Raw genomic sequence first — 54,648 nt, 5'->3', positions numbered from 1 at the left:
GCCGTTATCTGCGAGAACCGTGGAGAAATGTTCGATGAGGCCTTCGGCCTGCGCGTTGGAGAGATCCTGGCGCGCGATGAAGACATGCTCGTAAAGCGGCATGAGGCTTCCTTGCTGACAGGGCGGCTTCATAGGACGGGCAAAGACCTTTCCGGGCCCGTCCACGAGAGGCTACGCCGGTTCATGGGTATTCGGAAAGGATGGGGCCTTATACAGGGAAAGCAGATGGGCGCAAGGACGAAGGGCGGCAGCCGGGACAATGGCAAAAGCCCGCCGTTCACGGAAGGTCTGGCGGAATTGTGACTGTTCACAGGTGCAGGGATGCTGTTCGCTCCTGCCGGATTGTGCGGCTGCAGCATGACCGGCAGTCTCGCACCATCTTAAGTCCATTCATGGAGACAGGTATGAACCGTCCGCTTTCTTTCGCTCTTGCCGCCGCCCTGGCTGCTTTCACCGCCCCCGCTTTTGCAGAAGCCGTGAAGTACAATGTCGATCCGGGGCACAGCCAGATCCTTTTCAGCTATAATCACCTTGGTTTCTCGACCAATTACGGCATGTTCTCGGGCTTTGACGGCGTGGTGAATTTCGACGCGGATGCACCGGCGGAATCGTCGGTGGAAGTGTCTTTCCCGGTTTCGACCCTGATCACCGGTTTCCAGGCGCGCTATGATCACTTCATGACCGCCGATTTCTTCAATGCCGAAGTGAACAAGGACGTGACCTTCAAATCGACCTCGATCGAGGTGACCGGCGAGAAGACCGCGAAGATCACCGGCGACCTGACGCTGAACGGTGTGACGAAATCGGTGGTGCTTGACACCGTGCTGAACCAGGCCGGCGAGCATCCGATGGAGAAAAAGCCGTGGATCGGTCTGACCGCGACCACCACGCTGATCCGGTCGGAATACGGCCTGGGCATGGTGGCGCCCTTTGTCAGCGACGAAGTGCCGGTGACGATCAACCTCGAGGCCGGCAAGGCTGACTGACCGGTTTCGACGCAGGAAGATATCAGGCCGTCCGGAGAGATCCGGGCGGCCTTTTTCTATGGCGGTCTGGGAGGCTTCCGGCGGGAGTATTCTTCGCACGAGGAAGTTGCGGCTTGTGTGTTTTGCGAAAACCCGGGGGCGTACAAATACGCGCGCCCGTGGAGGAGGGCGCGCGTATAAATTGGACGGCGGGGGTCTGTCAGTTCTGGCGTCTGGCGGTCAGCTCGATGGTGACGAGGACCGGGAAGCCGACCTGGGATTCGTCGCCGAAGCTGGTACCCATGCCGAAATCACGGCGATCGATGGTGGTTTCGCCTTTCATCACGGCGGTATCGCCGGTGATCGTTAGGGTGAAGGGCAGGCTGACCGGTTTCACCTGGCCGCGCAGATCAAGCGTGCCTTCGGCGATATAAGCCGTGCCTTCGGGGCGGATGGTTGCGGTGAAGGTGGCACCGGGATGGTTGGCCACGTCGAAGAAATCGGCACCTTTCGCCTGGTCGGAGACCGAGCCGAGGCTGAGGCTTGTGGTGTCGATCTTTACGGTGACGGTGCCGTTGCGGCCTTCGGTCGGGGTTTCCTCGAAGATGATATCGGCGGACCAGGTGGCGAACTGGCCTGCCACGGCGCTGCCCATTTGTTGCACCGAAAGCGCGAGGCTGCCGCTTTCCACCTGCCAGGTGTTGGCGCCGGTGTCGGCGGGGGTCGCAGGCTGCGATTGCGTATCCGGGGTGGGGGCAGAGGCTACAGCCGTATTGGGCAGGGTGGTAGCGGGGCGGCTGATCTCCCATGCGGCAAAGCCGGCGGCGGCCCAGAGCAGGAGCGCGGCCAGGACAGGCGCGCGGGCCTGATGCGGATGGCCAGCCATGGAGGGCGTGCCTTTGACCATGCGCGCCAGCGTTTCATCGCGGTCGATGATCACATGTTTCAGCGCCCCGGCAATATGGAGGACCAGCGAGGCCAGCAGGATCCAGACAAAAAGCCCATGGGCCGCGCCGAAGACCTGGCCGATGGTTTCGGATTTCGGCACGAAGGGCAGGTTTTGCCCGAAGGGCCACAGGATCGGGGCAAAGCCATCAACCGCCGCGTGATGGATCCAGCCTGTCAGGGGCACGAGCACCAGCGAGATATAGAGCGACCAGTGGACCGCTTCGGCCGCGAAGGTTTCGAGTTTGCGGCCGGGATGGACCGGCGCGGGGCGGGTCTCGGTCAGGGCCCAGAGGATACGGGCCAGCGCCACGAAGAACACCGTGACCCCCAATGTCTTATGGACTGAGAAGAGCTGCGCCTTGAGCGCGAGTTCTTCCGAGGTGGCATAGGGCAGGTTTTCGGCGATCAGGCCGAGGGGGAAGGTGGTGATGATCAGGGCGGCGGTCAGCCAGTGGAAGATGCGGCTGACGCGGCCATAACTGGCAACCGTGTTGCGGGCTTGCATTATGGGCTCCGGGATTGGTCTGAAGAGGTGTCTGGCTGGCAGAGTAGCAGTTTCGGGGCCCAGGTGACATCGCGGATCAGGGCACAGCGTATGTGCGGCGCTTTTGCTCAACATTGCGAGAGGGGGGGGATCGCGCTATCTGGGGGGAAATTCATGGAGGATCACGCATGAGCCGTGCATTTGTTTTTCCCGGTCAGGGCGCTCAGGCGATCGGGATGGGAATGGAACTGGCCGCGACCTGGCCGGTCGCGCAAGCCGTCTTTGATGAGGTGGACGAGGCTTTGGGCGAAAAGCTCTCGGCCCTGATCCGCGAAGGCGATATCGCCGAACTGACGCTGACGCAGAATGCGCAACCGGCGCTGATGGCCACATCGATTGCGGCAGTGCGGGTGCTGGAGGCCGAGGGCTTTCCGCTGAAGGGCACGGCGGATTTCGTGGCCGGGCACAGCCTTGGCGAATATTCGGCGCTTTGTGCAGCGGGCAGTCTGAGCCTTGCGGATACGGCGCGGCTGCTCCGGGTGCGCGGCGTCGCGATGCAGGAGGCGGTGCCGGTGGGCGTCGGCGCGATGGCTGCGCTCCTCGGACTTGATTTCGCGACGGCCTCAGAGGTGGCGGCAGAAGCGGCGCAGGGCGAAGTCTGCCAGGCGGCGAATGACAATGACCCCGCCCAGGTGGTGGTGTCCGGCCATAAGGCCGCGGTCGAGCGTGCGGTCGAAATCGCAAAAGCGCGTGGCGCGAAGCGGGCGATCCTTTTGCCGGTCAGCGCCCCTTTCCATTGCGCGCTGATGCAGCCTGCGGCGGCCCGGATGGCAGAGGCACTGGCCGGGGTGGTGATTTCCGACCCGGTGGTGCCGCTGGTCGCCAATGTGCGGGCCGAGGCAGTGACGGAGGCGTCGAAGATCACCGATCTTCTGGTGGCGCAGGTGACCGGCTCGGTCCGGTGGCGTGAATCGGTTCTGTGGATGGAACGTGCGGGCGTCACGGAATATTGGGAAGTCGGCGCCGGTAAGGCTCTGGCGGGGATGATCCGGCGGATCCAGAAAGAAGCCGTTGTGAAGCCTGTGGGCACGCCCGCGGATGTGGCAGCGCTGAAGGGCTGAGGCTTTTGAAAGGGGGCACGGGTCGGGAACCGGCCCCCTGCGACTATAGGTTTCCCGAACCAGTGGCACGGGCAATGGTCCCGCCCCGGGATGTTTAAAGACAGATGAAAAGGCCTCAGGCCTTTGGGAGAATGGTTTATGTTTGATCTGACGGGAAAGACGGCGCTGGTGACGGGCGCTTCTGGCGGGATCGGCGCGGATATTGCGCGGGCGTTGCATAAGGCCGGCGCGGTGGTCGGGCTGTCGGGGACGCGGGTTGCGCCTTTGGAGGCGCTGGCGGCAGAGCTTGGCGCGCGGGCGCATGTGCTGGAATGCAATCTCTCGGTCGCGGAAGAGGTCGAGGGCCTGGTGAAACGCGCAGGCGAGGCGATGGGATCGGTCGATATCCTCGTCAACAATGCCGGGATCACCCGTGACGGGCTTGCGATGCGGATGTCGGATGAGGATTGGGCCAGCGTCATCGACGTCAATCTGACCGCGAGCTTCCGGCTCTGCCGTGCCGCGATCCGGGGGATGATGAAGGCGCGCAAAGGGCGGATCATCAATATCTCTTCCGTCGTCGGCACCACGGGCAATCCGGGCCAGGCGAATTACTGCGCCTCGAAGGCGGGGCTGGTGGGGATGTCGAAAGCCCTTGCTACGGAAGTCGCAAGCCGGGGCATCACCGTGAACTGCGTGGCACCTGGCTTTATTGAGACCGCGATGACTGACAAGCTGAATGAGGCACAGAAGGGGGGGATTCTCTCGGCGGTGCCTGCGGGTCGGATGGGGCGCCCCGAAGAGATTGCGGCGGCGGTGATCTATCTGGCCTCGGATGAGGCGGGCTATGTCACGGGCGCCACTTTGCATGTGAATGGCGGAATGGCGATGATCTGAGCCAGGACACAGGCGCTGATATGAGGTTTTCTGGGTCTTCGGGCGGGTTCGGCGGGGTGTCGGCACTTGACCTTTGGCCTGGAAAGCATTTGCCATGGAGCGCGGCTGTGCTATAGCGCCCGCCAGAATCCGGGGGCTCGCCCCGGTGCTGCCGTGATCGGGGAGTCCATCCCCGGTGCGGATAACCAGGCCGGGGGCATGACCCCGCGAACGGAGTAGAGGACGAAACATGAGCGACATCGCAGATCGCGTGAAAAAGATCGTTGTCGAGCATCTCGGCGTTGAAGAGGACAAGGTCACCGAGACCGCTTCCTTCATCGACGACCTGGGTGCTGACTCGCTGGACACGGTCGAGCTGGTCATGGCTTTCGAAGAAGAGTTCGGAATCGAAATTCCGGATGACGCCGCTGAAACCATCCAGACCTTCGGCGATGCGGTCGGCTTCATCTCGAAAGCTGTCTGATCGTTTTGTCCCTTTCGGGATAAGAGAGGCTCCCCGGTTTCGGGGAGCCTTTTTGTTTGCGCAGGCTTTGGTGCTGCGCCTTGCCGGGTTGCGGGCGAGGGGCAGGAAATCCTGACCTCTGGCAGTGGACCCCGCCGATGCCGGCTGACCCGGGCTCTGGGCTGTGCAACCCTGCGGCGGTGAGGGATTTGGTCAGGGGGAACGGGGATGAAATGGCATCTGGCGCTGGGACTGGCGATTCTGCAGGCGGGGACTGATGCAGCGCAGGCGACGCCGCCGGATATCATCGATCTGCGTGACGAGATTTTCGGCTTTAGCGAGCAGAGCATTTTCCTGCTGCGCAGCACCTGGGACAATCTGGGCATTTACAGTTCCGAGCAGCGCGAGGTGTTTCTGGTGGTGGTCGATCGTCAGAGCGGGGCGGAAAGCCTGGCGCCAGTCTACCAGGTGCGCCGTGACGAGGATCAGGCGCGAGAGGCACCCGGGCCAGGCACGACCTGGTGGATGACGCGGGCGGTTGTGCGTTCGGATGCGGTCAATCCCTGGCAGGTGCTGGCAGAGGCGCAGGGTGTTCCCTACGGGGCCGGCGGGCAAGGGGATTCGGGTCCGGCGCCGGTTGAAGGGTCACTGGCCCCCGGGGGAGAGATTCATATCAGCCTGGACACCGGCTGGTCCTGGCGCGGCGAGGGGGCGGTGCTGGTCGCGGGGATCGGGGCGCGGCTTGACGGGATCGCGGCGGCGCTGGGCGAGCCGCAACGGATCGCGCCGGTGACGGTCAGGGATTTGCTGGCGGGGCAGGTTTTCACCGATCAGGATTGCGATATCGCCGGGGGGCAGGTGCTGGATCGGGCGGCGGGCGGGCCGCCTTCGGCCCTGGTGCGGATTGACTGCGTTGAGGAGGAAGGCGGGCAGCTGGCCTCGCTCCTGATTGTCTTGCCCGAGGCATGGCGCGTGGCGACCTCGCCCTGAAGGCCGCATTCGTATCCATAAGGTTGGCGTTGCTTTGCCCGCCTTCTACCCCTTCTGTTGCGGGCGCGCGGGCGCGCGTGTATCAGGCGAAGGGAAATGATCGCCTTTCGAGGGAGTGCACATATGCGCCGTGTCGTCGTTACGGGTCTGGGAATGGTCACACCGCTGGCCTCCGGTGTGGAAGAGACCTGGAGCCGCCTGCTGGAGGGGAAATCCGGCGCGGGCCCGATCACGCGGTTTGATGCGTCGAATGTGGTTACGCAATATGCCTGTGAGATCCCGCGGGGCGATGGCAGCGATGGCACCTTCAATCCCGATAACTGGATGGAGCCGAAAGAGCAGCGCAAAGTCGATGACTTCATCATTTACGGGGTGGCGGCGGCGGTGCAGGCGGTCCGGGATTCGGGCTGGGAGCCGGCTTCTGAAGAAGACCGCGAGCGCACCGGCGTGATGATCGGCTCTGGGATCGGCGGGCTTTCGACGATTGCGGACACCGCGCTGCTGATCAAAGAGAAAGGGCCGAAGCGGGTTTCGCCCTTCTTCATCCCGGCCGCGCTGATCAACCTGATCTCGGGCCAGGTCTCGATCCGTTTCGGTTTCAAGGGGCCGAACCATGCGGTTGTCACGGCCTGTTCGACCGGGGCGCATGCGATTGGCGATGCGGCGCGGCTGATCAGCTTCGGCGATGCCGATGTGATGGTGGCGGGCGGGGCGGAGAGCCCGATCTCGGAAATCGGGATTGCCGGGTTCAACGCCTGCAAGGCGCTGTCGACGAAACGCGCCGATGATCCGACCAAAGCCAGCCGACCCTATGACGCGGACCGTGATGGATTCGTGATGGGCGAGGGCGCGGGCGTGGTGGTGCTGGAAGAATATGAGCACGCAAAAGCCCGCGGCGCGAAGATCTATGCCGAGGTTCTCGGCTATGGTCTTTCGGGTGATGCCTATCACATCACCGCACCGTCGGAAGATGGCGATGGTGGCTTCCGTTCGATGAAAGCGGCGCTGGCACGGGCCGGGATCACGCCCGACCAGGTGGATTACATCAACGCACATGGCACCTCGACCATGGCGGATACGATTGAGCTGGGGGCGGTGGAGCGCCTTCTGGGCGATGCGGCGGGTAATGCGGTGATGTCGTCGACCAAATCCTCGATCGGTCACCTGCTGGGGGCGGCCGGAGCGGTAGAGGCGATTTTCTGTATCCTCGCAATCCGCGACCAGGTGGCGCCGCCGACGATCAATCTTGATAATCCGGCAGTGGCGCCGAAGCTGAATCTGGCTGCGAACAGGAAGGTCGAACGCAAGATCGATATCGCTTTGTCGAACAGCTTTGGCTTTGGCGGCACCAATGCGAGCCTTGTTCTTGGTAAGGTCAAGTAATCTATGTGGAAAAGTATCGCCTCTAACGCGCTGACGTTATTCATCGTTCTGTTGATCGCGGCGGCGGCGCTGGTGGCCTGGGGGCGCAATGTCTATGTCAGCCCCGGGCCGCTGACGGAGGCGGTCTGTGTGCAGGTCGAGCGGGGCGCAAGCCTCGCCTCGGTCTCGCGCACCCTTGAGACGCGCGGTGCGGTGGCCGATGCGCGGATATTCCGGATCGGCGCGGAATATTCGGGGCGGGCCAAGGATCTGAAATTCGGCTCTTACCTGATTCCTCCCGGTGCCACGATGGATGACGTGCTGGGGGCGCTGACGCTGGGCGGGGCTTCGACCTGCGGGCAGGAGATCCAGCTGGTGATTGGTGTGGCCAGCGCGAATGTGGTGCTGCGCGAGCTGGACCCGGCGACCAACCGCTTTGTCGAAGTGGCGAAATTCGCGCCCGATGCGGCTGAGCGGCCGGCGGACTATACCGAAGCGGCGGCAAAGCCCGATATGCGGTTCACGGTGACGGTGGTGGAGGGCGTGACCTCCTGGGCGGTGGTTGATGCGCTGAAAAAGGTGGATTTCATGTCGGGCGAGATTGCCGGCGTGCCACCGGAAGGATCCCTTGCACCGCAAAGCTATGACGTGGTTCGCGGCGGCGACCGGGCGGGCCTGATCGCGCAGATGAGCGCCAATCAGGAACGGATCATGGCCGATCTGTGGATGGGGCGCGACGAGGATCTGCCCTATGACACGCCGGAACAGGCGATGATCATGGCCTCGATCATCGAGAAGGAAACCGCGGTTCCCGATGAGCGCGGGCTGGTCGCCAGCGTCTTTGTCAACCGGCTGCGGCAGGGGATGCGGCTTCAGACCGACCCGACGGTGATCTATGGGATTACCAAGGGCGAGGGCGTGTTGGGCCGGGGGCTGCGGCAAAGCGAGCTGCGCCGTTCCACCCCTTATAACACCTATGTTATTAACGGGTTGCCGCCGACACCGATTGCCAATCCGGGGCGGGCCTCGATTGCTGCGGCGCTGCATCCGGACCAATCGGATTATGTGTTCTTTGTTGCGGATGGCACCGGGGGCCATGCCTTTGCGGTGACCCTTGCAGAGCATAATGAGAATGTCGCGCGCTGGCGCAAGATTGAGGCGCAGCAGGGGCAGGCGGGTCAGGGCGGCGTACAGAGTGCGGAGTGAACGAGCCGGAATTCTTAACAAAGCGTAAACGCGAAGACCGTTTAATTCATTGGTTTAATTGGAGATTTTTATTGACTCTGCGCCCGCTTTGACGTAGAGATTGGGACATGCTGAAAGAGGTGTGAAAGCGGCCAGGGGGTGACCCCGGGGCCGTTTTTTTATGTCGCAGGTTTGCAGGCCCGAGATGGCCTGCAACCGGCAGGGCTGGCTTTTGAAGGCGCGGCAAAAGGGCGGCATCTATGACGATCATATTTGCGGAAGGGGGCGGCGACCCCGCCCGCGCGCGTGAGGCGGCGGGCGCGCTGAACCTGACCGAAGAGCTTTACCGGATCGCGGTGGAGGAGCTGAACGAGGCTTTCGCGGGGATCCGCGCGGGCCGGTTCGAACTGGCGAAAGAGGGCCGCAGGGCGGTCAGGGATCTCGCCGATTTGTCAAAGGCGCTGCTGGAGGAGAGAAGGAATGTCGAGAAACTCCGCAAAGAGCTTGCCGGAGGGGGCGCAGGAGACGGCGAACTCGACCTCGGGGCGGCGCGGGATGAGATCGGGCGCCGACTGGCTCGCCTCCGCGCTGCCCGGGGAGATTGATGAATTTCTGGGCGGCTTGAGTGACAATGCGTTGCGGGCGCTGCCGTGGATCTTCGATTTCTGGGCGTTGCCGCATCAGCTGCCGCCTGAAGGCGCGTGGAAATCCTGGGTGATCATGGGCGGTCGTGGTGCGGGGAAGACACGCGCCGGAGCGGAATGGGTGCGTTCCATGGTCGAGGGTGACACGGCTGAAGCGCCGGGGCTGGCGCGGCGCGTGGCGCTGGTCGCGGAAACGCTGGAGCAGGCGCGTGAAGTGATGGTGCTGGGAGAAAGCGGCATTCTGGCCTGCTCGCCACCGGACCGGCGACCGAAATGGATTGCGTCCAGGAACCGGCTGGAATGGGCGAATGGCGCGGTGGCGCAGCTTTTTTCGGCGCATGATCCGGAACGGCTGCGGGGGCCGCAATTCGACGCGGCCTGGGCGGATGAGCTGGCGAAATGGCCGAAGGCGGCGGAGACCTGGGATCAGCTGCAGTTCGGTCTGCGGCTGGGGGATAATCCGCAGCAGGTGGTTACGACGACGCCGCGGAATGTGGCGGTGCTGAAGGCGATTTTGCAGAACCCTTCTACGGTGGTGACCCATGCGCCCACCGAGGCTAACCGGGCCTGGCTGGCCGAGAGCTATCTTGAGGAGGTGAAGGCGCGCTATGGCGGCACCTCGCAGGGGCGACAGGAGCTTGAGGGGCTTTTGATCGAGGAGGCCGAAGGGGCGCTCTGGTCACAGGCGATGATCACCGAGGCGCAGGCGGCGGCCGAGGTCCGGCCGCTGCGGGTGGTGGTGGCTGTCGACCCTCCGGTGACGGCGACCAAGAAATCCGACGAATGCGGCATCGTGGTGGTGGGCGCGGATACGAGCGGAGCGCCCGGCGAGTGGCGGGCGGTGGTGCTGGCGGACCGAACAGTGCGCGGCGCGAGCCCGGATGGATGGGCGCGGGCGGCAGTTGCGGCGATGGAGGAATTTTCGGCGGAGCGGCTGGTCGTCGAGGTGAACCAGGGCGGTGATCTGGTCGCTGGTGTCGTGCGCCAGGTTGATCCGCTGGTGCCGGTGCGCGAAGTGCGGGCGATGCGGGGCAAGATGCTGCGCGCCGAACCGGTGGCGGCTTTGTACGAACAGGGCCGGATCGCGCATCGGCGGGGGCTCGGGGATCTCGAGGCGCAGATGGTCCGGATGACGCGGACCGGCTGGCAGGGGCAAGGAAGCCCGGACCGGCTGGACGCTCTGGTCTGGGCACTGACCGAGCTGATGATCGTGCCCTCTTCGCGGATCGGACAGCCGGGGATGCGCACGATCTGAGGCTGCACTGCGGAAGTGCGGCCGGGGACCCGCGCCCGGACCCCCGGAGTATTTGGATCAAGAGGAAATGAGCGGCGGAGTGCCTTTCTCGGGGCGGCTTTCGCATGGCTTACAAAAGGAGCGGCTTTGTGTTCGATTTCCTGAAAGGCAGGTCGAGGGTGCCGCCGGTGCCCGGGCAGAAGGCGAGCGCGACGGGGCGGGTGATCGCCCGCAGCGTGGTGACGGGAAGTGGAGGCCGGGTTGCGGGCGGTGCGCGCGACGCCGTCTCGCTGACCCGGGCGGGGTTTCAGGGCAATCCGGTCGGATTCCGTGCAGTCAGGATGATTGCCGAAGCGGCGGCGGCTTTGCCGGTGATCTGTCAGGATTGCGGGCGTCGCTATGAGGCGCATCCGGTGCTGGCGCTGCTGGCGCGGCCCAATGGGGCGCAGGGGCGGGCGGAGCTTCTGGAGGCGGTTTACGGTCATCTTTTGCTCAGCGGCAATGCCTATGTGGAGGCGGTGCCCGGGCCGGGAAGCGGTGCGCTGCCGGGGGAATTGCACGCCTTGCGCCCCGACCGCATGTCGCTGGTGCCGGGGGCGGATGGCTGGCCGGTGGCGTTTGACTATACGGTGGCGGGCCGGGTGCATCGCTTTGATGTCACTGAAGGGCTGAGCCCGATCTGCCATATCCGCAGCTTCCATCCGCAGGATGACCATTATGGCCTGTCGCCGATGCAGGCGGCGGCGGTGGCGGTTGATGTGCATAATGCGGCATCGGCCTGGTCGAGATCACTTCTGGACAATGCGGCGCGGCCTTCGGGGGCGATCATCTATAAGGGCGCCGACGGGCAGTCCGTTCTGACGCCGGACCAGTATGACCGGCTGGTGTCTGAAATGGAGGCGCATCACCAGGGCGCGCGGAACGCCGGACGACCGATGCTGCTGGAGGGTGGGCTGGACTGGAAGCCGATGGGGTTCTCGCCCTCGGATATGGAGTTTCACGAGACCAAGCTTGCGGCGGCGCGCGAAATTGCGGTCGCCTTTGGGGTGCCGCCGATGCTGATGGGAATCCCCGGCGACGCCACTTACGCCAATTATCAGGAGGCGAACCGGGCCTTTTACCGGCTGACGGTCTTGCCGCTCGCGTCGCGGGTGCTGGCAGCGCTGTCGCATTGGCTCGCCGGATTTGGGGGGGAGGCGGTCGGGCTGCGGCCTGATCTGGACCAGATCCCGGCACTGGCGGTCGAGCGCGACCAGCAATGGGCACGGGTTGGGTCGGCATCTTTCCTGAGCGAGGCGGAGAAACGCGCGCTTCTGGGTCTGCCGCCTCTGCCGGAGCCGGAGGCGGAACCGGGCGATGAGGGGAGCGCATGAACCAGCGCAAAGAGGGGGCGGGGTCGCGCTTTGTCTTTGACAGTTTCGACGCCGCCCATGCCCGGATCGAGGCCAATGAACGGGTGATGGAGGAGCGTTGGGCGGCGCTGGAATTCCGCCTTGGCCAGATCGACGCGGCGCTGGAGCGGCTGGAGCGGCGGATCTGGCTTGGGGTCTGCGGGGGGGCGGCGTTTTTGCTGGCACAGGGCGCCGAAGCGGTGATCCGGGCGGCGATGAAATGAGGGTGAGCGGATGCTGGAACATAAATTCTGCCGGCCCGAAGCGGCGCTGACGCTGAGCGAGGGGTGCGAGTTGTCGGGCTATGCCTCGCTGTTCGGGGTGAGGGACCAGGGCGGTGATCTGGTTGCGCCGGGGGCCTACGCGAAATCGCTGGCGCGTCTTAAGGCGAAAGGCGGCAGGGTGCGGATGCTGTGGCAACATGATCCGACCCAGCCCATCGGTATCTGGGATGAGGTCCGCGAAGATGCGACCGGGCTTTGGGTCAAAGGGCGCCTCCTGACCGAAGTGGCAAAGGGGCGCGAGGCGGCGGCTCTGCTGGAAGCGGGCGCGCTGGACGGGCTGTCGATCGGTTACCGGACGCTGCGGGCCGAGCGCGAGGGCGCCGGTCAGAGTGCCGGCAAGGGCAAGGGGCGCAGGCTGTTGGAAGTCGAGCTTTGGGAAGTTTCTCTGGTGACTTTCCCGATGCTGAGCGAGGCGCGGGTGGCGGCAAAATCCGAAGAGGTGACGTCGGTTTTCGACGGGCTCGCCGCGCTGTTTGAGAGCGCAAGGCGTGACCTTGCGAGGCGCTGAGCGCGCCCCCGGGAATTCTGCCTGACAAGAGGAAGAACGGATGACGGAGAAAGAGATCCGGGCCGGGGAGATCACCCCGGGCCTGAGCCCGGCTGCCGAGGTGAAAACCGCTATGGCCGGATTCCTGAAGGAATTCAGTTTCTTTCAGGCTGACGTGAAACAATCGCTGCAACATCAGGAAGAGCGACTGACCATGCTTCAGAAGAAAACCATGGCCTGGGGCCGTCCGGCACTTTCCGCCGTGCCGGAGGAAAACGCGCCGCATCGCCAGGCGTTCAATGCCTATCTGCGATCGGGCGATGACGAGGGCTATCGCGGGCTGAGCCTTGAGGGCAAAGCAATGTCGACGGCCGTGGCGGCAGATGGCGGCTATCTCGTCTCGCCGCAGACGGCCGACCAGATCCGCTCTATGCTGGTCTCGACCTCGAGCCTGCGCTCGGTGGCCAATGTTGTGCAGGTCGATGCGACCTCGTTCGACGTGCTGGTGGATCGTTCCGAGGTCGGCTCGGGCTGGGCGACCGAGGCAGTGGCGACGACCGAGACGGCGACGCCGACGCTGGAGCGGATCCAGATCCGGCTGCATGAGCTCTCAGCCATGCCGAAGGCGAGCCAGCGGCTGCTTGATGACAGCGCCTTTGACGTGGAAGGCTGGCTTGCGGGCAAGATCGCCACGCGTTTCATCCGCGCCGAGGCTTCGGCCTTTATCAACGGGGATGGCGTTGATAAGCCAAAGGGCATCCTGCTGCCGGCCAAGGTGGCGAATGTCTCCTGGGCCTGGGGTAATCTCGGTTATGTGCCGACGGGAGCTGCGGCGGATTTCGCGACCAGTAATCCCGCCGATTGCATCATCAACCTGGTCTATGCTCTGGGCGCCGATTACCGCGCCAATGGCACTTTCCTGATGAATTCCAAAACCGCCGGCGCGGTCAGGAAGATGAAGGATGCCGATGGCCGTTTCCTGTGGTCGGATGGACTGGCGGCGGGTGAGCCCGCGCGTCTGATGGGCTATGCTGTGCTGATCTGCGAGGATATGCCTGACGTTGGCGCAAACAGCTTCCCCATCGCGTTCGGGGATTTCAACGCCGGCTACACCATCGCTGAGCGCCCGGATCTGCGCATCCTGCGCGACCCGTTCTCGGCCAAGCCGCATGTCCTCTTCTATGCCACCAAGCGCGTGGGCGGTGACATTGCCGATTACGCGGCCATCAAACTGCTGCGTGTTGCGACCTCCTGACGACCTGATGCCGGGCCGGGCCGTTCGCGGCCTGGCCCGCTTTCTTCGGCTGAGAGTATTGGGGGGCGCAGGCTATGAGACTGACGGAAGAGACCGTGGTGCCGGTGGCGAGCCTGCCGCTGGACGCGTTGAAGGAACATCTGCGTCTTGGCAGCGGGTTTGCGCTGGCGGCGGATCAGGATGCACTGCTGGAGAGCCATCTGCGCGCGGCGATTGCGGCGATCGAAGGGCGGGTTGCCAAGGCGCTGATCCGGCGGCGGTTCCTGCTGGAGATGGAGGTCTGGCGCGATGCTGATACCCAGGCTTTGCCGCTGGCGCCGGTCTCGTCTTTGGTGAGTGTCGAACTGGTCTCGTCGACAGGTGTCGCAAGTGCGGTCAATCCGGCGCGCTACCGGCTGATACAGGATCAGCATCGCCCGCGGGTCGCAGGGACGGGTGCCGCGCTGCCGGAACCTGCGACCGGGGGTGGGATAAGGCTGCTGTTCGAGGCAGGTTTCTCAGCGACCTGGGCCGGGGTGCCTGCTGATCTGCAACAGGCGGTGATGCTGCTTGCAGCAGAATATTACGAATTCCGGCATGATCCGGGCACGCGTGGTGCGGGTCTGCCAGGCGCGGTCGAAAGCCTGATCGGGCGCTGGCGGCTGATCCGCGTGCTGGGCGGGGGGCGGCGATGAGGGTGCCGCAGCTGCGCCAGCAGCTCGCGCTTGAGGAGGCAAGCCGGCTTCCGGACGGCGTCGGAGGGTTCACGCTGAGCTGGGCGCTGGTGGGTCTGCTCTGGGCAGAGATGGTGGCGGGCAGTGGCCGCGATCCTTCGGGTGAGGAAGTAATCCTGTCCTCGGTGGCCTGGCGGATCACGGTGCGCGGCGCAGCCGTCGGGACGCCCGCCCGCCCGCGCCCAGAACAGCGGTTCAGGCTGGGGGCCCGCATTTTTACCATCCTCGCGGTGGCCGAGAATGAGCAGGGCGGCCTGTGGCTGACCTGCACCTGCCGCGAGGAGGCGCCGAAATGAGCTATGCCGCAGCAGCAGCCCTGCAAATTGCGGTCTTCCGGCGCCTGAGCACGGCGCCGGCTCTGGCGGGGGTTGCGGTGCATGACGCACTGCCGCCATCGCCGCCGGGGTTTTTCGTGCTGATCGGGCCAGAGGAGGTTCGCGATGCTTCGGATCAATCGGGAGAGGGCGCGGATCACCGGCTGGTCATCAGTGTGATCAGTGATGCCGAGGGGTTTCTGGCGGCAAAAACCGTTTCAGTGGCGATCTCGGATCTTTTGGCGGGGCCGATGCCGGCGCTGTCGCGCGGACGGCTGGTGCGCCTTTCCTTTGACCGCGCTGTGGCGAGACGGATCGGCGAGGGCGCTGTGCGGCGCATCGACCTGACCTTCCGGGCGCGGATCGAACTCTGACCCTCGCAACCACCTTTCAAGGAGACAACCATGGCAGTTCAGGCCGGGAAAGACCTTCTGATCAAGATCGACCAGACTGGCGATGGCCAGTTCGAAACCATTGCCGGCCTTCGGGCAACCCGCGCCAGTTTCAATGCTGAAACGGTGGAGGTCACCAGCCTTGAGAGTTCTGGCGGCTGGCGCGAACTGCTGGCGGGGGCGGGGGTGAAATCGGCGAGCATCTCGGGGTCTGGCGTGTTTCGAGATGCCGAAACCGATGAGCGCGCCCGCCAGATCTTCTTTGACGGAGAGATCCCGTCCTTCCAGGTGGTGATCCCGGATTTCGGCGTGGTGCAGGGACAGTTCCAGATTACCAGCCTTGAATATTCCGGCAGCCATAATGGCGAGGCGACCTATGAGGTCTCGCTCGCCTCGGCTGGCGTCCTAAGCTTCACGGCGCTCTGATGGTGAACCCTCATGCGGGTGAGGTGGAGATCACGCTTGATGGGGTGCCGCATGTGGCAAAGCTGACGCTTGGCGCGCTGGCGGAGCTGGAGGCGGGGCTGGGTGAGGCCTCGCTGATGGATCTGGTCGAGCGGTTCGAGGGGGGGCGGTTTTCGGGCCGTGACGTGCTGGCGCTGGTGGTTGCGGGCCTGAGGGGCGGCGGCTGGAGGGGACAGGCGGGCGATCTGGTCGCTGTCGAGATCGGCGGCGGGCCGGTGGCTGCGGCAAAGGCCGCAGCGGAGCTTCTGGCCCGGGCTTTCTCGCTCGGAGAGACGAAATGAACCGCAGCTTCGACTGGCCGGGGCTGATCCGGGCGGGGCTGTATGGGCTGGGGCTGGAACCGCGCGTGTTCTGGAGCATCACGCCGGTCGAGTTGCGGATCATGCTGGGGGCGGAGCGGGGAGCTCCGCCCCTGACGCGGGCGCGGCTGGCAGAACTCACCGCATCTTTCCCCGATCGGGGGGCAGCACGAATGAAAGGGGACGAAAATGGCGGAACCGGATCTGCTGGCGGAACAGCTGGCGGGGCTTGAGGACAGGCTGGGGGCATCGGCTGCGATGGTCGCGGCTTTTGATGGTGAGCTGGCACGGCTGAGGGACAGTGCGACCTTCACCTCGCGCGAAGTTTCGACGTTGTCGAATGGTATTGCGGGGGGCCTCAGGCGGGCGTTTGACGGGCTGGCCTTTGACGGGATGCGGCTCTCGGACGCGCTGAGGGGGGTGGCTCAGACGATTGTGGATACGGTCTATTCGGTGGCGATGCGGCCGATCCACACTGCGGCCGGCGGCGCGATTGCAAATGGGATCAACGGGTTGATGTCGGGGCTGATGCCCTTTGCCAATGGCGCGGGTTTTGCGCAGGGGCGGGTCATGCCTTTTGCCAATGGTGGTGTGGTTTCGGGCCCGGTGTCGTTTCCGATGCGGGGCGGGCATGGGCTGATGGGCGAGGCCGGGCCGGAGGCCATCATGCCACTGAGCCGCGGCGCGGATGGGAGGCTCGGGGTGCTGACCCAGGGCAGCGGGCAGCCTGTGCATGTGGTGATGAACATTTCCACCCCCGATGTGACGGGGTTCCGGCGCTCGGAAAGCCAGATCGCGGCACAGCTGGGCCGTGCACTGGCGCGCGGTCAGCGCAACCGGTGAGGAGAGGCGCATGTTTCATGAAGTAAGGTTCCCCGCCAATCTGAGCTTCGGTTCGGTCGGCGGGCCGGAGCGCCGCACCGAGATTGTGACGCTCACCAACGGGTTCGAGGAGCGCAACACTCCCTGGGCCCATTCGCGCCGGCATTACGACGCGGGGGTCGGGCTCAGATCACTGGACGATCTGGAGGCGCTGATCGCCTTTTTCGAGGCGCGGCGCGGGCAGTTGCATGGGTTTCGCTGGAAGGACTGGTCGGATTATCGTTCCTGTCTGCCATCGGGCAAGGTTGGTCCCCTGGATCAGTTTCTCGGCCATGGGGATGGGGTAAATACGGCTTTCCCGCTTCTGAAGTCTTACAGATCGGGTGCGGAAGATTATTCGCGGCCGATCCGCAAGCCTGTGGCGGGGTCCGTGCTGGTCGCGCTGGCCGATGATCCAAAGGTCGAGGGCATCGAGTTCACGGTCGACGGCGCGAAGGGCGAGGTCCTTTTCGAAGTGCCTCCTCCTTTGGGCGCAAGGGTCACTGCCGGGTTTGAGTTCGATGTGCCGGTGCGGTTCGACGCCGACCGGATCCAGGTTTCCGTCGCGAACTTTCAGGCCGGCGATGTTCCGAATGTCCCGGTGGTGGAGATCAGACTGTGAGACTTGCGCTGGACGAGCATTTGCAGACCGGGGTGACGGGCCTTTGCCATCTGTGGACCATTGAAAGGCCGGATGGCGAGGTGCTTGGCTTCACCGATCACGATTGTGATCTTGCAGTAGAAGGAGTGGTCCATCGCGCGGGGTCGGGTCTGACCGCAAGCGCACTTCAACAGGCCACAGGCCTTGCGGTGGACAATTCCGAGGTTGTCGGGGCGCTCAGTGCTGCGGCGATCACGGCTGAAGATCTGGATGCGGGGCGGTATGACGGTGCCGAGGTGCGGATCTGGCTTGCAGCCTGGGCGCAGCCCTCAGAGCGGCGCGAGTTGTTTCGTGGCTCGTTGGGTGAGGTGAGCCGGCGTGGCGCGGCATTTCGGGCGGAGGTGCGCGGCCTTGCTGAACCATTGGGGCAGCCGGGAGGCTTTGCCTATACGCGGAGTTGCTCGGCCGTGCTGGGGGATGTTCGCTGCAAGGTCAGCCTCCAGACCCCTGGCTATTTCTGCGACATCGGACTGCAGCAGGTCAGCGATGATCGCAGAGAATTCACCTTTGAAGCCTTGCCGGGCTTTGATCCGCGCTGGTTTGAACATGGCCGGCTGAACGTGCTCAGCGGCGCTGCAGCTGGTCTCAGCGCGATGATCCGCTCGGATGATCTGCGGCCCGGGGGGCGGCGCGTCGTACTTTGGGAGGGCATTCGTGCGCCGCTGATGGCGGGGGATCAGCTTCGGCTCTTTGCCGGTTGCGATAAACAGGTTGGAAGCTGTCGGGATAAGTTCAGAAATTTCAATAATTTTCGAGGTTTTCCTCATCTTCCGGAGGAGGATTGGCTGACAAGCTACCCGCGCTCTGACCGACCCGCGACCGGGGGCCGGCGCGTCTTGCCGATCTGGGCGAATACCAATGGGAGAAACTGACCCAACACTTCGCACGGCATTGCGCGCGGTTTCGGAGGCGCGGCTCTGGCTTGGAACTCCCTATGTTCATCAGGCGAGTTGTGCTGGCGCCGGCGCCGACTGTCTCGGTCTGATCCGGGGCATCTGGCGTAAGCTCTACGGGGTCGAGCCCTGTGCGCTGCCAGCCTACAGCGCCGACTGGGCCGAGGCCGGCGCAGGCGAGGTTTTACAGGAAGCGGCCCTCACCTGGCTGATCGCCAAAGAGACCGCGCCTGCCATTGGTGACGTGCTTTTGTTCCGGATGCGGGACGGAGGGGCGGCAAAGCACCTTGGGCTCCAGTCGGCCACGGGGCGCGATGCACGGTTCATCCATGCCTTTTCCGGTCATGCGGTCAGTGAAAGCGCACTTACATTCCCCTGGGCGCGGCGCATTGCTGCGCGCTTTTCCTTTCCGCCGATCTGACAGACGGAGCGATACACGATGGCAACGCTTTTGCTCTCGGCGGCCGGAGCCGCATTTGGTGCGGGCTTTGGCGGCACTGTTCTGGGCCTTTCGGGCGCCGTTATCGGGCGCGCAGTCGGGGCTACTGTAGGTCGGGTCATTGACCAGAAGATCCTCGGCGGGGGCGCGGATGCAGTTGAGGTCGGTCGCATTGACCGGCTCCGGCTGATGAGCGCGGGTGAGGGCAAAGCCATCGCAAAGCTCTGGGGCCGGATGCGGCTGGCGGGCCATGTGATCTGGGCGTCGCAATATGAGGAGCACAGCCGCTCCCGGCGGGGTGGCAAGGGGGCGCCGTCGGGGCCGTCGGTGACGGAGTATTCTTACACGGTCAGCCTCGCGATCGGGCTTTGCGAGGGCGAGATCCTGCGCGTTGGCCGGATCTGGGCCGATGGTACCGAGATCGAGCCGGGCAGCCTTTCGCTCCGGGTCTATCATGGCACTGAGGACCAACTGCCCGACCCCATGATCGAAGCGGTCGAGGGCGAGGGGGAAGTGCCGGCGTTTCGCGGTCTTGCTTATGTGGTGATCGAGGATCTCGACGTGACCGCTTATGGCAACCGGGTGCCGCAGTTCAGTTTCGAGGTGGTGCGCAGTGCGCAGGGGCCGCATGTGGCCCCTGAGGATACGCTTTCCGGATTGGTGAGTGCTGTCGCGATGATCCCCGGAACCGGAGAATATGCGCTGGCGACGACCCCGGTCCATTTCAGCTATGGCCCGGGCGAGAATGTCGCGATCAACAGCACCTCGCCCTCGGGCCATACCGATTTTCGAACCGGGCTCGATCAGCTCTCTGGCGAGTTGCCGAATTGTGGTTCGGTGTCGCTGGTCGTGTCCTGGTTCGGAAGCGATCTGCGCTGCGGCAGGTGCGAGATCCGTCCCAAAGTCGAACAGCGCGACCATGATGGTCAGGGGATGGCCTGGCATGCGGGGGGCGTGACACGGGCAACAGCCGGCGAAGTGCCCAGGCGCGACAGCGGCCCCGTCTATGGCGGCACGCCTGCCGATGCCTCGGTCATCGAGGCGATACGCGCCATCCGGGCGGATGGGAAAGAGGTGATGTTTTATCCGTTTATCCTGATGGAACAACAGCCGGAGAACCGGCTTCCCGATCCCTGGTCAGATGCGGCGGATCAGCCCGTCATGCCCTGGCGCGGACGGATCACCACCGATCAGGCACCGGGGCGTCAGGGGAGCACGGATCGAACGGCACTGGCCGACACCGAGGTTGCGGCCTTTTTCGGCACGGGACAGCCGGCGCATTTCAGCGCGGCGGGCACTCATATCCTGTATTCTGGCCCGGAAGAATGGGGCTATCGCCGCTTTATCCTGCATTATGCGCATCTTTGCGCCCTTGCCGGTGGCGTCGATGCGTTCTGTATCGGGTCTGAGATGCGCAGCCTGACGCAGATCCGCAATGAAGACGACGCTTTCCCGGCTGTGGCGGCCTTGATACAGCTTGCGGCTGAGGTGCGGGTGATCCTCGGGCCGGCGGTCAAGATCAGCTATGCCGCTGACTGGACCGAATATGGCAGCTATGTCGCGGATGGAAATCTCTACTTCCCGCTGGATGATCTCTGGGCGCATCCGGCGGTGGATTTCATCGGAATCGACAATTACATGCCGCTTTCCGACTGGCGTGATGGCGAAGATCACGCCGACGCCGCCTGGCTGGCGGTCTGGAACCCGGACTATCTGAAGGCCAATATCGAGGGCGGCGAGGGGTTCGACTGGTATTACGACAGCCCGGAGGGGGAGGCGGCCCAGCTCCGGCTGCCCATTGAAGATGGCGCCTTTGCGGAGCCCTGGGTATTTCGGGTCAAGGATCTGCGCAACTGGTGGCAGATGCCGCATCACAGCCGGGCAGGTGGGGAACGTTCACTCACCCCGACGGCATGGAAGCCGCAATCAAAGCCGATCCTCTTTACCGAATATGGCTGTGCGGCGGTCGACAAGGGCACCAACCAGCCGAATAAATTCCTCGATCTCATGTCCTCGGAATCGGCATTACCCCGGTCCTCGAACGGGGCGAGGGATGACCTGATCCAGATGCAATATCTGCGCGCCATGAACAGCTATTGGCGCGATCCGGCGATCAATCCGCGATCCTCGCTCTATGACGGGCGGATGATAGATATGAGCCGCGCCCATGTCTGGGCCTGGGATGCGCGGCCTTTCCCGGAATTCCCTGGCCGCGTGGATAAATGGACCGACGGGCCGGCCTATCTGCGCGGCCACTGGCTGAGCGGGCGGGCGACCGGCCAGGCGCTTTCGGCCGTGATCAGAGAGATTTGCGGCAGTCATGGTATCGCGATGGCGGAGACTGCCACGGCGCAGGCTGTTCTGCGCGGCTATCTGGTGGATCAGGTGCAAAGCGGGCGCGCAAGCCTGCAACCGCTGTTGCAGATATTCGGCGTCGATGCTTTCGACCTTGGTGGCAAACTGATCTTCCAGCGCCGTTTGCCAGGCATTGATCACCGGCTCGACCCCGAACTCTATGCGGTGGACGAGCTGGAGGGCCAGGCCGAAGTGACGCGCGCGCCAGTGGTCGAGATCGGCGAGTCGATCCGTCTTGGATTTATCGACGCAGAGGCAGGTTACGAGGCGCGGATGGCCGAGACCCGGCACCCCGGGGACAGGTTGCACCGCGTCGCGGGGACCGAGGTTTCGCTTGCGATGACATCGGCGGAGGGGGTTGGTGTGACCCGGCGCTGGCTGGCAGAATCGCGGATCGCGCGGGATGGTTTGCGCCTCAGCCTGCCGCTTTCGCGTATGGATGTCGGGCCGGGGGATCGGATATCAACGCAAGATGGCTCAGCCTGGCGGGTGGAGCGCGTAGAGCAGACCGAACAGCGCCGTATCGAGGCGGTGCGAATTGAGGGTGGGATCTATGAAGTCCGCGATGAAGGCAGCGTGCCGCCCTCCCTGGCACCCTTTGTCTCGCCGGTTCCGGTCTGGCCGGTGTTTCTCGACCTGCCGCTGCTCAGGGGGGATGAACAACCGCATCGGCCCTATATTGCGGTGGGAGCACGCCCCTGGCCGGGCTTGGTCGCGCTCTGGTCGCAGACTGCGGTCGGCGGGTTTACCTTAAACCGCATTGTCTCCGCACCGTCGGTCATCGGGCGTACCGAGACCGAACTTCTTGCCGCGCTGCCGGGCGTCTGGGATCGGGGAGAGCCGCTGCGGATCCGGCTGAGTGCAGGCGTGCTGAGTGCGGCCGATCCGGTTGCGGTGCTCAATGGCGCCAATGTGATGGCGATCGGCGATGGCTCTGCCAGCAATTGGGAGGTCATCCAGTTTGCCGGGGCCGAGCTGGTCGCGCCCAGAACCTGGGAGATTTCGCTCCGGCTGCGCGGCCAGGCGGGGACGGATGGGGTCATGCCTGCAGCCTGGCCCGTCGGCAGTACTGTTGTGCTGTTGGATGGGGGGCCGGCGCAAATGGAACTCGCTGGGAATGCATTGGGCCTCTCGCGCCGATACCGGATCGGTGCATCTGGGCGTGGCTATGATGATCCGAATGTGGTTGAGATCGCGACGGCTTTCGACGGGATCGGCTTGCGGCCAATGCCAGTCAGCCATTTGCGCAGCGCTGCGCAGGCCGGCCGGGATCTGAGTCTAAGCTGGATCCGGCGGACGCGGATCGGGGGCGACAGCTGGCAACAGACCGAAGTGCCGCTTTCCGAAGAAAGCGAGGGATATATGGTGCGAATTCTCGTCGCGGATGTCATCAGACGAGAGGTGGCAACATCCGCGCCTCACTATGCCTATTCGCTGGCACAGCAGGTTGCGGATGGCGCGCAGTCAGGCTTTACGGCGATGGTCGCCCAGCTGTCGCCATCCTTCGGAGCGGGTCCGTTTCGGTCACTGGCAGTGGCCCCCTGAGCCTGGCCGGAACATCTTCCTTTCCTGATTGCCGATTCTGCCCGCATCGGAGATAATCCTTGCTGTTTCCGCCCGCTGATTGCGGCGGCTCGTTACGGGGATTGCCATGGCCGAAACCAGACAACGTGTCACGACGCTCGATCCGGTCTGGACGAGGATCTGCAGCGAAGCGGTCGAGGCTGTCCGCGCCGAGCCGCTTCTGGGTGCCCTGATCCATTCGGGCCTGCTGCACCACGCCACTTTTGAGCGGGCTCTGGCTTACCGCTTTTCGCTAAAACTCGCCTCGGGTGAGATGAGCGAACAGATCCTGCGCGAAATCGCCGATGAGGCCTATGGTGCCGCGCCCGAACTTGGCGCGGCGGCACGTGCCGATCTCATGGCGGTCTATGAACGCGACCCGGCCTGCCATCGCTACCTGCAGCCCGTCCTGTTCTTCAAGGGCTACCAGGCGGTGCAGGCCTATCGGATCGGCCATTGGCTTTGGGAAAAGGGGCGCGTTGATCTGGCCTATTTCGTGCAGATGCGGGTGTCCGAGGCCTTTGGGGTCGACATCCACCCCGCTGCCCGGATCGGCAAGGGCATCATGATCGACCATGCGCATTCCATCGTGATCGGAGAGACTGCGGTCGTTGGCGACAATGTCTCGATGCTGCATTCGGTGACACTCGGCGGCACCGGGAAGGAAGACGGCGACCGGCATCCCAAAATTGGCAATGGTGTGCTGATCGGAGCGGGCGCCAAGGTTCTGGGTAATATCCGGGTCGGCAATTGCTCGCGGATCGCGGCAGGTTCGGTCGTGCTTGAGGAAGTGCCGCCGGAAACCACTGTCGCCGGGGTTCCGGCGCGCGTGGTTGGCAAGGCCGGCTGCGCCCAGCCTGCGCTGAGCATGGATCAGCAATTCAGGGCGGAGTGAGCAGGGCATTTGACGGCGGGTAATGGTTCCAGGGTAAAGGCTTTCTTGCGCAAATCGGCTGCCGCTTTTGTCGGCAGCGCAATCACCCTTTTCGCGCGGATCGTAACTGCTCCGCGCGCTATCTGGTCGGGGATCGAGCCGCTGCCAAAGCAGCGCGTCTATTTCGCCAACCACACTTCCAATGCCGATTTCGTGCTGCTCTGGACGGTGCTGCCGCCAATGCTCAGGGCGCGCACCCGGCCGGTCGCTGCGCTGGAATACTGGCTGAAAACCCCGCTTCGCGCCTTTATTGGTCGCGATGTCTTCAACGCCGTGCTGATTGACCGCCGCCCGGAAGAGCGGGTCGAGGATCCGGTTGCCCTGATGGGCAAGGCCCTGGCCGAGGGATCTTCGCTGATCCTCTTTCCCGAAGGCGTCCGCAATATGACCGAAGAGCCGCTCTTGCCCTTCCGCACCGGCCTTTACCATCTTGCCCGACAAAATCCCGAAATTGATCTCGTGCCGGTCTGGATTTCGAACCTCAACCGGGTAATGCCCAAGGGGGAGATCATTCCGTTGCCGCTGATCTGCACCCTGACCTTCGGCGCCCCGCTGCATCTGGGCGAAACCGAAGACAAGGCGGATTTCCTCGCCCGCAGCCATGCTGCGCTGATCGCGCTGAAAGAGACGGTGCCGGCATGAGCGCGACCCCGCATCTCATCTGGCTCTTGCTTGGCGTGGGCGTGATCCTGGTGATCGCCACCCTGATCGGCGAAGCTTTGCGCGCAAGGATCGCACCGGATGGCGACAATCCGGTGATCGAGAACCTGAACGCCCGGATCGCGGCCTGGTGGGGAATGGTGATCCTTCTGTCGCTGGCCTTCCTTGCTGGCAGACCGGGAGTGGTGATCCTTTTCGCAGTGCTCTCTTTCTCGGCGCTCAGGGAGTTTCTGACCCTGACGGCCAAGGCCCGCGCCGATCACTGGTCGCTGGCCGGGGCGTTTTTCATTGTGCTGCCGGTGCAGTACTGGCTGGTAGGTCTCGACTGGTACGGTCTCTATGCGATCTTCATCCCGGTCTATGCCTTCCTGCTGATGCCGGTCGTTTCGGCACTCAGGGGTGAGACGAAAAGCTTCCTGACCCGCGTTGCTGAAACCCAATGGGCGCTGATGATCTGCGTCTATTGCGTGAGCCATGTGCCCGCGCTTCTGACGCTGCATATCGAAGGGTATGAGGGCCGTTCGGTTATCCTGATCGCCTGGCTTATCTTTACGGTGCAGCTTTCAGATGTGATGCAATATGTCTGGGGCAAGCTGTTTGGCAGCCGCCTTGTGGCACCGCAGCTCTCGCCCTCGAAAACCTGGGAAGGGCTGATCGGCGGCGTGATGACGGCAACAACTGCCGGGGCCGCACTTTGGTGGATGACGCCTTTCTCCATGCTCCAGGCGGCCGGTATGGCGCTTGCGGTGACGCTGATGGGGTTCTTTGGCGGATTGGTGATGTCTGCGATCAAACGCGACAAGGGCGTGAAGGATTGGGGGCACCTGATAGCAGGTCATGGCGGGTTTCTCGACCGGCTCGATTCGGTTGTCTTTGCCGCGCCAATTTTCTTCCATCTCACCCGCTGGTTCTGGACCTGACCCATGACAGATGACGACATGAAAGATCCCCGTGCCATCTTTCAGGCGGAACACCGGCCGGAAGCAGAGGCGGCGAACCGTCGCCCGATCCGTGCCCGCCGCAACCGGCTGATGGTCCGCCTCGCGCAATCCCTGGTGCAACGCCAGGTCACGCCGAACCAGATTTCCCAGGCTTCAGTGGTCTTTGCCGCGCTTGGGCTGCTCTTTTTCTGGGCGGCCTCGGCTTCGGGGCCGATCGGGCAGGGTCTCTTGCTTGTTCTTGCCGCCCTGACGATCCAGCTGCGTCTTTTGTGCAATCTGCTCGATGGCATGGTCGCGGTTGAGGGTGGTACGGCGACCCCCTCTGGCGCTTACTGGAACGAAGCCCCGGACCGCGCCGCGGATCTGTTGCTTTTCTGGGGGGCAGGGCTGTTCGCGGCGGCGCCGGCACTCGGCCTCGGGGTCGGAGCGCTCGCGCTGATCACCGCCTGGCTGCGGGAACTGGGCCGCGCCGAAGGCTTTGCGCCCGATTTCCGTGGCCCGATGGCGAAGCCGCACCGGATGGCGGCCCTGACCGTTGCCGCTTTGCTCGCCGCGTTTTTACCGGTCAGCACCGCTGGCGCGACCCTGATGACCTGGGCGCTCTGGCTGATCGGTGCGGGCGTCATCGCAACTGTCGCACGCCGCAGCATCACCCTGTTGCAACACCTCGAAGCACGTGGCTGATTTCATCTGTTCCTGAATATCCCGGGGGAGCCTTCGCATTGAAAATGCGAAGGCGGGGGCAGAGCCCCCGCCTTGTGCGGTTTTCCAGTTATTCTGCGGGCTCAGGCCAGCATGGTGACCGGGTTCTCAAGCGCCTCGACCACCGCCTTGAGGAACTGAGCCCCCAATGCGCCATCGATGACGCGGTGATCGACGGACAGCGTCATCGACATCATCGTTGCCACGCCAATCGAGCCATCCTCAGCCACCACCGGCTTTTTCAGCCCGGCCCCGACGGCAAGGATCGCGCCATGCGGGGGGTTGATCACGGCGTCGAAATTCTCGATCCCGAACATGCCGAGATTGGAGATGGCAAAGCTTCCGCCCTGATATTCATGCGGTGCAAGCTTTTTCGATTTCGCGCGATGTGCCAGATCCTTCATCTCAGCCGAAAGCGCCGAGAGCGATTTCTTATCCGCATCGCGCAGAACCGGCGTGAAGAGCCCGCCCTCGATGGCCACGGCAACCGCGACATCCGAGGGTTTCAGCTTCAGTATCCGGTCGCCGGCCCAGACCGCATTGGCATCAGGCACCTCCTGCAGGGCAATCGCGCAGGCTTTGATGATGAAGTCATTGACCGAGAGCTTCACACCGCGCCCGGTGAGGGCGTGGTTCAGCTCGGCCCGGAAGGCTATCAGTGCATCGAGTTTCACGTCGCGGCGCAGGTAGAAATGCGGGATGGTCTGTTTGGCCTCGGTCAGACGCGCGGCGATCGTGCGGCGCATGCCGTCGAGTGCGACTTCCTCGAACTGGCGATCCTGATACATTTTCAGAACTGTCTCCGGCGAGAGCCCGGCGGGTGCGGCCTTTGCCGGGGCCGGGGTCGCCGTCGCTGCGGGTATCGAGCCCGCAGCGACGGCCGCTGCCGCAGGCGCCGTGGCCGGCGCGACCCCCGATTTCGCCTGTTCCACATCGGCCTTGACGATGCGGCCATGCGGCCCAGTGCCCTTCACCGCTGTCAGATCGACGCCTTTGTCTTTCGCAATCCGCCGCGCGAGCGGCGAAGCAAAGACGCGCGCGCCGCTGGCGACCGGTGCCGCAGCAGGTGCCGGTGCTGTAGCCGAAGCCACGACCGGGGCCGTCTCGGCCGGGCTTTCCACTGCTGCGGCTTGCGCTGCAGCGGCGGGCGCAGAGGCTGCCGAAGCATCCTCGCCCTCTTCCAGCAGCACGGCAATCGGATCATTGACCTTTACGCCGGCAGTGCCTTCCGCGATCAGGATCCTGCCGATCACGCCCTCATCGACCGCCTCGAACTCCATCGTCGCCTTATCGGTCTCGATCTCGGCGATGATCTGGCCCGATTTGACCACATCGCCCTCTTTCACCAGCCATTTCGCCAGCATGCCTTCCTCCATGGTCGGAGAAAGCGCGGGCATCAGTATCTGAATTGCCATCTTTTTTCCTCCCTCAGCGGTAGCAGACCGATTTCACGGCAGTGACGATTTCGGCAGGCGTGATCAGCGCCAGCTTCTCCAGATTGGCCGCATAGGGCATCGGCACATCCTTGCCGGTGCAGGTCACGACCGGCGCGTCCAGATAGTCAAACGCGCGCTGCATGATCGTCGATGCCAGGTGATCGCCGATAGAGCCCACCGGGAAGCCCTCCTCGACCGTCACGCAACGATTGGTCTTCTGCACCGAGGCCAGCACCGTGTCATAGTCAATCGGCCGCAGGGTGCGCAGGTTGATCACCTCTGCCTCGATCCCCTCTTTGGCCAAAAGCTCCGCTGCGGCCAGCGCATGGGCAACGCCGATTCCGAACGAAACCAGTGTTACATCTGCCCCCGTCCGCATCACCGAGGCCTTGCCAAAGGGGATGGCGAAGTCGTCGCCCACCGGCACCTCGAAACTCCGCCCATACATGATCTCGTTTTCGAGGAAGATCACCGGGTTGTTGTCGCGGATCGCCGTCTTCAGCAGGCCCTTCGCATCCGCCGCCGAATAGGGCATGGCAACTTTCAGCCCCGGGATCGCCGCATACCAGGCCGCATAGTCCTGGCTGTGCTGGGCGCCAACCCGGGCTGCCGCCCCGTTCGGGCCACGGAACACGATGGGAGACCCCATCTGACCGCCCGACATATAAAGCGTCTTCGCGGCCGAGTTGATGATATGGTCAATCGCCTGCATGGCGAAGTTGAAGGTCATGAACTCGACGATCGGGCGCAGCCCCCCCCAGGAGGCGCCGACCGCAATCCCGGCGAAACCATGCTCGGTGATCGGGGTGTCGACCACGCGCTTCGGGCCGAACTCGTCCAGCAAACCCTGGCTGATCTTATAGGCGCCCTGGTATTCGCCAACCTCTTCCCCCATCAGGAAGACATTGCCGTCCCCGCGCATCTCTTCCGCCATGGCCTCGCGCAGCGCTTCCCGCACGGTCATGGTCTTCGTCGCCACACCTTCGGGCAGGTCGCTGTGCGGCCAGCCTTTGGCGGCTTCCACTACCGCCGGGCGTGCAGCAGCTGCTGCCGGGACGGCCTCGATGGCCGGCGCGGCGGCGGCCACCGGAGACGCAGTTGGAGCAGCGACCGGGGCAGGGGCGGCAGCCACGGCATCCGCGCTTTCGCCCTCTTCTACCAGAACCGCAATCGGCGTGTTCACTTTCACGCCTGCGGTGCCCTCGGTCACCAGCAGCCGGCCGATGATCCCCTCATCCACCGCCTCGAATTCCATCGTCGCCTTATCGGTCTCGATCTCGGCAATGACCTGGCCCGATTTGACCACGTCACCCTCTTTCACCAGCCATTTCGCCAGCGTGCCTTCCTCCATCGTCGGAGACAAAGCCGGCATCAGAACTTCAACTGCCATGATCTCTCTCCCCCTCAGACGGTAATATCGGTCCAGAGATCGCTCAGCGGCGGCTCCGGGCTTTCTTTCGAGAATTCAGCCGCCTCATTCACCAGCGCCTTGATCTCTTTGTCGATGTTCTTCAGATCGTCTTCCGAGGCCAGACCGCCCTGCAACAGCAGATCGCGGACATGCTCGATGCAATCTTTCTCGGTCTTGATCTTCTCGACCTCTTCGCGCGTCCGGTATTTCGCCGGATCCGACATCGAGTGACCACGGTAGCGATAGGTCATCATTTCGAGGATATAGGGGCCCTTGCCGGCGCGGCAGTGGGCCACGGCCTTCTCGCCTGCCGCCCTGACCGCCAGCACATCCATCCCGTCAACCTGCTCACCGGGGATTCCGTAGGCCACGCCGCGCTCGAACAGGGTCGTCGATTTGGTCGAGCGCTTCACGCTCGTCCCCATGGCATACTGGTTGTTTTCAATGACGAAAATCACCGGAAGATCCCAGAGTTCCGCCATGTTATAGGTCTCATAGACCTGGCCCTGGTTGGCCGCGCCATCGCCGAAATAGGTGAAGGTCACATTGTCATTGCCGAGATATTTATCGGCAAATGCCAGCCCCGCGCCCAGCGGCACCTGTGCGCCAACGATGCCGTGGCCGCCGTAGAAATGCTTCTCTTTCGAGAACATATGCATCGAGCCGCCCTTGCCCTTCGAGTAGCCCCCGATGCGCCCGGTCAACTCTGCCATGACGCCTTTCGGGTCCATGTCGCAGGCCAGCATATGGCCATGGTCGCGGTAAGAGGTCAGGCGCTTGTCACCCTGCTTGGCCGCAGCCTCCAGGCCCACGACCACAGCTTCCTGGCCGATATAGAGGTGACAGAACCCCCCGATCAGCCCCATGCCGTAAAGCTGGCCCGCCTTTTCCTCAAAGCGGCGGATCAGCAGCATCTCGCGGTAGTATTTCAGAAGATCTTCTTTCGAGACATTGGGTCTCGCATCGGGCTTGCGTGCCATTGGGCTCCTCCCCGGAGTAGGTTCAGCAAATGGTTTAGCGTTAAACCATCTATACAACATCGGAGATTATTGGGTCAAAGTGAAAATGAGCGCAAGCTGCGGGGCGCGGTGAGAGGCGTCTGGCCTTCCACCGGACCTCTGCCTATGCTGGCACAAAGTGAACAGTGACCCCGTGCAACCGGATGCCTGCCCATGTCAGAGCGACTGAATTATTATAAGGCGGCCCCGGCGGCCATGAAGGCGATGCTGGATCTCGAGGCGCAGATCAAATCGCTCTCCATCCCGGCGCCTCTGCGTGAATTGCTGAAAATGCGGGTCTCACAGATCAATGGCTGTGCCTTCTGTCTCGATCTGCATGGCGGCGAGGCGAGGGCGGCGGGGGTTTCGCAGCAAAAGCTGGACGTCTTGGCGGCCTGGCACGAAAGCAGTGCCTTTGATGCGCGCGAGCGGGCGGCTCTTGCCTGGGCGGATGCGCTGACGCTTTTGCCACAAAGCCGGGCAGCGGATTCAGATTACGCGCCCCTTGCAGCAGAATTTTCGCCCCAGGAGCAGGTGGAACTGACCTTGATTGTGACCACGATCAACGCCTGGAACCGCTTCGCCATCGGCTTTCGAAACACGCATCCGGTGCGCAGTTAAAGCCCTGATTGCGCAGGGTTTTCAGCGGATCACGATCTCATCGGCACGCATATAGCCCAGCACATCGCGGGCACGCTCATCGAGCAGATCCATATCGAGGTAATCATCCGACAGCCGATGCGTCAGGTTCCGCATATCGGCCAGTTGCACTGCCAGTTTGTCGCGCTCTGCCGCCAGGCCGCTGGCCTCAGCGCGGATTTCGACCCGGCGAAACACGCCATAATCGCCCTGCACGGCGGCAAAGGTGAAATAGGCACCCAGAGTGAACATCAGGGCGAAGTAGATGAGCCCGCCCATATTATGGCGCCGTTGTTGCCTGGTCATGTCCTGTCCGTCTCGACTGTTACCCCTCTTGCCGGGGGCCATTGAGAAAGATCATGCCATCAAACGAATCAGAAGGGAATCCCCCATATGGCGGGATTCCCTTCAGCTTTATGCGAAAGCTGTTCAGCCCGCGCCGGTTCTGGCCGGCGCCTGATCAGCCGGCGACCGAGGCCGCATGGATCGAATCGACTGCCGCTTTCAGCGTGGAGTCGAATTCGGCCTCGGATTGCCTGGCATTCAGACCCTCCGACAGCGCGCGAGAGAAGGACGCGATCATGCCGCGGTTCTTCGCAAGCATCGTATTCGCCTCGTCCCGCGAATACCCGCCCGAAAGCGCCACAAGCTTCAGAACAGCGGGGTGATCGACCAGAGCTGCGTAGAAGTTCGCCTCCGACGGGATCGTGAGTTTCAGCATGACCTGCGTGCCTTCGGGCAGGGCATCCAGATGCGTAAGGATCTCGCGGCGCAGGATCGCTTCTGCGGCGGCTTTATCGGTGATCGAGATCGTCACTTCCGGCTCGACGATCGGCATAAGCCCGTGGCTGATCACCTGTTTCGCGATGGCGAATTGCTGATCGACCACCGCCCTGATGCCGTCTTCATTGGCGGCGGAAATCACCGAACGTTCCTTGGTGCCATAGATCCCGGCGCGCACGGCCTTCTCCAGCAGCGTATCAAGCTCTGGCATCGCCTTCATCACCTGGCAGCCATTAACCTCGGCCTCGAGCCCCTTGTCGATCTTCAGGAACGGAACAACGCCGCGCTTTTCCCACAGATAGGTGGCGGTCGGGATGCCGTCGATATCGCGGTCCATGGTCTGCTCAAACAGGATGGCGCCGATGACCTTCTCGCCGGAAAAGGCGGGCGATTTGATGATGCGGGCGCGCATGGCATGGACCAGGTCGAACATGCCGGCCTCGTCGGACCAGGCATCGGCCTCAACGCCGTAAAGCTTCAGCGCCTTGGGGGTCGAGCCGCCGGACTGGTCGAGGGCAGCGATAAAGCCCTGGCCCTTGCCGATCTGCGCCGTCATTTTTTCCGTGGTCATCGTCGTCTTCCTTTGCCGGAGCCAGATTAGGTTTTGCACGCGCCATAGCCTTTCCGCCGGGCTGCGTGCAATGCTGTTAGCGCGAGCAGCGGCCCTCAGGCGAGCAGTGCCGCCACGCCGGGCAATTCCTTGCCTTCCATCCATTCCAGGAAGGCGCCGCCGGCGGTCGAGATGAAGGTGAAAGCCCCAGCAGCCCCGGCCTGGTTCAGCGCGGCAACGGTGTCGCCGCCGCCTGCAACCGAGATCAGCCTGCCGGCCTCGGTCAGCCTCGCGGCCTCTTTCGCCGCCGCCACCGTCGCCGCGTCAAAAGGCGGGATCTCGAAGGCGCCGAGCGGGCCGTTCCAGATCAGCGTTGCAGACTGGCCCATGACCGCTTTCAGCCGCGCCACCGTTTCCGGGCCGGCATCAAGGATCATCGCATCGGCAGGACATCCCGATGCATTGGTGATCTGGCTGGCCGCACCCGCTTTGAACTCGCGCGCCACCACCACATCGACCGGCAGATGGATCTGGCAGCCGGTCTCTTCGGCCTTTTTCAAAATCGCGCGGGCGGTATCGGCCATGTCGCGCTCTGCAAGTGATTTACCGACCTCGATACCTTGCGCAACGAGGAAGGTATTCGCCATGCCGCCTCCGATCGCCAGGTGGTCGACCTTGCCGACAAGGTTCCCCAGAAGATCAAGCTTGGTCGACACTTTCGCGCCGCCGACCACGGCGATCACCGGGCGGGCAGGGGTGCCAAGCGCTGCGTCCAGCGCTTTCAGTTCTGCCTCCATCAGCCGGCCCGCCGCATGGGGGAGTGCACGCGCAAGGGCTTCGGTCGAGGCATGTGCCCGGTGCGCGGCCGAAAACGCGTCATTCACATAGACGTCGCCAAGCACCGCAAATTCTGCCGCAAGCGCGGGATCGTTCTTTTCTTCGCCCGCATGGAACCGGGTGTTTTCCAGCAGCACGACATCGCTCTGCGCCGCCGCAGCAATGGCGGCCTTCGCCACATCGCCGGTGCTTTCCGCCGCGAAAATTACCTTGCGGCCAAGGCTTGCCTCAAGGGCCGGCGCGATGCGGCCAAGGCTCATCTCCGGCACGACCTTGCCCTTTGGGCGGTCGAAATGCGCCAGCAGCACCACTTTGCCACCGCGCGCGATGATATCCTCGACTGTCGGGCGGATTTTGTCGATCCGGGTGGTGTCGGTGACCCGGTCCCCCTCCATCGGCACATTGATGTCGACCCGTGTCAGCACGGTTTTGCCGGCCAGTGCGATATCATCCAGCGTTTTCCAGCTCATCGGTCTCTCCCAATATGCATCATTCGGGGTGGTTTAGCGCTAACACACGGGGTGCATCCTGCTTTTCGCGCAATTCTTTCCGCCCATTTTGCCGCCCCGTCAACCGATCACGCCCATTTGCCCTTCCCCCCTGAGGCGCTTGCGGTTAATTTCCCGCCCGACCAGAAGCCTGCAAGGGAAGCACAATGGCCGAGATCAAGGACCCCGAGAACACCATCATCCTGACGCTGAAAGACGGCGAAGTGGTGATCGAGCTTCTCCCGGATGTCGCACCAAAGCATGTCGAGCGTATGAAGCAGCTCGCCCGCGACAAAGCCTATGACAATGTGGCTTTCCACCGCGTGATCGAGGGCTTCATGGCCCAGACCGGTGATGTAGAGCACGCCAATATGGAAAAAGACTACAATCCGCGCCGTTCTGGCACGGGTGGGTCGCAATATGATGATCTGCCGGCAGAATTTTCGAAACTGCCGCATGATCGCGGCACGATCGGCGCTGCGCGGTCGCAGAACCCGAATTCGGCAAACAGCCAGTTCTTCATCAATTTCAAGGATAACTCCTTCCTGAACGGCCAGTATACCGTTTACGGCCGGGTGATTTCCGGGATGGAATTTGTTGATAAGATCACCCGGGGCGAGCCGCCGGTCACCCCCGACCGTATGATCACTGTGAGGGTTGCGGCAGATGTTGCGTAAGGTTCTCATGGCCTCCCTGCTGATGGCGGCACCTGCTTTCGCGCAGGACGTGCCGGATCTGCCGGGGCCGAATCTGGTGCTCGACATCCAGGGCGAGGCGAATGGCCGCGTGGTCATTGACCTCCTTTCGGACAAGGCGCCGAAACATGTGGAACAGATCGTCACCCTGGCAAAAGAGGGCGCCTATGATGGCGTGGTCTTTCACCGCGTGATCGACGGTTTCATGGCCCAGACCGGCGACGTGCAGTTCGGCAAACCGGCGACGCTGGCCGAAGAGCTTGCCAAGTTGCCGAAAGGTGCGGCTGAAGGCACCTATAAGCTCCATGGGATGGAGATTCCGGCGGAATTCGTCAGCGCCGGCATGGGTGGCTCGCATCTGCCTGATATTCCCGCAGAGTTTTCGGATATCTCGTTCCAGCGCGGCATCGTCGGCATGGCACGCAGCCAGGATCCGAATTCGGCCAACAGCCAGTTTTTCATCATGTTTGCGCCGGGTGATTTCCTTGACGGACAATATACCGTTGTCGGTCGCGTGATCTCGGGCATGGATGTGGTCGACAAGATCAGGCGCGGCCCGGCAGAGCAGAATGGCGCGGTTGCCGAGAATCCCGATGTGATCGTCAAGGCGAGCATCGAGGACGCGGCAGCTACCAGCGTCGAGCCGGCAGAATCTGCTCCTTCTGAAGCGCCCGCAGAAGCTCCGGCTGACGTTCCCGCTGAGGCCCCTGCGGACGCTCCGGCGCAATAAGTCAGGGCTGACACTCGGAAAGGGCGGCGTGCATTCCAATGCGCGCCGCCCTTTTCCATATGGCGCTGTTTACCTCGGGCACAGCGCGGGATATGCGCGGGTCAAGACTGGCGGCAATCACGCGCGGAGGCCCGCAATGGCGCAATTCCTTTCCACCCGGGATCCGGGCTTCGAGGCGGATTTTACCGCTTTTCTTGGCATGAAGCGCGAGGACAGTCCCGAAGTCGACGATGTTGTCGCCGCGATCATCGCGGATGTGCGGGCGCGGGGCGATGCTGCGGTGACCGAGCTTACCGCCCGCTTTGACCGGCTTGAGCTGATAGCGGATCAGCTGGCCTTCACGCCTGAAGAGATTGAGGCGGAATGCGCGAAAGTCTCGCCTGAAGATGCGGCGGCACTGACGCTTGCGGCGGAGCGGATCCGTGCCTATCACGTCCGCCAGATGCCGCAGGACCAGATGTGGACCGATCCGGAAGGGGCAACCCTTGGCTGGCGCTGGACGCCGGTTTCAGCTGCCGGGCTTTATGTTCCGGGGGGGCTCGCCTCTTACCCGTCTTCGGTTCTGATGAATGCGATTCCGGCCCGGGTGGCTGGGGTGGAGCGCCTGGTGATCACCTGTCCGACCCCGGGTGGCGAGGTCAATCCGCTGGTGATCTATGCGGCCCGGCTTGCCGGGGTCGATACGATCTACCGGATCGGTGGAGCGCAGGCGGTGGCAGCTTTGGCCTACGGCACCGCGACGATCCGCGCGGTCGATAAGATCACCGGGCCGGGCAATGCCTTTGTCGCGGCAGCGAAGCGGCGGGTGTTCGGTAAAGTGGGGATCGACATGATCGCCGGTCCTTCCGAGATCCTTGTGATCGCCGATGGCACGGCGGATCCGGATTTCGTGGCGCTGGATATGCTGAGCCAGGCCGAGCATGACGCATCGGCCCAGGCGATTCTGGTCACGCCGGATGAGGCTTTTGCCCGTGCCTGTGTGGCGGCGCTGGAGAAGCGCCTCGAGACGCTGGAGCGGCGCGAGATCGCGCAGGCGAGCTGGCGCGACAATGGTGCGGTGATCCTGGTGCGCGACCTTTCCGAGGGGGCAGAGCTTTCGAACCGTGTCGCGCCCGAACATCTGGAGATCTGTACCGAAGACCCGGAATCTGTCTCGGCGCAGATCACCCATGCCGGCGCGATTTTCCTCGGCCAATGGACGCCCGAGGCCATCGGCGACTATATCGGCGGCCCGAACCATGTGCTGCCAACGGCGCGTTCGGCGCGGTTCTCGTCGGGGCTTTCAGTGCTGGAATTCCTCAAGCGCACCACGATTGCGAAAATGACGCCGGCTGCGCTGGCGGCCATCGGGCCCGCGGCAGAGCGCCTGGCGAAGTCGGAAAGCCTGGAGGCGCATGGGCTGAGCGTGCGGGCGCGGCTCGACCGGCTGAACGCGGGGTGAGGCGGCGCAGCTGGGGGTTTTCCACCCCCAGACCCCCGGAGGATATTTAGAGACAGATGAAAAGCGCCCGCTGACTTCCGTCGGATGGGCGGGGGCTGTGCTTGCTTGTGGGCGCGCGCTCGGGCATCAAGGGGTGACGCATTTTCCGGAACGCCCGCATGACCAACCGCATCTGCCATATCGAGATTGATGAGAAAGGTCTTATGCGTCCGACGCCGGAGATCGAGCAGGAGCGCAAGGTCGCGATTTTTGATCTGCTGGAGGAGAACAGCTTCGGCCTTCCCGCCCGCGAGGGGCGCGAGGTGCCGCCCGGCCCCTATCGCCTGGCACTGGCGATCCGGGAGGGGCGGCTGGTCTTCGGGATTGCCCGCGAAGACGAGGCCCAGGTCGGGGAATTCCATCTGAGCCTTGGCCCGTTCCGCCAGGTGGTGAAGGATTATTTCCAGATCTGCGAAAGCTATTTCGAGGCTGTGAAGCGCCTGCCGCCGAGCCAGATCGAGGCGATCGATATGGCGCGGCGCGGGATCCATAATGAGGGGGCCGCGATCCTGCAGGAGCGGCTCGAGGGCAAGGCCGAGGTTGATCGCGACACTGCCCGGCGCCTCTTTACCCTGATCTGCGTGCTGCACTGGGGGTAAGCTTGGTCGATTTCCCGCAGTCCATCCTGTTCTGCTGCGACCATAATGCGGTGCGCTCCCCCATGGCCGAGGGGATGGCGAAGAAATTCTACGGCCAGCGTGCCTATGTCCAATCGGCGGGCGTGAAGAATGACATGGAGGTGGACGGCTTTTCGGTCGCGGTCTGCCAGGAGATCGGGGTGGAACTGTCGCGCCACCGCGCCCGGTCTTTCGAGGAAATGCAGGAATGGGGCGATGATCTGGGGCAGTTCGACCTGATTGTGGCGCTGTCGCCCGCGAGCCAGCGCCAGGCGCTGGAGCTGACGCGCTGGCATCATCTTGAGGTTGAATACTGGCCGATACTTGATCCGACCGGCCTTGGCGAAAGCCGTGAGGCCAAACTTTCCGCCTATCGCCAGGCGCGCGATCAGATCCGTGACCGCATGATCCAGAGATTTGGCCCGCCCTTGCCGGTCGGGGGGTGAAGAGCCGGGCCTCCGGCGCTTGTGGATCAGGGCAGGAGTGAGACCCGACACGCCACTCTTGATGTCTGCGCAGTTTGCGGAGTGGGATTGTGGCGGATTGTGCTGCTTCGCCCCATCAAGATCAGCCTTGCGCCGCATCGTTCCTGTAGTCAGAGGCCGTGGTCGCAGCATACGGGATGCGGGGACGCTGATGTCTGCTATTCCGGGACCATCCCATACCCTTCTGGCTTTCTGTCTTTTGCTGAGCATGGCCAGTTGTTTCCTGAGCGGAGGGATCGCGCTGATGGTGGTGCCTGCCGATCTCCGGATGCCCATTCCCCGCAGTGATTTCCGCATCTGAAAAATGCGGGCCGGCTCTTCAGCTGGTCCTGCGCCGTGGCAGCCATGGTCTCGCTGCTTATTGCGGCACGTCATGTCGCCGCGCTTTTCGGCCCGTCTCTACAGGGGCTGAGATAGCGAACATCTGTATTTCCTGCGCTTTTCTCGGCCTTTCAGCCCTGTGGCAGCGCGATTGCTGTTCATAGCGTCCGGGAAACCGCAACCGACTTGCGGCGGAACTGGCGAAATCGGGCGAAGTGCTACGTGAAATCAGGGGCGGCGGAGAAGAAGCCGGCACTGATTCCCCTGCGGGGGCGCGGGCTGCGGCCTGATTCGGTCACCTTGTCGGGCAGGCAGCATCGCCTAGGCTATCAGCCCCGCTCCGTTTCGCGTTCGGCCAGAACTCCGTCACTGTCAGAGCCGTTTTTACCGGCGGCGAGAATAGTCTCCAGCTCTGTCTCGATCCAGCCGACAAGGCCGATCAGCCGCGCAGCCGCCGCCTGACCAAGGGCTGTCAGCTCATAATCGACATGCGGCGGCACCACCGGATGCGCGGTGCGCAGCACAAAGCCATCTGCCTCAAGATCCTTTAGCACCTGTGCCAGCATCCTTTCACTGACTCCCGCCACCCTGCGCCGCAATGCGGCGAAACGATGTGGCCCGGTGGCCAGCGCCACCATCACCAGAACGCCCCAGCGGCTGGTCAGATGTTGCAGGATGCGCCGCGACGGGCATTCGGCGGCAAGGACATTGCCCTCGCGCCAGCCCTGCATCAGGCGCTGTGCATCTGTCGTGATGAGGCTGTGCGTCATTGTTCCATACTTACAAAATGGTGCGTACTTATTTTTTGTAAGTATGGTGCTATTATTGTCCTGTCAAATCCGGAACAGGAGAAACCAATGACCATCGCCATCACCGGAGCCACCGGCCAGCTGGGCCGCCTCGCCATTGCCGCCGCCCGCGCCCGTGGCGCCAGCCCCATCGCCCTTGTGCGCAGCCCGGAAAAGGCTGCTGATCTGGGCGTCGAGACCCGCGCTTTCGACTATGACAAGGCAGATCACGCCGCGCTGAACGGTGTCGATACGCTGGTGCTGATCTCGGCCAATGAGGTGGGCAAGCGTTTTGCCCAGCATAAGGCGGTGATCGATGCCGCCAAAGCCGCCGGCGTGAAGCGGATCATCTATACTTCGCTCCTGAAGGGCGACGCCTCGCCGATGAAACTTGCCGCTGAACATGTCGAAACCGAAGCGGCGCTGAAGGAATCGGGGATCGCATACACGATCCTCAGGAATGGCTGGTATACCGAGAACCTGACCGGCGCGCTGGCGCCCGCGATCGAACATGGCGCGATTATCGGCTCAGCCGGGGACGGGCGTTATTCGGCGGCCGCGCGTGCGGATTATGCCGAGGCGATTGCGGTCACCGCGATTGAGGCGGGCCATGAGAACAAGGTCTATGAGCTTGCCGGCGATACCGGCTTTACCGGTGCCGAACTGGCGGCCGAAGTGGCCAGACAGGCCGCGAAGCCGGTCGCCTATGTGAACCTGCCCGAGGCTGACTATGCCAAAGCCCTTGAAGGGTTCGGTCTGCCGGCGGGATTCGCCGCAATCCTCGCCGACAGCGATGCACAGACCGCGAAGGGGGCGCTGTTCGATGACAGCAAAACGCTTTCGCGCCTGATCGGGCACCCGACCACGCCGCTGACTGCTACCGTGGCCGCTGCTCTGGCCTGATCGCTTTCCGGGCGGCCTGTCCCCAGGGGCCGCCCGGAGACGATGAAAGGGCGTTTTCAGGCTTTCCCCTGCGCGGCAACCGGCTATCCTCGCGCCCAAAATGAAAGGGAGAGCCATGTCCGCGTCCGCCACCCGTAAGCTGATCGAATCCTATTACACCGCCTTCAACGCGCTGAACCCCGAAGGGATGACGGCGCTTGTCAGCGAGGATATCGAGCACCGCGTCAATGAAGGCGGCATCCGCCGGGGGCGCGAAAAATTCGCGGAATTTGGCTCACATATGGGTGTCTCCTACCGTGAAGAGCTCAGGGATATTGTGATCTTCGTGACCGAAGACGGCAGCCGCGCGGCGGCTGAATTCGTCGTTCATGGCGAATATCTGAAGACCGATCCGGGCCTGCCCGAGGCAAAGGGCCAGAAATACATCCTGCCGGCAGGGTCGTTTTTTGACGTGAAGGACGGACGGATCTCCCGTGTCACCACCTTCTACAACCTCAATGACTGGATCGAACAGGTCTCGAAATGAGCCTGACCGTCCGCGCGCTGAAGGGGGCCGAGCTTGAGGCCGCGCTGGACGATATGGCGCGGCTTCGCATCACGGTATTCCGCGCCTGGCCCTATCTCTATGACGGTACGCTCGATTACGAGCGCACCTACCTTCAGGCCTATCGCGACAGTCCGGGCGCGCTGCTGGTGGCGGCAATTGATGACGGCAGGATCGTCGGCGCCTCGACCTCGGCACCGATGGAGGATCATGCGGCTGAATTCGCCGAACCAATGCGCCAGACCGGTCTTGCGCTGGAAAAGATCCTCTACGGCGCGGAATCGGTTCTTTTGCCGGAATATCGGGGCAGGGGCGTCGGACATCGTTTCTTTGACCTGCGCGAAGAACATGCCCGCAGCCTTGGTCGCAGCCATGTCGCATTCTGCTCGGTGATGCGACCCGGGGATCACCCGCTGCGCCCTGACACATATCGCAGCAATGACGCCTTCTGGACGAAACGCGGCTATGCGCCGCTGCCGGGCGCCATCGCGCATTTCAGCTGGCGCGATCTCGGAGAAGTCAGCGATACTGAAAAACCACTGCAGTTCTGGATCCGCCAGCTCTGAGCCGCCAGTTCTGAACTGTCAGCGCGAAGGGCAGGCCGGAGAAGCCGGCTCTTCGCGCGATCAGCCAGGCGCGCAAACCAGATAGCCCTTGTAAACCCCCGGCACAAAGCGCATATGCCCAGGTCAGAAGGCCTGCGTTTCCCGCGGGTCCTTATCCTATTCGGAGTGAACATGGCCAAGGAAGACATTCTCGAATTCCCGGGTGTCGTGAAGGAACTCCTGCCCAATGCGACATTCAAGGTCGAACTCGATAATGGCCATGAACTGATCGCAACGATGGCAGGCAAGATGCGCAAGAATCGCATCCGTGTTCTGGCAGGCGACAAGGTCCAGGTGGAAATGACCCCCTACGACCTCTCGAAGGGCCGCATCAACTACCGCTTCAAGTAAGCTGTTATCTTGCGACTGATCCTCGGATCCGCCTCGCCGCGCCGAAAAGAACTGTTGGCGCAAATGGGGATCACACCCGATCTCATCCTGCCTCCCGATATCGACGAGGATCCCCGCAAAGGAGAGCTGCCGCGCCCCTATGCGGCGCGTCTCGCGCGGGAAAAGGCGCTTGCGGTAGAAGCCGGGCCTGATGATATCGTGCTTTGTGCCGATACGACGGTGGCGCTTGGGCGCCGCATTCTCGGCAAGCCCGCAGACGCGGTCGAAGCGGCCTCGTTCCTCGCGCTGCTTGGCGGGCGCCGCCATGAGGTGATCACTGCCATCGCTTTGCGCAAAGGCGCGCGGATCTGGGCGCGTGAAAGCGTCTCGGCCGTTAAGATGAAGCGGCTCTCGGATGATGAAATGAATGCCTATCTCGCCAGCGGCGACTGGCAGGGCAAGGCCGGAGGCTATGGAATCCAGGGCCTGGCCGGTGCGTTCATCCCATGGAGTTCAGGATCTTACAGCGGAATTATGGGCCTTCCGGTCGCCGAAACCGCACAGCTATTGACGGCGGCCGGCTATCCGGTCTGGAGGCAGGGATGAAGGGACGGGTTGTTCTTCTCGATCAGATAGATGGGCGCGAGGCGGCGGCTTTGCTGGTCGACGGGATCCTGGAAGAGATCGCGATCGATCCGGTCAGCATCGATCTGGCACCGGGCGCGATCTGCCGTGCAATTGCCGACCGGCCGGTCAAGGGGCAGGGCGGCGTTTTTGTCAAACTCCCGGATGGTGCGCGCGGGTTTCTGCGCCAGGTCTCGGGCATCGCGCCGGGCCAGCGGCTGATCGTCCAGGTGTCCGGCCCTGCCGAACCCGGCAAAGCGCTGCCGGTTTCGATCCGTGTTCTGTTCAAATCCCGTTATGCAATTCTGACGCCAGGCGCGCCGGGGCTGAATGTCTCGCGCCGGATCCGCGATGAGGAGCTGCGCGCAGAGCTGGACGCCCTTGCGGGCCGTGCGATGGCCGGGGCGGCGCCTGATCTGGGGCTGATCCTCCGTTCGGTCTGTGATGTCGCGGAACCCGAAGAAATCGCCGAGGATATTGCCAGTCTGCGCGGGTTGACCGAGGCCGTGCTGGCCGATCTCAATGGCGCGCCGGAACTCCTGGTCGATGCGCCCGGGGCGCATGAGCTTGCCTGGCGGGACTGGGGTGACCCCGCACCTGATGAGGTGATCGAAGAGCCGGGAAGTTTTGCCGGTTTTGGCGTGGCTGATCAGCTGGATGCGCTGACCGGGGCGCGGGTTGGTCTGCCAGGCGGGGGGCATATCTGGATCGAGCCCACCCGTGCATTGGTGGCCGTCGATGTGAATACCGGCCCCGATACCTCGCCGGCTGCCGCGCTGAAGATCAATATCGCCGCCGCGCGGGAACTGCCGCGGCAGCTGCGGCTGCGCGGTCTTGGCGGCCAGGTGGTGATCGATTTCGCGCCGATGCCCAAACGCGACCGCAATATCCTCGACCAGGTGATCCGCGCGTCCTTCAAGGGGGGCGGCGAGACCAGCCTGGCTGGTTGGAGTGGGCTTGGCCTGTTCGAGCTGACCCGGCGCCGGGAGGGACTCGCACTGAGTACGCTCTGGCCATGACCTGTCCGATCTGCGGCAAAAAGACCGAAGCCGCCTCGCGCCCCTTCTGTTCAAAGCGCTGTGCCGATATCGATCTCGCGCGCTGGTTGGGTGATGGCTACCGGATCGGCGGTGCCGAAGATGATCCCGCAGCTGACCTGCCAGAGGCAGAGCCGCCAGTGCCGCCGGATCGGGCACACTGACCGCAGAGCCTGGCGGCCCTTTGATGTGGGCCGCCGGTCGGGCTTAGATATTATGCCGCGTAATCTGTGATTCCTGCGCAGTCAGCGAGACTGCACAGCTGCGCGCGCCATCGGCTTGCTGCCCGGTCCTCTGTGTCGCCTGTTGGCCATGCAACGGGACGCAGGGGGCAAGAGCAGTAGAGCCGGTTCACCGGCGAAAAGGCGAATCGCCCGATTGCTTTCCTTTCCGGCGGATGATGTCGCAACCGCCAATAAGTCAGCCGCGACTCCTGGCCGGCTCTGAGGCGTCCCGGATGGACCAGAGCCGCCCGACACCCCCGAGCCCCCATCCCCTGCGCACGAGGCCCAAAGTGCCCTGTCATGCGCGTCCCTGGGGCGAATGTCTGTCCCTCCTATACTCGGGCCGTTTTCTGTTTCGCTTCCTCGCGGAAGCCGGCCTCACGACCCGGGAGAGATTCGCATTCCTGATCCCCCTGTCTGCGGGGATCGGCCCGGACCGGATCGCAGTTGCTGTATCCGCCCCGGTTTTCGGGTCAGCAGAACATTCTGCGGGCTGCCGCTTGCGACATCAGAGGTGTTCCTGTGAGAGCTGGCAGCAAAACAGCCAGTCAAAACATTGTTTCAGGACAATGATTTCGCCTTCTTGGAAACTTATTCGTTTTCCCTCTGGACAGCGCCTGACACACTCGGTATCACCCCGCCACCAAGGTTGCCCGGATAGCTCAGTTGGTAGAGCAGCGGATTGAAAATCCGCGTGTCGGCGGTTCAAATCCGTCTCCGGGCACCATCTTATCCCTTGATAAATAATGGTATTTATCCGCTTTATCGCGGCGCGAAGCTACAGGGAGATGGCTGTGGGTATCGCTTGGGTATCATTCGATGCGGCCCCTGCGCTCACAGGCGATCCCGCAGTGGGCGACCGCACGGTACACCCAATCACGGTTTGGGCACCCCCAAGGTGCGTCGCAATCGGCCCAGAGCCGCCGGTCGACCTCGACAAATGCTGCTCTGCCGCATGCTCCGAAGCTGCCATTCGTCTTGCGCCGCCGCAATCACCTGGCCATGACGGTAGCGATTGCGGACCAAGCTGCCGTTTGCGGGTGCGGCAGCGGAAGGCGCGCCATCCTCGCCAAGTTGACCTGTCGGGCGGAGAGCCGCCTGACCGCAGCGCGGCATGGCAGTCGCAGCAAGCCTGGGAAAGCGGCCATCCATGCGCGGTGCAGCAATCGCGCTACCCCGCACGGCGAGAGAGGGCGGGAAAGCTAACCTTGGTCGTAAAAATCTCTGAAGGATCCTTCTATCGGAAAGTTCTATTTGGGTTCTTTTCGGGCGTCTTACTCAGAGTCGCTATCCTTCTTGAGAAGCTCTTCCAAGGCCGCAAGATCATCTTCGTTAATATCTGTGAAGAGCGATACGGCCATAGCGCTTGATACCTTTGCTCTTACAGCATCCCAATCGTCAGAAGGATCATGCTCGATGTAATTCGAGATACCTTGGTATTGCTTTTGAACTTCAATGCGCGCCGACGTAGATAGCTCACGGCTGAGTGCAAAGTGGTAGGGGGTTGGAAAGCCGAATCGAGCAAGTTGTGGTAAAAAACTCGGCATCGGCGCAAGGTCCTTGGCATTGGCAAGCTCGATTTCTGCTACCAACTGCGCGAACGTACTCATGACGAAGCTAATCTCTGACGCGAAGCGGTTCGAAAAACGCCTCGCAAACTTCGCCATCCCATCGGACTTAGTAGGCACCTTGACCGGGGCTTCGTTTTTCACAATGAAGCCCAATATGGTTGCATCTAGTTCCAATAGAGTCTTCTTGCCAAACCAGTCTGGAAGGAGCTCGCGGATGCCAGCGAGTGCCACGGTTCGCTTTGCCACCTGATCCTTCTGGTTCTTGTATGCTCTCGCAAATATCTTCTCCAGGCTCTCCGGCCTGAAAAACGCGTCAAAGTCCTCCTCCTTGGGGTCGAACTGATCCAATACCCATGTCACCCAATCTATGGCCTGAACTGATGGCCATGGCGCTGATGCGAGTTCAGCTTCAAGTTTGTGGATAAACTGCATACTTGCCCCCGTTTTCGCAGCAAGCGCCTGTTGCCATGTAGCAGGAGTTTCGGGCTCAGCGTCGGACAGTACTTGTTCAAGTTTCTGTTTGCGAAGACTTAGCCACGCATCCGCGTTGGCGACACTGGCAGATCGCTTTTGGAAGTATCCAAACGACTTCGAAGTAAGATGCTGAAAAGGTGTTGTCCCATCCTCGTTAGGTTTCAATGATACGGTTAGTTTTCGCGCGAGGTATTCGGCGACCGGGCTCCTTATTGCCTCAACCTCTACTTCGTCAAGCAACGTGCAAAGCGGATCAATAAGGGGAACACATCTGTCTTTGGATGAGAGAACCATACTGGTGACTACGGTCTCTCTAGGCACGAAAGTGTCTAAATCGCAAGGGACCGGTTTGCCGGGGACAACTAGAGCTAAACCCGTAGAAGCATGACCAGCGCGGCCCGCACGCCCCAATGCATTGAGTATTTCATGCTCTTGCATGTCTTTTCTTTTATCAGTCTCCGGGTCTAGCCGGTCGGTCCCTGCAAGAATTACGGCATCACATGGAAGGTTTAGCCCCTGCGCAAGTGTGGATGTTGCAACCAGCACGTTAAGGCCGCTTTCCTTAGACCGAAACAAGCCCTCAACAAGCCGACGCTCGTAGGGAAGAAGCTCACCGTGATGGACTGCCACGACCTTGCTACCTGCGTCATATATAGATTCTATTCTGCCGATCTCCTCTATCGCAGTTTCCCTCAATACTGACTGTTCACCCGTCAGCGGTGGTTCGATAGGATTGAAATGCGAGCTGATCTTGTTGGCCGTTGATGTTGTGAAGTTAATACTTTCACAGAATACCAGAACCTTCATGCCATGCTGCGCAAGCTTGATTGCTAGCTCTGCGGCCACCTCGTTGCGGTTAGAAGTAAGCCAGCAGGATCCCCTCTTGTTGGGGCCGCCAATGCCTAGCGGCATAGGGTAGTCAGAAAGAGGCTTTAGGGCGCTGGAACTGTTAGGCTGTGGTAACCAATTCGAGTCTAGTGCAAACAAGCCGTAAGGAGTGGCCGACACGTCTGGGGTGATTCCAGTATTTAACTGCGTATTGAAATTGTCCAGGTCGGTGTGTGAATACACTACACATCCCCGGAGTTGACGTGTTGGCTTCCACTCATAGTCAAAGGCCACGAAAGGACGGCCAGTTCGATTTCTGAGCCAATCCTTCAGCTCTGATCCATTAGAGATCATCGCAGAAAGTAGCAAATAATCGGCACTTTCATTGATCTGACCAAATTGCAGAAAGCAAAGCATAGCGTCGATGCTTCTTCGATCTACTCGAACGCCGGTTGGAGAATTGGGATCGATAGCAGCGCTCATCAGGTGGAATTCATCGAATACCAATAGGCCAACGTTTTTAAAAAGTTGAGGAGCAAAAGTTAAAAGAGCAAGACACTTCTCAGGCGTCATCACTGCGATATCGGGAAGTTTATCAACCGTCTCGTCCAAGGTGAGCTCGTCGAGGCTTTGGGCTACCGCTAGTTCTGAGAGGCGCTCATTGAGATCAAACTCTACCTGCGAAACAAGCGCGTGGGTCGGTGCCAAATAGAGTACGGTTCTTCCCGACGCTAACGTCGCTGCAATCTTCAAACCTGATAGGGTGGATTTTCCAGTTCCCGTTGGCGTGGTCATGATCATGGAGGAACCCGCATCTAAGAAACCAGTTGCAATTGCAGCTTTGTGGTTCTCCCAGATTAGAGGCCACTTCTTGGCCTCGCGAATTATCCAATCACGCCAAGCTCCATGATCTGTGCCATTCGGATTTGGAATGCTCACCAATAGATTGTCAGCCACGGCTCCTAGCGCAATTCGCAAAATGGACGCGAGATGGTGCGGTCCGGGAAAAGTCGTTATAGCAACAATTGGGGTTTCGGCCACATCCTCCAAACTCTCGGATAAAGGCCCAGCTAGAGAGATGACTCGTTGAAGAGTTGAGTATGCGCCCTCAAGGTCGACGGGGCCCAAATGGCCGACAGAGCATTTAGAGAATATAACAAGTGATTTAAGGATTTCCCTGTAAAGCAGATCTGTGGCAAGTGCCTCACTTGAATCCGAAGACGCATCTACCTCTTCGACTTCGGTGTTGGAAATGTCCTCGTATTGCCCCCGCGCAAGACGGCCGAGCGTCAAGATCAGCAGTCGTCTAATTGCATTTTCTTCACCAGTCGCTCGTATAACGCGGCCGACCTCAGTCGCATCGGAGAACCTCTCAGAAGCCAAAAAGAGCAAAGCCGACGCAATATCCGGTCCAACACAATCCTCGTTAAGAAGACTTTGACTCTCTCCAGTCAGAATTAGCCGATCTATACGATCAACGATTTGTCGAGCCGATCCAGCAACGAATGCGATTGATCGCAGCCGCTCCGGATTTACACCCAAAGCAACTTGAGCCTCAAAAACATCTGCCAATCGACTCATCTTCGACCTGACGGCAATCAGTTCGTCCGGTAGGGTATCCAAGTTTTCTGCTAGAAGTCGCGCGGTCGCTATTTCCACGCTGGCAGATGTGAGTAGCTCGACGAGCTCTGACGCATTCAAGTGTCTTAGGTTAGGCGATCTTGCGATTAGTTCTTCTGTAACCGGATCAAACATTTTCGGCGATCCTTTTTATTTCTCTTCTCACCTTCCTCGCCAAAATTCTCAAGAATGATCGAGTGTCGCCGGATGGTAGGACTTCTGCTAGTCGTACCGTGTCTGCGCCGATAGCGTGTTTTTCAAAGTCGTTAAATATATGCTGGTAGCCGCCTGCGGCCGCGTTTGCTGGCATGACGGTCACTGCCACTCTAAATGCTCTTGTCCGCTCGTATATCAGTGCATCTAGTAGCTCCTCCTGCTTGTCGCCTTTCAGGCCAGATTGTTCTCTCAGAATAGCAGTGATAGCATCCAAGAGTTCCAAGTCTTTGTCCCCTTTGACGATACCGTCGATTTCGGTCCAGACGCTCCCCTGAACAAGGCTCTTAGGATTGATTGATGCTTTGTCTTCGCAAAGCACCACACTCGAAATTGCACCATATGCGTCTTCGATACTCACGATCAGGCCGTCAAAACCCTTGTCTGCCCTGCGAACGTGAGGCGGGGTAGCGAGCGCGGTTGGCATGTCGATAGATGCCGCAATCCATGAAAGATGCTGGAAGAGTAACCCGTCGCGTTGCTCGATCCGCTTGTTTTTCTTGTTTATAGCCGTTTTCTTCTTTTCCGGATCGGCGCTTGAAAGGTCTGATGCAATGTCTGCGAGCCTTATGGAAAGAAGAGAAATCGCATTCTCGAACACTTTTCCCGGAAACCCGGCTTTGCTTGGTTCTAATTGATTGATTATCTGAACTGCATGTTTTGGCTTACGTAGGTAGAGCCATGCCAAAGTACGGACTAGGCTGCCTTCGTCAATGAGCATCCATTGTGAGAATCTGCAGGTTGGTGAAAGGTCGGCTTTTTGAAAGGCAAATGGCATAGGTGCTCAGTGGCGCTCCGAAATTTTCTTCAAGCCTACTTCGCGTAAGAGGTGAATGTAAGCGGGACGTTGCACCTGGTCCCCTCATCCGCAATAATTCTGCAGAATCGACGAATGGCCGGTCTGGTGGAGCTCACTTGCTGCGTCGGGAACGTCGCGAAGGGCCGGTTTGGGCCGCGCTTACCGCTGCGCGAGCGAAGGACCTGTGCTGCTGCGGACTGATCGAATGTCGGCGATGGGCTCCGGAGCGACATGCTGCGGCACAGCAACCGCCAGGTTGGAGCCCTCAGCCTTGCGGCTGGCCACGACAGGCGAGGCCGGCCCTTTGCAGAAGCTCGATCCTTACCGGTGCTGCGTGGCGGCATTCCTAAAAACGGTCATTCGGACGCTTGGCGTTGCGTGCCGAAGCCAAACTATCATGATGATCAAAAAGTGGCTGCTTCTTCAAGCCGCACACGAAGCGGAAAGCAGCATCAACGGTTAACGGAGGCTCACGTCAGGCGCCGGGTGACCTTCCGCCAACCTTCTATCTTTCAAGCTTGTTGACACGTATTCTGAAATCAGCAAAGCAATGGGAATGTTAGATTTTAAAGAGCTCCCTTCAGACGGTGTGCGCTTCGAGCAGCTGATTAGAGAGATGCTCCTCCGGAGTGGGTTTGAGGTGCATTGGACAGGCGTTGGCCCCGACGGTGGGCGGGACCTCGTTGCGACCGAAACGGCTTCCGGGTTACTCGCACCATTCTCTCGAAAGTGGTTAGTTAGTTGCAAGCACAAGGCACATAGCGGCGGCTCTGTTGGCATTCCCGACGTCGCCGATATCGTCGACGCATGCGGTGCGGTGGATGCACAGGGTTATCTCCTAGCATGTTCCACGCAGCCATCGTCCGGCGTTGTGAAGCGCCTCGAAGAGCTCCAATTGAAGGGCAGAATCCTAACAAAATTCTGGGACAGCGTAGAGATAGAGAAGCGTCTCAATATCCCCGAGCTATTCCCCTTGGTGCATCAGTTTATGCCCGAGAGCGCGAAGGCGCAGCCATGGAAGATTTATGCGACCCAGTCACCCTCAGTCTGGGCGGCCAACTATAAAGATTACTTCCTCTATATGAGCTGCCGGATTGGACACTCGTTTCCGGCTCTTGCAGAGGTGGAGGCGATCGCAGCCAAGCTCGAATCTATCAGGTTGCCCGGGGGCGGCTGGTCTCAACACTACTTCCGCCTTCGTGCAGTATACTACGACGATAAGCACGAGCAGTTCAGCGTTTTCGCCGATTACCTCTATCCGGGGACTGACCAGAAGACCGTTCTGTCGCCTAAAGTGATTGACGCAGTCCTGAAAACCGGGCGCGGCCTTCACTCGGACGGTGTTGGTGAATGGTATCTTACACATTGGGACGTTCGGTTCGTACCCACTAATCCCCACAGCGACAGGTTCCAAGTCGACAGTGCCGAGTACTACGAAAGCTGGATGTCGAACTTCACCGTTGGGTTCGCAAGAGAAGGGTGGGTCGATGAGATCGACGATCCCGGCGACCCTGACATAATATCTCTTTGAGTTTGGATAGACTGCCCGCAAGCGTAGGATTGGGCCGACTTTTCAATGAGCTCGAGGTCTATCTAACGAAAGCGAACTTTAGCTGCGACACAGAAAATCGGAAGACCGGATGCGGTGCCTTCGTTGCTTGGGTTGCAGAAAAAGTTATCATGCACTCATCTCACTCAGGCTACGATCGAAGTTATTCATCACGCCCTCAATTTTGCAATTTCCAGCCATAGGTAACTATCTAGATCTATTGCATTCTTGACATGATCCATCTTCCCACAGCAAGAAATAATCTCTGAGGCACACAGAGAGTCGATTAATGTGTAGCCATTTTGCTCTGCGCTAATCCTGGCGCCACTCTGGTAACCGGAGTGCGCTACAAAGAAGCCAACAATCGGCGCATTGCTGCTTCGAAACCATGCCGGCAGAATGTCTATTAGCTCCGCCTTATTGTTTCTAATGGAGCTCATCACGTCGTTAAAAGATTGAATCTTATCCCTAGTTACAGCGCTTCTGTACAGTTTTGACTGCCCGACTACTCTGGTGCCCTTACTTTTTGACATGAAAATATCCGACTTTGAGAAGGCTGGAACGATGGCAAGGAAGTCAATCCCAAACTCATTACCTGCTGGTGTAACAAATACCTTTGAAGCTCCCAGTTTCTTCATTGGAAGCCCGCCCAAGTACTCATAATCCCTACAGTCATTTAGGCTTTCAATCCAACTCACCGCTGCAGATCTATCTCTGATCTTTTTTCCAATTCTCTTGTCGCCCTTAGATGATGTGTTCCATCTTAATTTATGAAATCTTTCATCGGTGTAGCTGAAGCTTAAAATTCCGCCACTTGCATGATGGTCATAGTCGGCCATCTTCAGATCGGAATACAGTGATTTTCTGCATTTTGACACCTTCTCCTCGTGATCAATTGTAAAGTGACCGAGTGATTTTTCTATGGCCATCAAGCATAAGGCATCAATTGAGAACTCTCCTTCAACAGGCGGCAGGGAAAATACAGATCTAATGATTTCTGGTCTCTTCATCGCGTGAGTGCCTAGAAAAAGATCGACAGTTTTTCTTTGGTATCATTGATTTCTTTTAGCAAATTTCGCAATCTCTCTTTATTCTCATCATTGCCTATAACCGAGAAAGGAGTATTTTCCAGCTGCTTTCTAGCCTCGGTCAGCGCAGAGAAAAATTTATCTACCGCATTCCTATCGCTTTCGCGATCTTCCTCCAATTCCTCTAGAACCGCTCGATTGTATGCCTTCTCAACATCAACGCCACTCCTGAACTCCATCCAGTTCTTAGGGGACTTGTGAATCATGTAGGCGATGTTGCGAAGGTCGTCACGCTTCGATATCCGACGTCTGCTCCAAGCCTCTTCCATGTCGGACTTTGTTGGCTCTCTCTCGGTGCCAGATTCGTTTTCAGTTTTATTCGGATAAAGCCACGAAACAAACTCATTTAAGTTTGCCGCGTCCAGGAACATTTTCTTTGAATCATCCCACTTCATCCACTCTTTGATCGCAATACTGCTTCGCCCAAATATCTCCTGAAAGAATGGGTAAATTCTTTCATCTATATACTTTCCGAACTCAGTCTCATCTTTAGCTTGAAGAAAGGAGTAGTACCCACGAATCCACTGAGCTGCGCCAAATGCAGAAAGGCCGAAACTCTTTCCAACCTCGGTGAAGCTCAACCCTTGTGCATCCATCTGCTCCACTATTAATTTTGCTTTATTAAAAGCGGAACACTCCGAAATTCCGGAAATATGCCTTATCCCCTGGAATACCCACGCAGCATTCTGATCCGATTCGATGCCTTCATATAGGATGCAAGGTATCTCATTAAAGGTGCGCATGATTTAATCAGGGATCTTTGCCCCTGAATCGAGATACCCACTTATCTGTTTTGCAGAGCAAATACGCCGATTTCCCTCAAGGACGATAAAATGATCGTCGTCGATCCTGCGCACAACCACCCTGTCGATAGGCAAGTAACCATTGTGCTCCATTATTGATTTTAGTTTGTCTATTTCATGACTGGCTATCAGTCTTTCAGTGGCTTCCTCCTGTGGGCCACTTTTAATCGCATCATGGTCTGGAATAAATATCCAGTCACTCCCCACAAATCTAGGGTTGTTTGGATCTAGGAATAACTTAGACAACGGTATGGTGATGTCTGTCAGATCCGCGCCAAGAGGTTTCGCCATAATGTGTTTTCCATTTGCTAGGTGCGGCATATAACTTTCACATCACTCACAGTGCATCGAAACTCTGCCACGCTCAAGAGAGCATACTCAAAATGCTCGGCTGAACGCATCTGTTTTTGGCATTCGAGAGCTTCGCCGCCTCAGGCTTCGTTCATTTTTTGGTGCGGTGCTTTCAGGATCGGTTTTTGTCCTCTGGGCTAGGCGACGGAAACTTCCACGGTGTCGCTGCAGCTGTAATGTCTTACTGACTTCAGACCGCATTCCGTCCCAAGGCCCTTTACGATGTTGATCGGCTAGAGATCCGTCTGAACGGTTGCAGTGGCAAGGTTACTACGCTTTCCATGCGGCACTGCCGCAAGACCACTTTCCGCCCGACACCGCTCGGGGGCAGAGGGATCGCTGAGTCGCGCACGAATGTCGGCTTTCCCGGGTTCGCCGCAGCAGCCATGCCGCAGCGCCGTTGGGCTGCTCTCCGCCCATGCCCGCCAGTTCGAGTTCGGGGCATACTACTCCTGCAACTTTTCGCCCTTCGCCTATGCGCCGATTGACGATCAGGCGCACTTGCAAGGCGCTAGAGAAACTTCGGCACCCTATCCGGCCAACACTTTCCTCGCAATCTCGAGCGCCTTGGAGCCGTCGGCCCACTGCCAGATGGCTTTGGGCTTTCGGCCCTCAGCGAGATCTTTATACGCGTCGTTATCGGCGGCGGCGGTCCGAAGGCGCTGACGTGCCTTGCGCGGGTTCAGCTTCAGTTCATCGCAGATGGTCTTGAGGGTAATAATATCGGCCATGTCGATCTCCCAAGTTGTCGGTGAAGATCGATAAGACGCGGTCATGCTACAAGTCAGGTGAAACTTAGCCCGCCTTAAAGATTTCTGCGACATCTACCCCGAGAGCTTTGGCGATGCGCTCTACAACCAAGATGGATGGGTTGCGCTTCCCGGTCTCAACGCCGCTCAGGTAGGTTTGGTGAATGTCCGCACGATGGGCGACCTCCTCTTGCGAGAGGTCCCTCTCCCTTCTGATCCTCTGGATATTTTTTGATACTCGAGTCTTGACGGACATGCGCGGACTGGCGCACGTCGATCACGTCTCAGGCCATAGACTATGAGTTATAAAATAGCTACATTGGCAGAAGTCCCGAACTTGCTGACAGCGTGTTGGAATGCATCCCTCGAACGGAAGCTCTTCGCCTGGGGGCTTGACTCATAGTCTAAGTTTATCTGCCAAGGCATTTTTGGAGCCTGATTTTCTTTTGCGTCCATGCGACGTGCGCCAGCACATCAGCGTCAGATCGATCAACCACGGTGTTTATGGCTGGTGGTTCGACGGGCGGCTGCCTGCCGTACCGAGGGCTAGCTGCCGCAAGCGAGCGGGGAAAGACCTGCTATACATCGGCATTGCACCTCCCAGCAGTCAACCGGCTCGTTCCAGATCGCCGATGGCACGTCGTATTTGGCGAAATCATCTGCAAGGAACCGTTAGGACGTCTACACTTCGTCTATCGATTGCAGGTTTGTTGCGTACGGAATTGCATCTGGAATTCTTTCGGGACGGGCAGGATCGGGTACGCATGAGCCACCAGCATGAAATGCTGCTGAGCACTTGGCTGGATGAGCACGCGGCAATTTCCGTTATGCAACATGAGGATCCTTGGTCCGTAGAAAAGGCCCTGATCGAAGACGGCCCGCCGCTTCCACTCAACCTGAGCATGTCCATCCATCCTTTCAGAAAGGCACTAATCGAGCTTCGCCGTTCACTTGGGCGCTAGCCCACGCTACCCGTATAGTTAGCCACTTGCCGAGGAAACCGCCACAGACCGAGCAGGACTGGCGCAGGACGACGAAGTCGGGTGTTTCCTGGGGAACCCCTGCGGATGCTGTGCAAAGGGTGTAAAACTAGCCTCCTACGCCAATTTTGAGCCTTTCTGGAGTCTGTTTGCCTCCAGAGCGATACCCTCAAGGTATCCGTCCGACTGGTGTGAACTCGTAACTGTATGAATTTGCACATATTTTTGAATTATTGAGCGTGGGGCAGAAAGATAGATAGTCAGAAGGTCAGGCAAATGCCGCGTTCGAGTTGGTCCCAGCGTGGTTGACAGCACGTGCGCTGCCCCCAACTAATCCCGCAAATTGCAACGGCAGAACGTCTCGTGGCAGCACTGACCTGACGCTCCCTTTCATCACCCGGTGGACACGCGAAAGCGCCACCCCGCCATCCTAATCAATTTACTGCCCGCCTTGAAACAACCCTGAACGGCAACTGTCCCTGCGCCCTCATGGAGCGAAACCGTTCAACGTGCCCCTGCAGCTTAGCAGCATAACTTTCGACCAGATCGGAGACACTGTAGTCCCGAAAGCTATGTAGCGCCCCGTAGAGGCCCACAAACACATCTTTGTCTCGGCCGGGGGGCAGGAGGGGCGAGGTCTCAACAGTAATGGCGGCACGGTCTCGACCCATGGCGCGGCCTGGGGCAGCGGCGGCAAAGGTGGCCTGAGCGGCATCGGCGGAGTTCCATCCCAGGGGGGCTGGGCAGCGGCTGCGGTTGTTACCGACTGGATCGACGTCAGCGGCTATGCCTCGCCCCGGATCAGGGTCGTTGTCGGGGCCGGTGGCCTGCCCGGGGCGGGCGGCGCCGGCTGGAATTCCGGTGACCCGGGAACGCCGGGCCGGGTGGTCATGTCCTATAGCGCCGCGCGCGATGTGAAGGCCGATGTGCTGCCGCTGGAACCGACCGCCGTGGGCAGTTTCGTGACCACGGCCACCGGCGCCGGCAGCTTCCCTAACCTCGGGGCGGGGCTGTGGATCCTGCACCGCAACACCGCGACCAATGGCGTCGGCCTTGGCTATGTGACGCTCTCGCCGGGCAATGTGGTGCGGGCCTATCAGGATGGCTCCGCCACGCTGATCAGCAGCCAGACCCCGACCTATACAAGCGGCGAGGCCAACTGGACGGTGTTCTATTCCTTCTACGCAATGGGGAGCTGGGGATGATGCGGATCTGGTATGACCCGGCTGATGGCCGGA

The 54,648-nt window shown here is 61.1% G+C and carries 61 protein-coding genes and 1 tRNA gene (1 of these 62 only partly in view); 46 read left to right on the top strand and 16 right to left on the bottom strand.

Annotation, left to right across the window (positions count from 1 at the left end):
• Positions 1 to 102, bottom strand: the beginning of a protein-coding gene (gene rpsF, locus M3484_RS09240; RefSeq protein ID WP_249496653.1) for a 30S ribosomal protein S6. The gene continues 291 nt to the left of window position 1, outside the view; only the first 102 of its 393 coding nucleotides appear in the window; it begins with the start codon at positions 100 to 102; the stop codon falls past the left edge of the window.
• Between the two features lie 302 nt (positions 103 to 404).
• On the opposite strand from rpsF, the gene M3484_RS09235 reads away from it, so the two are divergent.
• The gene (locus M3484_RS09235) at positions 405 to 986 is read left to right on the top strand and encodes a YceI family protein (RefSeq protein ID WP_092896606.1); all 582 of its coding nucleotides are present in this window, start codon (positions 405 to 407) and stop codon (positions 984 to 986) included.
• Between the two features lie 199 nt (positions 987 to 1,185).
• Here M3484_RS09235 and M3484_RS09230 read toward each other — a convergent pair whose 3' ends face one another.
• Complete coding sequence (locus M3484_RS09230) at positions 1,186 to 2,418, bottom strand: cytochrome b/b6 domain-containing protein (protein ID WP_249496652.1); 1,233 nt, start codon at positions 2,416 to 2,418, stop codon at positions 1,186 to 1,188.
• A 167-nt stretch (positions 2,419 to 2,585) separates the two neighbouring features.
• Between M3484_RS09230 and fabD the strand changes: the two genes are divergently transcribed.
• From fabD to M3484_RS09095, 27 genes are all read left to right on the top strand, one after another.
• Entirely contained in the window at positions 2,586 to 3,518 is a 933-nt protein-coding gene (fabD, locus tag M3484_RS09225) for an ACP S-malonyltransferase (RefSeq protein ID WP_249496651.1), read from the top strand.
• A 138-nt stretch (positions 3,519 to 3,656) separates the two neighbouring features.
• Entirely contained in the window at positions 3,657 to 4,394 is a 738-nt protein-coding gene (gene fabG / locus M3484_RS09220; protein ID WP_092896612.1) for a 3-oxoacyl-[acyl-carrier-protein] reductase, read from the top strand.
• 229 nt (positions 4,395 to 4,623) lie between these two features.
• Positions 4,624 to 4,857, top strand: coding sequence for an acyl carrier protein (locus tag M3484_RS09215; RefSeq protein ID WP_092896614.1), 234 nt, complete (start codon positions 4,624 to 4,626; stop codon positions 4,855 to 4,857).
• A 207-nt stretch (positions 4,858 to 5,064) separates the two neighbouring features.
• Positions 5,065 to 5,826 carry a hypothetical protein gene (locus M3484_RS09210; protein ID WP_249496650.1) on the top strand — a complete coding sequence of 254 codons (762 nt, stop codon included), beginning with the start codon at positions 5,065 to 5,067 and terminating at the stop codon, positions 5,824 to 5,826.
• 123 nt (positions 5,827 to 5,949) lie between these two features.
• Positions 5,950 to 7,209: a beta-ketoacyl-ACP synthase II gene (gene fabF, locus M3484_RS09205; RefSeq protein ID WP_249496649.1), complete on the top strand. Its 1,260-nt coding sequence runs from the start codon at positions 5,950 to 5,952 to the stop codon at positions 7,207 to 7,209.
• A 3-nt stretch (positions 7,210 to 7,212) separates the two neighbouring features.
• Complete coding sequence (gene mltG, locus M3484_RS09200; protein ID WP_249496648.1) at positions 7,213 to 8,394, top strand: endolytic transglycosylase MltG; 1,182 nt, start codon at positions 7,213 to 7,215, stop codon at positions 8,392 to 8,394.
• Between the two features lie 239 nt (positions 8,395 to 8,633).
• Positions 8,634 to 8,978, top strand: a complete 345-nt coding sequence (locus M3484_RS09195) for a hypothetical protein (protein ID WP_249496647.1) — start codon at positions 8,634 to 8,636, stop codon at positions 8,976 to 8,978.
• Complete coding sequence (locus tag M3484_RS09190; protein ID WP_249496646.1) at positions 8,929 to 10,272, top strand: DNA-packaging protein; 1,344 nt, start codon at positions 8,929 to 8,931, stop codon at positions 10,270 to 10,272. Before M3484_RS09195 ends, M3484_RS09190 begins: the two co-directional genes overlap by 50 nt.
• Before the next feature lie 128 nt (positions 10,273 to 10,400).
• Positions 10,401 to 11,624 carry a phage portal protein gene (locus tag M3484_RS09185; protein ID WP_249496645.1) on the top strand — a complete coding sequence of 408 codons (1,224 nt, stop codon included), beginning with the start codon at positions 10,401 to 10,403 and terminating at the stop codon, positions 11,622 to 11,624.
• Positions 11,621 to 11,866, top strand: coding sequence for a GTA head formation protein, RCAP_rcc01685 family (locus tag M3484_RS09180; RefSeq protein WP_249496644.1), 246 nt, complete (start codon positions 11,621 to 11,623; stop codon positions 11,864 to 11,866). The genes M3484_RS09185 and M3484_RS09180 overlap by 4 nt, the downstream gene beginning before the upstream one ends.
• A 10-nt stretch (positions 11,867 to 11,876) precedes the next feature.
• On the top strand, positions 11,877 to 12,434 hold the full coding sequence (locus M3484_RS09175; protein ID WP_249496643.1) for an HK97 family phage prohead protease: 558 nt from the start codon (positions 11,877 to 11,879) through the stop codon (positions 12,432 to 12,434).
• Between the two features lie 40 nt (positions 12,435 to 12,474).
• The gene (locus tag M3484_RS09170) at positions 12,475 to 13,668 is read left to right on the top strand and encodes a phage major capsid protein (RefSeq protein WP_249496642.1); all 1,194 of its coding nucleotides are present in this window, start codon (positions 12,475 to 12,477) and stop codon (positions 13,666 to 13,668) included.
• Positions 13,669 to 13,742: 74 nt separating this feature from the next.
• Positions 13,743 to 14,342, top strand: a complete 600-nt coding sequence (locus M3484_RS09165; RefSeq protein ID WP_249496641.1) for a head-tail connector protein — start codon at positions 13,743 to 13,745, stop codon at positions 14,340 to 14,342.
• Positions 14,339 to 14,677, top strand: coding sequence for a head-tail adaptor protein (locus tag M3484_RS09160; RefSeq protein ID WP_092896630.1), 339 nt, complete (start codon positions 14,339 to 14,341; stop codon positions 14,675 to 14,677). The genes M3484_RS09165 and M3484_RS09160 overlap by 4 nt, the downstream gene beginning before the upstream one ends.
• A complete protein-coding gene (locus tag M3484_RS09155; RefSeq protein WP_249496640.1) occupies positions 14,674 to 15,069 on the top strand; it encodes a DUF3168 domain-containing protein in 396 nt (131 codons plus the stop codon). The genes M3484_RS09160 and M3484_RS09155 overlap by 4 nt, the downstream gene beginning before the upstream one ends.
• A 30-nt stretch (positions 15,070 to 15,099) precedes the next feature.
• Entirely contained in the window at positions 15,100 to 15,513 is a 414-nt protein-coding gene (locus M3484_RS09150) for a phage major tail protein, TP901-1 family (RefSeq protein ID WP_249496639.1), read from the top strand.
• Positions 15,513 to 15,833: a gene transfer agent family protein gene (locus M3484_RS09145; RefSeq protein WP_249496638.1), complete on the top strand. Its 321-nt coding sequence runs from the start codon at positions 15,513 to 15,515 to the stop codon at positions 15,831 to 15,833. Before M3484_RS09150 ends, M3484_RS09145 begins: the two co-directional genes overlap by 1 nt.
• A complete protein-coding gene (locus M3484_RS09140; RefSeq protein WP_249496637.1) occupies positions 15,830 to 16,084 on the top strand; it encodes a rcc01693 family protein in 255 nt (84 codons plus the stop codon). Before M3484_RS09145 ends, M3484_RS09140 begins: the two co-directional genes overlap by 4 nt.
• Positions 16,041 to 16,694 (top strand): RcGTA-type gene transfer agent tail tape measure protein, encoded by a 654-nt coding sequence (locus M3484_RS09135; RefSeq protein WP_249496636.1) that lies wholly within the window; start codon positions 16,041 to 16,043, stop codon positions 16,692 to 16,694. Before M3484_RS09140 ends, M3484_RS09135 begins: the two co-directional genes overlap by 44 nt.
• 10 nt (positions 16,695 to 16,704) lie before the next feature.
• The gene (locus tag M3484_RS09130) at positions 16,705 to 17,334 is read left to right on the top strand and encodes a DUF2460 domain-containing protein (RefSeq protein ID WP_249496635.1); all 630 of its coding nucleotides are present in this window, start codon (positions 16,705 to 16,707) and stop codon (positions 17,332 to 17,334) included.
• Positions 17,331 to 18,245, top strand: coding sequence for a phage/gene transfer agent baseplate hub protein (locus M3484_RS09125; RefSeq protein WP_249496634.1), 915 nt, complete (start codon positions 17,331 to 17,333; stop codon positions 18,243 to 18,245). Before M3484_RS09130 ends, M3484_RS09125 begins: the two co-directional genes overlap by 4 nt.
• The gene (locus M3484_RS09120; protein ID WP_249496633.1) at positions 18,232 to 18,687 is read left to right on the top strand and encodes an NlpC/P60 family protein; all 456 of its coding nucleotides are present in this window, start codon (positions 18,232 to 18,234) and stop codon (positions 18,685 to 18,687) included. Before M3484_RS09125 ends, M3484_RS09120 begins: the two co-directional genes overlap by 14 nt.
• 18 nt (positions 18,688 to 18,705) lie before the next feature.
• Positions 18,706 to 22,605: a baseplate multidomain protein megatron gene (locus tag M3484_RS09115; protein ID WP_249496632.1), complete on the top strand. Its 3,900-nt coding sequence runs from the start codon at positions 18,706 to 18,708 to the stop codon at positions 22,603 to 22,605.
• A gap of 106 nt (positions 22,606 to 22,711) precedes the next feature.
• On the top strand, positions 22,712 to 23,518 hold the full coding sequence (gene cysE / locus M3484_RS09110; protein WP_092896650.1) for a serine O-acetyltransferase: 807 nt from the start codon (positions 22,712 to 22,714) through the stop codon (positions 23,516 to 23,518).
• 45 nt (positions 23,519 to 23,563) lie between these two features.
• Positions 23,564 to 24,199 (top strand): lysophospholipid acyltransferase family protein, encoded by a 636-nt coding sequence (locus tag M3484_RS09105; RefSeq protein ID WP_249496631.1) that lies wholly within the window; start codon positions 23,564 to 23,566, stop codon positions 24,197 to 24,199.
• Positions 24,196 to 25,137 (top strand): phosphatidate cytidylyltransferase, encoded by a 942-nt coding sequence (locus tag M3484_RS09100; protein ID WP_092896654.1) that lies wholly within the window; start codon positions 24,196 to 24,198, stop codon positions 25,135 to 25,137. Before M3484_RS09105 ends, M3484_RS09100 begins: the two co-directional genes overlap by 4 nt.
• 3 nt (positions 25,138 to 25,140) lie before the next feature.
• A complete protein-coding gene (locus M3484_RS09095; protein ID WP_249496630.1) occupies positions 25,141 to 25,842 on the top strand; it encodes a CDP-alcohol phosphatidyltransferase family protein in 702 nt (233 codons plus the stop codon).
• 101 nt (positions 25,843 to 25,943) lie between these two features.
• Here M3484_RS09095 and M3484_RS09090 read toward each other — a convergent pair whose 3' ends face one another.
• The 3 genes from M3484_RS09090 to pdhA are packed head-to-tail and all read right to left on the bottom strand — an operon-like array spanning position 25,944 to position 29,687.
• On the bottom strand, positions 25,944 to 27,275 hold the full coding sequence (locus tag M3484_RS09090) for a pyruvate dehydrogenase complex dihydrolipoamide acetyltransferase (protein WP_249496629.1): 1,332 nt from the start codon (positions 27,273 to 27,275) through the stop codon (positions 25,944 to 25,946).
• A 13-nt stretch (positions 27,276 to 27,288) separates the two neighbouring features.
• Complete coding sequence (locus M3484_RS09085; protein WP_249496628.1) at positions 27,289 to 28,686, bottom strand: pyruvate dehydrogenase complex E1 component subunit beta; 1,398 nt, start codon at positions 28,684 to 28,686, stop codon at positions 27,289 to 27,291.
• 14 nt (positions 28,687 to 28,700) lie between these two features.
• Entirely contained in the window at positions 28,701 to 29,687 is a 987-nt protein-coding gene (gene pdhA / locus M3484_RS09080) for a pyruvate dehydrogenase (acetyl-transferring) E1 component subunit alpha (protein ID WP_092896662.1), read from the bottom strand.
• A gap of 192 nt (positions 29,688 to 29,879) precedes the next feature.
• Between pdhA and M3484_RS09075 the strand changes: the two genes are divergently transcribed.
• Complete coding sequence (locus M3484_RS09075; RefSeq protein WP_249496627.1) at positions 29,880 to 30,326, top strand: carboxymuconolactone decarboxylase family protein; 447 nt, start codon at positions 29,880 to 29,882, stop codon at positions 30,324 to 30,326.
• 21 nt (positions 30,327 to 30,347) lie between these two features.
• Here M3484_RS09075 and M3484_RS09070 read toward each other — a convergent pair whose 3' ends face one another.
• The 3 genes from M3484_RS09070 to M3484_RS09060 all read right to left on the bottom strand — a co-directional run bounded on the left by M3484_RS09070 (position 30,348) and on the right by M3484_RS09060 (position 32,984).
• Positions 30,348 to 30,650: an FtsB family cell division protein gene (locus tag M3484_RS09070; protein WP_092896666.1), complete on the bottom strand. Its 303-nt coding sequence runs from the start codon at positions 30,648 to 30,650 to the stop codon at positions 30,348 to 30,350.
• Positions 30,651 to 30,804: 154 nt separating this feature from the next.
• Positions 30,805 to 31,698, bottom strand: a complete 894-nt coding sequence (locus tag M3484_RS09065) for a fructose bisphosphate aldolase (protein WP_249496626.1) — start codon at positions 31,696 to 31,698, stop codon at positions 30,805 to 30,807.
• Between the two features lie 95 nt (positions 31,699 to 31,793).
• Complete coding sequence (locus tag M3484_RS09060) at positions 31,794 to 32,984, bottom strand: phosphoglycerate kinase (RefSeq protein ID WP_249496625.1); 1,191 nt, start codon at positions 32,982 to 32,984, stop codon at positions 31,794 to 31,796.
• 185 nt (positions 32,985 to 33,169) lie between these two features.
• Between M3484_RS09060 and M3484_RS09055 the strand changes: the two genes are divergently transcribed.
• The 6 genes from M3484_RS09055 to M3484_RS09030 all read left to right on the top strand — a co-directional run bounded on the left by M3484_RS09055 (position 33,170) and on the right by M3484_RS09030 (position 37,310).
• A complete protein-coding gene (locus M3484_RS09055) occupies positions 33,170 to 33,679 on the top strand; it encodes a peptidylprolyl isomerase (protein ID WP_092896672.1) in 510 nt (169 codons plus the stop codon).
• Positions 33,669 to 34,427, top strand: a complete 759-nt coding sequence (locus M3484_RS09050; RefSeq protein WP_092896674.1) for a peptidylprolyl isomerase — start codon at positions 33,669 to 33,671, stop codon at positions 34,425 to 34,427. The genes M3484_RS09055 and M3484_RS09050 overlap by 11 nt, the downstream gene beginning before the upstream one ends.
• A gap of 136 nt (positions 34,428 to 34,563) precedes the next feature.
• Positions 34,564 to 35,868, top strand: coding sequence for a histidinol dehydrogenase (gene hisD / locus M3484_RS09045; protein ID WP_249496624.1), 1,305 nt, complete (start codon positions 34,564 to 34,566; stop codon positions 35,866 to 35,868).
• Between the two features lie 158 nt (positions 35,869 to 36,026).
• On the top strand, positions 36,027 to 36,506 hold the full coding sequence (locus M3484_RS09040) for a UPF0262 family protein (protein WP_249496623.1): 480 nt from the start codon (positions 36,027 to 36,029) through the stop codon (positions 36,504 to 36,506).
• Between the two features lie 2 nt (positions 36,507 to 36,508).
• Positions 36,509 to 36,970, top strand: a complete 462-nt coding sequence (locus M3484_RS09035; protein WP_249496622.1) for an arsenate-mycothiol transferase ArsC — start codon at positions 36,509 to 36,511, stop codon at positions 36,968 to 36,970.
• A 190-nt stretch (positions 36,971 to 37,160) separates the two neighbouring features.
• A complete protein-coding gene (locus M3484_RS09030) occupies positions 37,161 to 37,310 on the top strand; it encodes a hypothetical protein (protein WP_249496621.1) in 150 nt (49 codons plus the stop codon).
• Positions 37,311 to 37,659: 349 nt separating this feature from the next.
• On the opposite strand, the gene M3484_RS09025 is transcribed toward M3484_RS09030, so the two are convergent.
• The gene (locus tag M3484_RS09025) at positions 37,660 to 38,100 is read right to left on the bottom strand and encodes a winged helix-turn-helix transcriptional regulator (protein WP_249496620.1); all 441 of its coding nucleotides are present in this window, start codon (positions 38,098 to 38,100) and stop codon (positions 37,660 to 37,662) included.
• An 87-nt stretch (positions 38,101 to 38,187) separates the two neighbouring features.
• Here M3484_RS09025 and M3484_RS09020 point away from each other — a divergent pair, with 87 nt between their 5' ends.
• From M3484_RS09020 to M3484_RS08985, 8 genes are all read left to right on the top strand, one after another.
• Entirely contained in the window at positions 38,188 to 39,021 is an 834-nt protein-coding gene (locus M3484_RS09020) for an SDR family oxidoreductase (RefSeq protein WP_249496619.1), read from the top strand.
• Positions 39,022 to 39,136: 115 nt separating this feature from the next.
• Entirely contained in the window at positions 39,137 to 39,547 is a 411-nt protein-coding gene (locus M3484_RS09015) for a ketosteroid isomerase-related protein (RefSeq protein WP_249496618.1), read from the top strand.
• Positions 39,544 to 40,131, top strand: a complete 588-nt coding sequence (locus tag M3484_RS09010; RefSeq protein ID WP_249496617.1) for a GNAT family N-acetyltransferase — start codon at positions 39,544 to 39,546, stop codon at positions 40,129 to 40,131. The genes M3484_RS09015 and M3484_RS09010 overlap by 4 nt, the downstream gene beginning before the upstream one ends.
• Positions 40,132 to 40,302: 171 nt before the next feature.
• A complete protein-coding gene (infA, locus tag M3484_RS09005; RefSeq protein ID WP_045389309.1) occupies positions 40,303 to 40,521 on the top strand; it encodes a translation initiation factor IF-1 in 219 nt (72 codons plus the stop codon).
• Between the two features lie 9 nt (positions 40,522 to 40,530).
• Entirely contained in the window at positions 40,531 to 41,106 is a 576-nt protein-coding gene (locus tag M3484_RS09000; RefSeq protein ID WP_283258380.1) for a Maf family protein, read from the top strand.
• The gene (locus M3484_RS08995; protein ID WP_249496616.1) at positions 41,103 to 42,143 is read left to right on the top strand and encodes a ribonuclease E/G; all 1,041 of its coding nucleotides are present in this window, start codon (positions 41,103 to 41,105) and stop codon (positions 42,141 to 42,143) included. The genes M3484_RS09000 and M3484_RS08995 overlap by 4 nt, the downstream gene beginning before the upstream one ends.
• Entirely contained in the window at positions 42,140 to 42,325 is a 186-nt protein-coding gene (locus tag M3484_RS08990) for a DNA gyrase inhibitor YacG (RefSeq protein WP_092896692.1), read from the top strand. Before M3484_RS08995 ends, M3484_RS08990 begins: the two co-directional genes overlap by 4 nt.
• Before the next feature lie 711 nt (positions 42,326 to 43,036).
• A tRNA-Phe gene (locus tag M3484_RS08985) sits at positions 43,037 to 43,112 on the top strand.
• Between the two features lie 547 nt (positions 43,113 to 43,659).
• On the opposite strand, the gene M3484_RS08980 is transcribed toward M3484_RS08985, so the two are convergent.
• Both M3484_RS08980 and M3484_RS08975 read right to left on the bottom strand, forming a co-directional pair.
• Positions 43,660 to 47,013 (bottom strand): DEAD/DEAH box helicase, encoded by a 3,354-nt coding sequence (locus M3484_RS08980; RefSeq protein WP_249496615.1) that lies wholly within the window; start codon positions 47,011 to 47,013, stop codon positions 43,660 to 43,662.
• Positions 47,006 to 47,869 carry a hypothetical protein gene (locus tag M3484_RS08975; RefSeq protein ID WP_249496614.1) on the bottom strand — a complete coding sequence of 288 codons (864 nt, stop codon included), beginning with the start codon at positions 47,867 to 47,869 and terminating at the stop codon, positions 47,006 to 47,008. Before M3484_RS08975 ends, M3484_RS08980 begins: the two co-directional genes overlap by 8 nt.
• A 577-nt stretch (positions 47,870 to 48,446) precedes the next feature.
• Here M3484_RS08975 and M3484_RS08970 point away from each other — a divergent pair.
• Positions 48,447 to 49,421 (top strand): restriction endonuclease, encoded by a 975-nt coding sequence (locus tag M3484_RS08970; RefSeq protein WP_249496613.1) that lies wholly within the window; start codon positions 48,447 to 48,449, stop codon positions 49,419 to 49,421.
• Between the two features lie 188 nt (positions 49,422 to 49,609).
• Here the strand turns inward: M3484_RS08970 and M3484_RS08965 are convergent, their stop codons facing one another.
• The 5 genes from M3484_RS08965 to M3484_RS23975 all read right to left on the bottom strand — a co-directional run bounded on the left by M3484_RS08965 (position 49,610) and on the right by M3484_RS23975 (position 52,686).
• Positions 49,610 to 50,449 (bottom strand): PDDEXK family nuclease, encoded by an 840-nt coding sequence (locus M3484_RS08965; protein ID WP_249496612.1) that lies wholly within the window; start codon positions 50,447 to 50,449, stop codon positions 49,610 to 49,612.
• Positions 50,450 to 50,460: 11 nt separating this feature from the next.
• Positions 50,461 to 51,270, bottom strand: a complete 810-nt coding sequence (locus M3484_RS08960; RefSeq protein WP_249496611.1) for a hypothetical protein — start codon at positions 51,268 to 51,270, stop codon at positions 50,461 to 50,463.
• Positions 51,271 to 51,273: 3 nt separating this feature from the next.
• Complete coding sequence (locus M3484_RS08955) at positions 51,274 to 51,621, bottom strand: ParB/RepB/Spo0J family partition protein (protein WP_249496610.1); 348 nt, start codon at positions 51,619 to 51,621, stop codon at positions 51,274 to 51,276.
• Between the two features lie 590 nt (positions 51,622 to 52,211).
• A complete protein-coding gene (locus M3484_RS08950; RefSeq protein ID WP_249496609.1) occupies positions 52,212 to 52,412 on the bottom strand; it encodes a hypothetical protein in 201 nt (66 codons plus the stop codon).
• Between the two features lie 64 nt (positions 52,413 to 52,476).
• The gene (locus tag M3484_RS23975) at positions 52,477 to 52,686 is read right to left on the bottom strand and encodes a helix-turn-helix domain-containing protein (protein WP_502942445.1); all 210 of its coding nucleotides are present in this window, start codon (positions 52,684 to 52,686) and stop codon (positions 52,477 to 52,479) included.
• 100 nt (positions 52,687 to 52,786) lie between these two features.
• Between M3484_RS23975 and M3484_RS23780 the strand changes: the two genes are divergently transcribed.
• Together M3484_RS23780 and M3484_RS08940 are read left to right on the top strand one after the other, a co-directional pair.
• On the top strand, positions 52,787 to 53,392 hold the full coding sequence (locus tag M3484_RS23780) for a GIY-YIG nuclease family protein (RefSeq protein ID WP_349306269.1): 606 nt from the start codon (positions 52,787 to 52,789) through the stop codon (positions 53,390 to 53,392).
• A 908-nt stretch (positions 53,393 to 54,300) separates the two neighbouring features.
• Entirely contained in the window at positions 54,301 to 54,615 is a 315-nt protein-coding gene (locus tag M3484_RS08940; RefSeq protein WP_249496607.1) for a hypothetical protein, read from the top strand.
• Positions 54,616 to 54,648 lie beyond the last annotated feature (33 nt).

It is taken from the genome of Pseudomonas sp. GX19020, assembly GCF_023371075.1.
Lineage (GTDB): Bacteria > Pseudomonadota > Alphaproteobacteria > Rhodobacterales > Rhodobacteraceae > Pseudogemmobacter.
Note: the sequence above shows the minus strand (reverse complement) of the source record. Positions and strands in the feature narration are given on the sequence as shown.

Coding starts and splice junctions, on each gene's coding strand:
- M3484_RS09145 (WP_249496638.1), top strand. CDS start 15,513: ATGGTGAACCCTCATGCGGGTGAGGTGGAGATCACGCTTGATGGGGTG.
- M3484_RS08970 (WP_249496613.1), top strand. CDS start 48,447: ATGTTAGATTTTAAAGAGCTCCCTTCAGACGGTGTGCGCTTCGAGCAG.
- M3484_RS09165 (WP_249496641.1), top strand. CDS start 13,743: ATGAGACTGACGGAAGAGACCGTGGTGCCGGTGGCGAGCCTGCCGCTG.
- M3484_RS09090 (WP_249496629.1), bottom strand. CDS start 27,275: ATGGCAATTCAGATACTGATGCCCGCGCTTTCTCCGACCATGGAGGAA.
- fabD (WP_249496651.1), top strand. CDS start 2,586: ATGAGCCGTGCATTTGTTTTTCCCGGTCAGGGCGCTCAGGCGATCGGG.
- M3484_RS09070 (WP_092896666.1), bottom strand. CDS start 30,650: ATGACCAGGCAACAACGGCGCCATAATATGGGCGGGCTCATCTACTTC.
- M3484_RS09060 (WP_249496625.1), bottom strand. CDS start 32,984: ATGAGCTGGAAAACGCTGGATGATATCGCACTGGCCGGCAAAACCGTG.
- M3484_RS09210 (WP_249496650.1), top strand. CDS start 5,065: ATGAAATGGCATCTGGCGCTGGGACTGGCGATTCTGCAGGCGGGGACT.
- M3484_RS08980 (WP_249496615.1), bottom strand. CDS start 47,013: ATGTTTGATCCGGTTACAGAAGAACTAATCGCAAGATCGCCTAACCTA.
- cysE (WP_092896650.1), top strand. CDS start 22,712: ATGGCCGAAACCAGACAACGTGTCACGACGCTCGATCCGGTCTGGACG.
- M3484_RS08990 (WP_092896692.1), top strand. CDS start 42,140: ATGACCTGTCCGATCTGCGGCAAAAAGACCGAAGCCGCCTCGCGCCCC.
- M3484_RS09020 (WP_249496619.1), top strand. CDS start 38,188: ATGACCATCGCCATCACCGGAGCCACCGGCCAGCTGGGCCGCCTCGCC.
- fabG (WP_092896612.1), top strand. CDS start 3,657: ATGTTTGATCTGACGGGAAAGACGGCGCTGGTGACGGGCGCTTCTGGC.
- M3484_RS09030 (WP_249496621.1), top strand. CDS start 37,161: ATGTCTGCTATTCCGGGACCATCCCATACCCTTCTGGCTTTCTGTCTT.
- M3484_RS09160 (WP_092896630.1), top strand. CDS start 14,339: ATGAGGGTGCCGCAGCTGCGCCAGCAGCTCGCGCTTGAGGAGGCAAGC.
- M3484_RS23975 (WP_502942445.1), bottom strand. CDS start 52,686: ATGTCCGTCAAGACTCGAGTATCAAAAAATATCCAGAGGATCAGAAGG.
- M3484_RS08955 (WP_249496610.1), bottom strand. CDS start 51,621: ATGGCGAAACCTCTTGGCGCGGATCTGACAGACATCACCATACCGTTG.
- M3484_RS08975 (WP_249496614.1), bottom strand. CDS start 47,869: ATGCCATTTGCCTTTCAAAAAGCCGACCTTTCACCAACCTGCAGATTC.
- M3484_RS09085 (WP_249496628.1), bottom strand. CDS start 28,686: ATGGCAGTTGAAGTTCTGATGCCGGCTTTGTCTCCGACGATGGAGGAA.
- M3484_RS09195 (WP_249496647.1), top strand. CDS start 8,634: ATGACGATCATATTTGCGGAAGGGGGCGGCGACCCCGCCCGCGCGCGT.
- M3484_RS09135 (WP_249496636.1), top strand. CDS start 16,041: ATGGCGGAACCGGATCTGCTGGCGGAACAGCTGGCGGGGCTTGAGGAC.
- M3484_RS09100 (WP_092896654.1), top strand. CDS start 24,196: ATGAGCGCGACCCCGCATCTCATCTGGCTCTTGCTTGGCGTGGGCGTG.
- fabF (WP_249496649.1), top strand. CDS start 5,950: ATGCGCCGTGTCGTCGTTACGGGTCTGGGAATGGTCACACCGCTGGCC.
- M3484_RS09120 (WP_249496633.1), top strand. CDS start 18,232: ATGGGAGAAACTGACCCAACACTTCGCACGGCATTGCGCGCGGTTTCG.
- M3484_RS09230 (WP_249496652.1), bottom strand. CDS start 2,418: ATGCAAGCCCGCAACACGGTTGCCAGTTATGGCCGCGTCAGCCGCATC.
- hisD (WP_249496624.1), top strand. CDS start 34,564: ATGGCGCAATTCCTTTCCACCCGGGATCCGGGCTTCGAGGCGGATTTT.
- M3484_RS09115 (WP_249496632.1), top strand. CDS start 18,706: ATGGCAACGCTTTTGCTCTCGGCGGCCGGAGCCGCATTTGGTGCGGGC.
- M3484_RS09065 (WP_249496626.1), bottom strand. CDS start 31,698: ATGACCACGGAAAAAATGACGGCGCAGATCGGCAAGGGCCAGGGCTTT.
- M3484_RS08965 (WP_249496612.1), bottom strand. CDS start 50,449: ATGAAGAGACCAGAAATCATTAGATCTGTATTTTCCCTGCCGCCTGTT.
- M3484_RS09040 (WP_249496623.1), top strand. CDS start 36,027: ATGACCAACCGCATCTGCCATATCGAGATTGATGAGAAAGGTCTTATG.
- infA (WP_045389309.1), top strand. CDS start 40,303: ATGGCCAAGGAAGACATTCTCGAATTCCCGGGTGTCGTGAAGGAACTC.
- M3484_RS09215 (WP_092896614.1), top strand. CDS start 4,624: ATGAGCGACATCGCAGATCGCGTGAAAAAGATCGTTGTCGAGCATCTC.
- M3484_RS09015 (WP_249496618.1), top strand. CDS start 39,137: ATGTCCGCGTCCGCCACCCGTAAGCTGATCGAATCCTATTACACCGCC.
- M3484_RS09150 (WP_249496639.1), top strand. CDS start 15,100: ATGGCAGTTCAGGCCGGGAAAGACCTTCTGATCAAGATCGACCAGACT.
- M3484_RS09010 (WP_249496617.1), top strand. CDS start 39,544: ATGAGCCTGACCGTCCGCGCGCTGAAGGGGGCCGAGCTTGAGGCCGCG.
- M3484_RS09180 (WP_249496644.1), top strand. CDS start 11,621: ATGAACCAGCGCAAAGAGGGGGCGGGGTCGCGCTTTGTCTTTGACAGT.
- M3484_RS09235 (WP_092896606.1), top strand. CDS start 405: ATGAACCGTCCGCTTTCTTTCGCTCTTGCCGCCGCCCTGGCTGCTTTC.
- mltG (WP_249496648.1), top strand. CDS start 7,213: ATGTGGAAAAGTATCGCCTCTAACGCGCTGACGTTATTCATCGTTCTG.
- M3484_RS09155 (WP_249496640.1), top strand. CDS start 14,674: ATGAGCTATGCCGCAGCAGCAGCCCTGCAAATTGCGGTCTTCCGGCGC.
- pdhA (WP_092896662.1), bottom strand. CDS start 29,687: ATGGCACGCAAGCCCGATGCGAGACCCAATGTCTCGAAAGAAGATCTT.
- M3484_RS09175 (WP_249496643.1), top strand. CDS start 11,877: ATGCTGGAACATAAATTCTGCCGGCCCGAAGCGGCGCTGACGCTGAGC.
- M3484_RS09055 (WP_092896672.1), top strand. CDS start 33,170: ATGGCCGAGATCAAGGACCCCGAGAACACCATCATCCTGACGCTGAAA.
- M3484_RS08995 (WP_249496616.1), top strand. CDS start 41,103: ATGAAGGGACGGGTTGTTCTTCTCGATCAGATAGATGGGCGCGAGGCG.
- M3484_RS09170 (WP_249496642.1), top strand. CDS start 12,475: ATGACGGAGAAAGAGATCCGGGCCGGGGAGATCACCCCGGGCCTGAGC.
- M3484_RS23780 (WP_349306269.1), top strand. CDS start 52,787: ATGCATCCCTCGAACGGAAGCTCTTCGCCTGGGGGCTTGACTCATAGT.
- M3484_RS09140 (WP_249496637.1), top strand. CDS start 15,830: ATGAACCGCAGCTTCGACTGGCCGGGGCTGATCCGGGCGGGGCTGTAT.
- M3484_RS09130 (WP_249496635.1), top strand. CDS start 16,705: ATGTTTCATGAAGTAAGGTTCCCCGCCAATCTGAGCTTCGGTTCGGTC.
- M3484_RS09190 (WP_249496646.1), top strand. CDS start 8,929: ATGAGATCGGGCGCCGACTGGCTCGCCTCCGCGCTGCCCGGGGAGATT.
- M3484_RS09050 (WP_092896674.1), top strand. CDS start 33,669: ATGTTGCGTAAGGTTCTCATGGCCTCCCTGCTGATGGCGGCACCTGCT.
- M3484_RS09095 (WP_249496630.1), top strand. CDS start 25,141: ATGACAGATGACGACATGAAAGATCCCCGTGCCATCTTTCAGGCGGAA.
- M3484_RS09025 (WP_249496620.1), bottom strand. CDS start 38,100: ATGACGCACAGCCTCATCACGACAGATGCACAGCGCCTGATGCAGGGC.
- M3484_RS08940 (WP_249496607.1), top strand. CDS start 54,301: ATGTCCTATAGCGCCGCGCGCGATGTGAAGGCCGATGTGCTGCCGCTG.
- M3484_RS08950 (WP_249496609.1), bottom strand. CDS start 52,412: ATGGCCGATATTATTACCCTCAAGACCATCTGCGATGAACTGAAGCTG.
- M3484_RS09075 (WP_249496627.1), top strand. CDS start 29,880: ATGTCAGAGCGACTGAATTATTATAAGGCGGCCCCGGCGGCCATGAAG.
- M3484_RS08960 (WP_249496611.1), bottom strand. CDS start 51,270: ATGCGCACCTTTAATGAGATACCTTGCATCCTATATGAAGGCATCGAA.